Origin of the sequence: Kitasatospora sp. NPDC051705 (genome assembly GCF_044453265.1) — a bacterium.
Taxonomy (GTDB): Bacteria; Actinomycetota; Actinomycetes; order Streptomycetales; family Streptomycetaceae; genus Kitasatospora.
Genome location: NZ_JBITCO010000007.1, coordinates 163,409 through 217,734, shown reverse-complemented (window position 1 = coordinate 217,734; position 54,326 = coordinate 163,409). Strand labels below are relative to the sequence as shown.

General features: G+C 75.1%; 60 protein-coding genes and 2 pseudogenes (2 of these 62 running past the window's edge). 30 read left to right on the top strand and 32 right to left on the bottom strand.

What is annotated here, in order from left to right:
* On the bottom strand, positions 1–112 hold the 5' portion of the coding sequence (locus tag ACIA8Q_RS12370; RefSeq protein WP_360210402.1) for an SDR family oxidoreductase. The gene continues 626 nt to the left of window position 1, outside the view; only the first 112 of its 738 coding nucleotides appear in the window; it begins with the start codon at positions 110–112; the stop codon falls past the left edge of the window.
* Positions 109–375 (bottom strand): Atu4866 domain-containing protein, encoded by a 267-nt coding sequence (locus tag ACIA8Q_RS12365; protein ID WP_360210404.1) that lies wholly within the window; start codon positions 373–375, stop codon positions 109–111. Before ACIA8Q_RS12365 ends, ACIA8Q_RS12370 begins: the two co-directional genes overlap by 4 nt.
* Positions 376–516: 141 nt before the next feature.
* On the opposite strand from ACIA8Q_RS12365, the gene ACIA8Q_RS12360 reads away from it, so the two are divergent.
* From ACIA8Q_RS12360 to ACIA8Q_RS12350, 3 genes are all read left to right on the top strand, one after another.
* Positions 517–1,398, top strand: coding sequence for a helix-turn-helix transcriptional regulator (locus tag ACIA8Q_RS12360; RefSeq protein WP_360210406.1), 882 nt, complete (start codon positions 517–519; stop codon positions 1,396–1,398).
* On the top strand, positions 1,391–2,116 hold the full coding sequence (locus ACIA8Q_RS12355; protein WP_360210408.1) for a class I SAM-dependent methyltransferase: 726 nt from the start codon (positions 1,391–1,393) through the stop codon (positions 2,114–2,116). Before ACIA8Q_RS12360 ends, ACIA8Q_RS12355 begins: the two co-directional genes overlap by 8 nt.
* 139 nt (positions 2,117–2,255) lie before the next feature.
* Complete coding sequence (locus ACIA8Q_RS12350) at positions 2,256–2,657, top strand: nuclear transport factor 2 family protein (protein WP_360210410.1); 402 nt, start codon at positions 2,256–2,258, stop codon at positions 2,655–2,657.
* Between the two features lie 63 nt (positions 2,658–2,720).
* Here the strand turns inward: ACIA8Q_RS12350 and ACIA8Q_RS12345 are convergent, their stop codons facing one another.
* Together ACIA8Q_RS12345 and ACIA8Q_RS12340 are read right to left on the bottom strand one after the other, a co-directional pair.
* Entirely contained in the window at positions 2,721–3,092 is a 372-nt protein-coding gene (locus ACIA8Q_RS12345; RefSeq protein WP_387902778.1) for a VOC family protein, read from the bottom strand.
* Between the two features lie 46 nt (positions 3,093–3,138).
* Positions 3,139–3,591: pseudogene (locus ACIA8Q_RS12340) on the bottom strand (RNA-guided endonuclease InsQ/TnpB family protein); the annotation flags it as partial.
* A gap of 122 nt (positions 3,592–3,713) precedes the next feature.
* Here ACIA8Q_RS12340 and tnpA point away from each other — a divergent pair.
* Entirely contained in the window at positions 3,714–4,142 is a 429-nt protein-coding gene (gene tnpA, locus ACIA8Q_RS12335) for an IS200/IS605 family transposase (RefSeq protein WP_396317118.1), read from the top strand.
* 295 nt (positions 4,143–4,437) lie between these two features.
* Here the strand turns inward: tnpA and ACIA8Q_RS12330 are convergent, their stop codons facing one another.
* Together ACIA8Q_RS12330 and ACIA8Q_RS12325 are read right to left on the bottom strand one after the other, a co-directional pair.
* Positions 4,438–4,773, bottom strand: coding sequence for an AzlD domain-containing protein (locus ACIA8Q_RS12330; RefSeq protein WP_360210414.1), 336 nt, complete (start codon positions 4,771–4,773; stop codon positions 4,438–4,440).
* Positions 4,766–5,509 (bottom strand): AzlC family ABC transporter permease, encoded by a 744-nt coding sequence (locus ACIA8Q_RS12325; protein WP_396317173.1) that lies wholly within the window; start codon positions 5,507–5,509, stop codon positions 4,766–4,768. Before ACIA8Q_RS12325 ends, ACIA8Q_RS12330 begins: the two co-directional genes overlap by 8 nt.
* Positions 5,510–5,728: 219 nt before the next feature.
* On the opposite strand from ACIA8Q_RS12325, the gene ACIA8Q_RS12320 reads away from it, so the two are divergent.
* Complete coding sequence (locus ACIA8Q_RS12320; RefSeq protein ID WP_360210624.1) at positions 5,729–6,172, top strand: Lrp/AsnC family transcriptional regulator; 444 nt, start codon at positions 5,729–5,731, stop codon at positions 6,170–6,172.
* Positions 6,173–6,247: 75 nt separating this feature from the next.
* On the opposite strand, the gene ACIA8Q_RS12315 is transcribed toward ACIA8Q_RS12320, so the two are convergent.
* On the bottom strand, positions 6,248–7,027 hold the full coding sequence (locus tag ACIA8Q_RS12315) for a class I SAM-dependent methyltransferase (RefSeq protein WP_360210418.1): 780 nt from the start codon (positions 7,025–7,027) through the stop codon (positions 6,248–6,250).
* 351 nt (positions 7,028–7,378) lie between these two features.
* Here ACIA8Q_RS12315 and ACIA8Q_RS12310 point away from each other — a divergent pair, with 351 nt between their 5' ends.
* Positions 7,379–7,933 carry a DUF4232 domain-containing protein gene (locus tag ACIA8Q_RS12310; RefSeq protein WP_360210420.1) on the top strand — a complete coding sequence of 185 codons (555 nt, stop codon included), beginning with the start codon at positions 7,379–7,381 and terminating at the stop codon, positions 7,931–7,933.
* Here ACIA8Q_RS12310 and ACIA8Q_RS12305 read toward each other — a convergent pair.
* The 5 genes from ACIA8Q_RS12305 to ACIA8Q_RS12285 form a co-directional block, all read right to left on the bottom strand.
* A complete protein-coding gene (locus ACIA8Q_RS12305; RefSeq protein WP_396317117.1) occupies positions 7,911–9,224 on the bottom strand; it encodes an RNA-guided endonuclease InsQ/TnpB family protein in 1,314 nt (437 codons plus the stop codon). The two genes, ACIA8Q_RS12310 and ACIA8Q_RS12305, sit on opposite strands and share 23 nt — an antisense overlap.
* A 261-nt stretch (positions 9,225–9,485) precedes the next feature.
* Positions 9,486–10,850, bottom strand: a complete 1,365-nt coding sequence (locus ACIA8Q_RS12300) for a carotenoid oxygenase family protein (protein WP_396317116.1) — start codon at positions 10,848–10,850, stop codon at positions 9,486–9,488.
* A 35-nt stretch (positions 10,851–10,885) separates the two neighbouring features.
* Positions 10,886–12,394 carry an MFS transporter gene (locus tag ACIA8Q_RS12295; RefSeq protein WP_396317115.1) on the bottom strand — a complete coding sequence of 503 codons (1,509 nt, stop codon included), beginning with the start codon at positions 12,392–12,394 and terminating at the stop codon, positions 10,886–10,888.
* Between the two features lie 156 nt (positions 12,395–12,550).
* Positions 12,551–14,542: an ATP-binding protein gene (locus ACIA8Q_RS12290; protein ID WP_396317114.1), complete on the bottom strand. Its 1,992-nt coding sequence runs from the start codon at positions 14,540–14,542 to the stop codon at positions 12,551–12,553.
* A gap of 296 nt (positions 14,543–14,838) precedes the next feature.
* Complete coding sequence (locus ACIA8Q_RS12285; protein ID WP_396317113.1) at positions 14,839–15,156, bottom strand: hypothetical protein; 318 nt, start codon at positions 15,154–15,156, stop codon at positions 14,839–14,841.
* A 212-nt stretch (positions 15,157–15,368) separates the two neighbouring features.
* On the opposite strand from ACIA8Q_RS12285, the gene ACIA8Q_RS12280 reads away from it, so the two are divergent.
* Positions 15,369–16,610, top strand: coding sequence for an RNA-guided endonuclease InsQ/TnpB family protein (locus ACIA8Q_RS12280; RefSeq protein WP_396317112.1), 1,242 nt, complete (start codon positions 15,369–15,371; stop codon positions 16,608–16,610).
* Here ACIA8Q_RS12280 and ACIA8Q_RS12275 read toward each other — a convergent pair.
* Positions 16,607–17,014 carry a hypothetical protein gene (locus ACIA8Q_RS12275; RefSeq protein ID WP_396317111.1) on the bottom strand — a complete coding sequence of 136 codons (408 nt, stop codon included), beginning with the start codon at positions 17,012–17,014 and terminating at the stop codon, positions 16,607–16,609. The two genes, ACIA8Q_RS12280 and ACIA8Q_RS12275, sit on opposite strands and share 4 nt — an antisense overlap.
* Positions 17,015–17,377: 363 nt before the next feature.
* On the opposite strand from ACIA8Q_RS12275, the gene ACIA8Q_RS12270 reads away from it, so the two are divergent.
* From ACIA8Q_RS12270 to ACIA8Q_RS12250, 5 genes are all read left to right on the top strand, one after another.
* Positions 17,378–17,890 (top strand): ricin-type beta-trefoil lectin domain protein, encoded by a 513-nt coding sequence (locus tag ACIA8Q_RS12270; protein WP_396317110.1) that lies wholly within the window; start codon positions 17,378–17,380, stop codon positions 17,888–17,890.
* A 553-nt stretch (positions 17,891–18,443) separates the two neighbouring features.
* Positions 18,444–19,847, top strand: coding sequence for an MFS transporter (locus ACIA8Q_RS12265; RefSeq protein WP_360210440.1), 1,404 nt, complete (start codon positions 18,444–18,446; stop codon positions 19,845–19,847).
* 191 nt (positions 19,848–20,038) lie between these two features.
* Positions 20,039–20,509 (top strand): SRPBCC family protein, encoded by a 471-nt coding sequence (locus ACIA8Q_RS12260; RefSeq protein WP_360210442.1) that lies wholly within the window; start codon positions 20,039–20,041, stop codon positions 20,507–20,509.
* Entirely contained in the window at positions 20,506–20,976 is a 471-nt protein-coding gene (locus ACIA8Q_RS12255) for a MarR family transcriptional regulator (RefSeq protein WP_360210444.1), read from the top strand. Before ACIA8Q_RS12260 ends, ACIA8Q_RS12255 begins: the two co-directional genes overlap by 4 nt.
* Positions 20,977–21,299: 323 nt before the next feature.
* On the top strand, positions 21,300–23,294 hold the full coding sequence (locus tag ACIA8Q_RS12250; protein ID WP_396317172.1) for a discoidin domain-containing protein: 1,995 nt from the start codon (positions 21,300–21,302) through the stop codon (positions 23,292–23,294).
* A gap of 107 nt (positions 23,295–23,401) precedes the next feature.
* Here ACIA8Q_RS12250 and ACIA8Q_RS12245 read toward each other — a convergent pair whose 3' ends face one another.
* Positions 23,402–23,779, bottom strand: coding sequence for a peptidoglycan-binding domain-containing protein (locus ACIA8Q_RS12245; protein ID WP_360210446.1), 378 nt, complete (start codon positions 23,777–23,779; stop codon positions 23,402–23,404).
* Positions 23,780–24,087: 308 nt separating this feature from the next.
* The gene (locus ACIA8Q_RS12240) at positions 24,088–24,708 is read right to left on the bottom strand and encodes a TOPRIM nucleotidyl transferase/hydrolase domain-containing protein (RefSeq protein WP_360210448.1); all 621 of its coding nucleotides are present in this window, start codon (positions 24,706–24,708) and stop codon (positions 24,088–24,090) included.
* 120 nt (positions 24,709–24,828) lie between these two features.
* Here ACIA8Q_RS12240 and ACIA8Q_RS12235 point away from each other — a divergent pair, with 120 nt between their 5' ends.
* Complete coding sequence (locus tag ACIA8Q_RS12235) at positions 24,829–25,149, top strand: hypothetical protein (protein WP_360210450.1); 321 nt, start codon at positions 24,829–24,831, stop codon at positions 25,147–25,149.
* A gap of 12 nt (positions 25,150–25,161) precedes the next feature.
* Here ACIA8Q_RS12235 and ACIA8Q_RS12230 read toward each other — a convergent pair whose 3' ends face one another.
* The 4 genes from ACIA8Q_RS12230 to ACIA8Q_RS12215 form a co-directional block, all read right to left on the bottom strand.
* A complete protein-coding gene (locus ACIA8Q_RS12230) occupies positions 25,162–26,904 on the bottom strand; it encodes a methyltransferase (protein WP_396317109.1) in 1,743 nt (580 codons plus the stop codon).
* An 84-nt stretch (positions 26,905–26,988) separates the two neighbouring features.
* Entirely contained in the window at positions 26,989–28,200 is a 1,212-nt protein-coding gene (locus tag ACIA8Q_RS12225; RefSeq protein WP_360210454.1) for a 4-hydroxybenzoate 3-monooxygenase, read from the bottom strand.
* Positions 28,201–28,305: 105 nt separating this feature from the next.
* Positions 28,306–28,848 (bottom strand): hypothetical protein, encoded by a 543-nt coding sequence (locus ACIA8Q_RS12220; protein ID WP_396317108.1) that lies wholly within the window; start codon positions 28,846–28,848, stop codon positions 28,306–28,308.
* A 65-nt stretch (positions 28,849–28,913) separates the two neighbouring features.
* Positions 28,914–29,093, bottom strand: coding sequence for a hypothetical protein (locus ACIA8Q_RS12215; protein WP_360210458.1), 180 nt, complete (start codon positions 29,091–29,093; stop codon positions 28,914–28,916).
* 346 nt (positions 29,094–29,439) lie between these two features.
* Here ACIA8Q_RS12215 and ACIA8Q_RS12210 point away from each other — a divergent pair, with 346 nt between their 5' ends.
* The 4 genes from ACIA8Q_RS12210 (at position 29,440) to ACIA8Q_RS12195 (ending at position 32,565) form a co-directional block, all read left to right on the top strand.
* Positions 29,440–30,180: a response regulator transcription factor gene (locus tag ACIA8Q_RS12210; RefSeq protein ID WP_360210460.1), complete on the top strand. Its 741-nt coding sequence runs from the start codon at positions 29,440–29,442 to the stop codon at positions 30,178–30,180.
* A gap of 8 nt (positions 30,181–30,188) precedes the next feature.
* Positions 30,189–31,706 carry a HAMP domain-containing sensor histidine kinase gene (locus tag ACIA8Q_RS12205; RefSeq protein WP_360210462.1) on the top strand — a complete coding sequence of 506 codons (1,518 nt, stop codon included), beginning with the start codon at positions 30,189–30,191 and terminating at the stop codon, positions 31,704–31,706.
* Between the two features lie 215 nt (positions 31,707–31,921).
* On the top strand, positions 31,922–32,356 hold the full coding sequence (locus ACIA8Q_RS12200) for a hypothetical protein (RefSeq protein ID WP_360210464.1): 435 nt from the start codon (positions 31,922–31,924) through the stop codon (positions 32,354–32,356).
* Positions 32,353–32,565, top strand: a complete 213-nt coding sequence (locus ACIA8Q_RS12195; RefSeq protein WP_360210466.1) for a hypothetical protein — start codon at positions 32,353–32,355, stop codon at positions 32,563–32,565. The genes ACIA8Q_RS12200 and ACIA8Q_RS12195 overlap by 4 nt, the downstream gene beginning before the upstream one ends.
* Positions 32,566–32,663: 98 nt before the next feature.
* Here ACIA8Q_RS12195 and ACIA8Q_RS12190 read toward each other — a convergent pair whose 3' ends face one another.
* The 10 genes from ACIA8Q_RS12190 to ACIA8Q_RS12145 form a co-directional block, all read right to left on the bottom strand.
* A complete protein-coding gene (locus ACIA8Q_RS12190) occupies positions 32,664–33,245 on the bottom strand; it encodes an AAA family ATPase (RefSeq protein WP_360210468.1) in 582 nt (193 codons plus the stop codon).
* A 130-nt stretch (positions 33,246–33,375) separates the two neighbouring features.
* Positions 33,376–34,554, bottom strand: coding sequence for a methyltransferase domain-containing protein (locus ACIA8Q_RS12185; protein WP_396317107.1), 1,179 nt, complete (start codon positions 34,552–34,554; stop codon positions 33,376–33,378).
* 3 nt (positions 34,555–34,557) lie between these two features.
* A complete protein-coding gene (locus ACIA8Q_RS12180) occupies positions 34,558–34,701 on the bottom strand; it encodes a hypothetical protein (protein ID WP_396317106.1) in 144 nt (47 codons plus the stop codon).
* Positions 34,702–34,789: 88 nt separating this feature from the next.
* On the bottom strand, positions 34,790–34,993 hold the full coding sequence (locus ACIA8Q_RS12175; protein ID WP_387902500.1) for a hypothetical protein: 204 nt from the start codon (positions 34,991–34,993) through the stop codon (positions 34,790–34,792).
* 245 nt (positions 34,994–35,238) lie between these two features.
* Entirely contained in the window at positions 35,239–36,087 is an 849-nt protein-coding gene (locus ACIA8Q_RS12170) for a helix-turn-helix domain-containing protein (protein ID WP_396317105.1), read from the bottom strand.
* A gap of 13 nt (positions 36,088–36,100) precedes the next feature.
* Positions 36,101–36,619: a DUF6879 family protein gene (locus ACIA8Q_RS12165; RefSeq protein ID WP_387902506.1), complete on the bottom strand. Its 519-nt coding sequence runs from the start codon at positions 36,617–36,619 to the stop codon at positions 36,101–36,103.
* Positions 36,600–36,869 (bottom strand): hypothetical protein, encoded by a 270-nt coding sequence (locus ACIA8Q_RS12160; RefSeq protein ID WP_387902509.1) that lies wholly within the window; start codon positions 36,867–36,869, stop codon positions 36,600–36,602. The genes ACIA8Q_RS12165 and ACIA8Q_RS12160 overlap by 20 nt, the downstream gene beginning before the upstream one ends.
* A gap of 143 nt (positions 36,870–37,012) precedes the next feature.
* Complete coding sequence (locus tag ACIA8Q_RS12155; protein WP_360210480.1) at positions 37,013–37,411, bottom strand: MauE/DoxX family redox-associated membrane protein; 399 nt, start codon at positions 37,409–37,411, stop codon at positions 37,013–37,015.
* A gap of 112 nt (positions 37,412–37,523) precedes the next feature.
* Positions 37,524–39,152, bottom strand: coding sequence for a class I adenylate-forming enzyme family protein (locus ACIA8Q_RS12150; protein WP_396317104.1), 1,629 nt, complete (start codon positions 39,150–39,152; stop codon positions 37,524–37,526).
* Positions 39,153–39,247: 95 nt separating this feature from the next.
* Positions 39,248–40,207 carry a LysR family transcriptional regulator gene (locus tag ACIA8Q_RS12145; protein ID WP_396317103.1) on the bottom strand — a complete coding sequence of 320 codons (960 nt, stop codon included), beginning with the start codon at positions 40,205–40,207 and terminating at the stop codon, positions 39,248–39,250.
* 357 nt (positions 40,208–40,564) lie between these two features.
* Between ACIA8Q_RS12145 and ACIA8Q_RS12140 the strand changes: the two genes are divergently transcribed.
* The 6 genes and pseudogenes from ACIA8Q_RS12140 (at position 40,565) to ACIA8Q_RS12115 (ending at position 45,841) form a co-directional block, all read left to right on the top strand.
* Positions 40,565–42,034 carry a hypothetical protein gene (locus tag ACIA8Q_RS12140; RefSeq protein ID WP_396317102.1) on the top strand — a complete coding sequence of 490 codons (1,470 nt, stop codon included), beginning with the start codon at positions 40,565–40,567 and terminating at the stop codon, positions 42,032–42,034.
* A complete protein-coding gene (locus tag ACIA8Q_RS12135; protein ID WP_360210488.1) occupies positions 42,031–42,609 on the top strand; it encodes a hypothetical protein in 579 nt (192 codons plus the stop codon). The genes ACIA8Q_RS12140 and ACIA8Q_RS12135 overlap by 4 nt, the downstream gene beginning before the upstream one ends.
* Before the next feature lie 94 nt (positions 42,610–42,703).
* Positions 42,704–43,008: pseudogene (locus ACIA8Q_RS12130) on the top strand (antibiotic acetyltransferase); the annotation flags it as partial.
* 106 nt (positions 43,009–43,114) lie between these two features.
* Positions 43,115–43,771 (top strand): lysophospholipid acyltransferase family protein, encoded by a 657-nt coding sequence (locus ACIA8Q_RS12125; protein ID WP_396317101.1) that lies wholly within the window; start codon positions 43,115–43,117, stop codon positions 43,769–43,771.
* Between the two features lie 55 nt (positions 43,772–43,826).
* On the top strand, positions 43,827–45,125 hold the full coding sequence (locus tag ACIA8Q_RS12120; protein ID WP_396317100.1) for a hypothetical protein: 1,299 nt from the start codon (positions 43,827–43,829) through the stop codon (positions 45,123–45,125).
* 83 nt (positions 45,126–45,208) lie between these two features.
* Positions 45,209–45,841, top strand: coding sequence for a TIGR03086 family metal-binding protein (locus tag ACIA8Q_RS12115; protein ID WP_396317099.1), 633 nt, complete (start codon positions 45,209–45,211; stop codon positions 45,839–45,841).
* Positions 45,842–45,893: 52 nt separating this feature from the next.
* On the opposite strand, the gene ACIA8Q_RS12110 is transcribed toward ACIA8Q_RS12115, so the two are convergent.
* Positions 45,894–46,514: a MerR family transcriptional regulator gene (locus tag ACIA8Q_RS12110; protein WP_396317098.1), complete on the bottom strand. Its 621-nt coding sequence runs from the start codon at positions 46,512–46,514 to the stop codon at positions 45,894–45,896.
* Positions 46,515–46,651: 137 nt separating this feature from the next.
* On the opposite strand from ACIA8Q_RS12110, the gene ACIA8Q_RS12105 reads away from it, so the two are divergent.
* Both ACIA8Q_RS12105 and ACIA8Q_RS12100 read left to right on the top strand, forming a co-directional pair.
* On the top strand, positions 46,652–47,086 hold the full coding sequence (locus ACIA8Q_RS12105; RefSeq protein ID WP_360210498.1) for a DUF3291 domain-containing protein: 435 nt from the start codon (positions 46,652–46,654) through the stop codon (positions 47,084–47,086).
* Positions 47,087–47,203: 117 nt separating this feature from the next.
* Complete coding sequence (locus tag ACIA8Q_RS12100; RefSeq protein ID WP_360210500.1) at positions 47,204–47,920, top strand: YoaK family protein; 717 nt, start codon at positions 47,204–47,206, stop codon at positions 47,918–47,920.
* A 554-nt stretch (positions 47,921–48,474) separates the two neighbouring features.
* Here the strand turns inward: ACIA8Q_RS12100 and ACIA8Q_RS12095 are convergent.
* The gene (locus ACIA8Q_RS12095) at positions 48,475–49,455 is read right to left on the bottom strand and encodes a hypothetical protein (RefSeq protein ID WP_396317097.1); all 981 of its coding nucleotides are present in this window, start codon (positions 49,453–49,455) and stop codon (positions 48,475–48,477) included.
* Positions 49,456–49,572: 117 nt separating this feature from the next.
* Positions 49,573–49,758 (bottom strand): hypothetical protein, encoded by a 186-nt coding sequence (locus ACIA8Q_RS12090; RefSeq protein ID WP_360210504.1) that lies wholly within the window; start codon positions 49,756–49,758, stop codon positions 49,573–49,575.
* 258 nt (positions 49,759–50,016) lie between these two features.
* Between ACIA8Q_RS12090 and ACIA8Q_RS12085 the strand changes: the two genes are divergently transcribed.
* From ACIA8Q_RS12085 to ACIA8Q_RS12065, 5 genes are all read left to right on the top strand, one after another.
* A complete protein-coding gene (locus ACIA8Q_RS12085) occupies positions 50,017–50,694 on the top strand; it encodes a hypothetical protein (RefSeq protein ID WP_360210506.1) in 678 nt (225 codons plus the stop codon).
* A gap of 179 nt (positions 50,695–50,873) precedes the next feature.
* A complete protein-coding gene (locus ACIA8Q_RS12080) occupies positions 50,874–51,860 on the top strand; it encodes a DUF4129 domain-containing protein (RefSeq protein ID WP_360210508.1) in 987 nt (328 codons plus the stop codon).
* Positions 51,857–52,456 (top strand): hypothetical protein, encoded by a 600-nt coding sequence (locus tag ACIA8Q_RS12075; RefSeq protein WP_360210510.1) that lies wholly within the window; start codon positions 51,857–51,859, stop codon positions 52,454–52,456. The genes ACIA8Q_RS12080 and ACIA8Q_RS12075 overlap by 4 nt, the downstream gene beginning before the upstream one ends.
* Before the next feature lie 78 nt (positions 52,457–52,534).
* Positions 52,535–53,620 (top strand): AAA family ATPase, encoded by a 1,086-nt coding sequence (locus ACIA8Q_RS12070; RefSeq protein ID WP_396317096.1) that lies wholly within the window; start codon positions 52,535–52,537, stop codon positions 53,618–53,620.
* Positions 53,617–54,326, top strand: the 5' portion of a protein-coding gene (locus ACIA8Q_RS12065; protein ID WP_396317095.1) for a DUF58 domain-containing protein. 670 nt of this gene lie beyond the right edge of the window; only the first 710 of its 1,380 coding nucleotides appear in the window; it begins with the start codon at positions 53,617–53,619; the stop codon falls past the right edge of the window. The genes ACIA8Q_RS12070 and ACIA8Q_RS12065 overlap by 4 nt, the downstream gene beginning before the upstream one ends.

Genomic DNA, 54,326 nt, shown 5'->3' with positions numbered 1-54,326 from the left:
TGGCGCCGAGGAGCAGGCGGTGGCCGTCGGCGGCGAGGCGGCGCGCGGTGGCCTCCCCGATCCCGCTGCTCGCCCCGGTGACCAGGACGACCTTGCCCCTGTCCTGCGTCATGCCTGCTTCTCCTCTCGGTGGAGCACGAGGTGTTCGTGGTGGAGGACCCCGTCCCGGATGTCGCCCGTGGCGGTGAACCCGGTGTCGTCGACGTAGTCGAGGTGGTGGCCGGTGAGCGTGTAACGGCCCGTGTAGGCGTGGCGGCGGCTGCCGCGGGCCTCGTCGTAGCGGCCGTCGGCCCGCAGCTCCTGGCGGATGTACCCGCCCGCCGTCACCCACGTGCCGACCACGTCGACACCGCCCTGCTCGGTGCTGCCCGTCAAGGACGGACTCCCTTCGTCGCTGCGTGCGGAACCGTTCCGCGCCACCGAGTCTGGGCACGCCGGGAACGACCGGCCAGGACGCGCCCCGCCTGGGTGCAGTGCACCCGGGCAGGGCACGGAGAGGGACCCTAGGGTGGGGGCGTGACGGACAACCAGCTGGGAGAGTTCCTGCGCGCCCGCCGTGCGGCCCTGCGGCCGCAGGACGCGGGTGTGGTGAGCCACGGGACGCGCAGGGTCGCCGGACTGCGCCGGGAGGAGGTCGCCGTCCTGGCCGGGGTGAACGCGGACTACTACACCCGCCTCGAACAGGGCCGCGAACGCCACCCCTCGGCCCAGGTCATCGACGCGCTCGGCCGCGCCCTGCAGCTGGGCCCGGACGAGCAGGCGCACCTGCACCAGGTGGCGGAGACGGTGCCGGGCAACCGGTTCGCCCACACCACGGACCTGGTCAGCCCCGCCCTGCGCCAACTACTGGACGGCTACCCGGCCGCCCCCGCGTTCGTCGTCAACCGGACCCTGGACGTCCTGGCGGCCAACGCCCTGGCCGAGGCCCTGCACTCGCCCTTCGAGCGGATGGACGACCTCGCCTCGATGGTCTTCCTCGACCCGGCGGGCCGGCAGTTCTACGAACGGTGGGGCCACACCGCCCAGGCCGTCGTCGGCCACCTGCGGCAGGCCGCCGGGCTCGACCCCGGCAGCCCCCGGCTGCAGGAGCTCGTCCGCACCCTCACCGCGCACAGCACCGACTTCACCCGCCTGTGGGAGTCCCACACCGTACGCGGCAAGACCCAGGAGGCCAAGCACTTCCTGCACCCGGACGTCGGCCCGCTCACCCTCACCTACCAGGCCTTCGACGTGCGCGACGCACCCGGCCAGCAACTCGTCGTCTACCAGGCCGAACCCGGCAGCCCCAGCGCCCGGGCCCTCGCCCTGCTCGGCTCCCTCCACGCCACCTCGGCCCGGGCCACCTCCGGGCAGGCCCGGGCCACCGCCGGAGAGGCCCAGGGCCGTTCGCATGGCTGACGAGTGCTTCGGGCACCCGCGGCTCGCCGCCGTCCACGACGCCCTCGACCCCGACCGCACCGACCTGGACGCCTACCTGCTGATGGTGGAGGAGTTCGGCGCGCGTCGGGTCCTGGACATCGGCTGCGGCACCGGGGTGTTCGCACTGCTGCTGGCCGGGCGCGGCATCGAGGTGACCGGGGTCGATCCGGCCGCGGCGTCCATCGACGTGGCCAGGGCCAAACCGGGCGGCCACCGGGTGCGCTGGATCCACGGCGACGCCGACGATCTGCCGCCGCCAGCCGTCGACCTGGCGACGATGACGGCCAACGTCGCCCAGGCGATCGCCGACCCGCCCGCCTGGCGGCGCACCCTGCGGGGAGCCCGGGAGGCGCTGCGCCCCGGCGGGCGCCTGGTGTTCGAGACCCGCGATCCGGCGGCCCGGGCCTGGGAGGAGTGGACCCGGGAGCGCTCCCACCGCGTCACCGAAGTCCCCGGCGCCGGGCCGGTGGAGAGCTGGGTGGAGCTGGTCGAGGTGCGCGGGCCGCTGGTGGCGTTCCGCTGGACGTACGTGTTCGGCGCGGACGGGCAGGTGCTGACCTCGGACTCGACGCTGCGATTCCGGGAGCGGGCGGAGGTCGAGGCGGACCTGGCGGCCGCCGGCCTGGTACTGGAGGAGGTGCGCGGCGCGCCGGACCGGCCGGGGCGGGAGCTGGTGTTCGTGGCCCGGCGCCCGTAGGCCCTGGTGGGGCGCGCGGAACCTGGTGGGGCGTGCGGCCAGGCTCCACAACCCCGGCCGCGCCGGGCGGGCCGACGCGCTTCCCCGGCGCCACGAACGAGCGCCGCCGGGCGGCGGCACCCGGGATAGCGTCCCGCCCATGACCTCCTCCCCCGCGCAGCCCGCGGACCCCACCGATCCCGACGTCGCCCTCGTGCTGGCCGCCTACGCCGCCTACGCCCGGGGCGACATCGACACCGCCGTCGCCGACCTGCACCCCGACGTGGACTGGGTGGAGCCCGAGGAGTTCCCCAACGGGGGCGTGCACCGGGGCCGGGACGCCGTGCACAAGTACCTGAGCGCCTCGTACGCGATGTGGGGCGAGATGCACTCGGAGCCGACCGCCTACCGGCGCGGCGAGGACGTCGTCATCGTCCACCACGTGCACGGCGTGCTCACCGACGGCAGCCCGCTGGACATCACCGCCGCCGACGTCTTCACCCTGCGCGACGGCCTGGTGGTCGCCATGCACGCCCACGCGGACCCGGCCGAGGTGCTGTAACCGCCTCGGGAGCGCCCCGGCCGGATGCCGACGCGGCGCCCGGCCGGGCCGGACGGTCGACCGTCACAGGGGGCTGAGCCGGGTGCGCAGGAGGCAGAACTCGTTGCCCTCCGGGTCGGCCAGGACGTGCCAACTCTCCTCGCCGCTCTGGCCGATGTCGACGGGGCGGGCGCCGAGGGCGAGCAGGCGCTCGAGTTCGGCGTCCTGGTCGCGGTCGGTGGCGTTGACGTCGATGTGCATCCGCAGCTTCCCGGTGCGCGGGTCCTCGCTCGGGCTGAACAGGAGGGTGGGCTGCGGGCCGCCGGGGACGGACCCGGGCGGGCCGATCTCGATGCTCCCGTCGTCGTCCCGGTCGAGTTCGACGTAACCGAGGACCTCGCGCCAGAACGCGGCGAGCCGCTCGGGATCGGCGGCGTCGATGACCAGTTCACTGATGCGGCATGCCGTGACTCCTCCCCGGCGTAAACGCCGGGGCTTCTCGTTAAGCCGATACGGCTTCGCGACGGGCCAGCCCGGCCCGTAGAACGTTGATGGCTCCCACTGTGTCGGCGTGTGCCTGGTGGCCGCAGCTGACGCAGTGGAAGGTTTCCTGGGTGGGCCGGTTCTCCTTCGCGGTGTGCCCGCAGGGAGGGCAGGTGCGGGAGGTGTTGCGGGGGTCCACGGCGATCACTTCCCGTCCGGCGCTTTCAGCCTTGGCGTGCAGGATCGTCAGGAACACCCCCCATCCGGCATCCGAGATCGAGTGGTTGAGGCCGGCCTTGGCCGCCGCGCCGTTGGGCAGGAAGGTGTCCGGCGTCTCGGGGTCGGGCTTCGGTGCGGGGGACCACAGCATGTTACGGATCTTGAGGTCTTCGTGCGCGATGAAGTCATGCTGACGCACGAGGCCGAGTGCAGTCTTGTGGGCGTGGTCGAGGCGTTGGCGGCGCACCTTGCGTCCCGCAACATCTCGGCAAGTGCTTGCTGCTGGCCCACGGTGGGCCGCATGAGGAACTTGTACGCACGGATCATCCGGCCCACCCCCCTCCAAGGCCGACATGACCACACGACACTTGGCCCATGTCACCACGCTGGGAACCAGACCCCGATATACGGCGGGGAAACCACGTCGCCCACAACCTGCACGCGCACTTGATGTTCGTCACCAAGTACCGGCGTGAGATCTTCGATGACGCCATGCTGACCCGCTGCGAAGCCATCATGCGGGACGTGTGCGACAGCTTCGGTGCGGAGCTGCGCGAGTTCAACGGCGAAGGCGATCACGTCCACCTGCTGGTGCACTACCCGCCGAAGGCCGCCCTGTCCAGACTGGTCAACAGCCTCAAGGGCGTCAGTTCTCGGTACCTGCGCGCCGAGTACACCGGGCGCATCAACCGGACCGGGACGGGGTCCGTGTTCTGGGCACCCTCGTACTTCGCCGCATCCTGCGGCGGAGCGCCGCTCAGCATCGTCAAGGAGTACATCGAAGGCCAGAAGCGGCCCGTCTGACCGTCACTCCGGAGCCGCAGCCAACTCCGCCGCTTCGCGGCTCCGGGCCAAGGATCGCATTCCCGCCCGGCCTGAAGGCCGGGATTCCCTGCGAAGATCGGGGGATGGACCGTCACTCTAGTTCCGCGGCGGACGGTTTCCCTGTGCGCGGTGTCGTCGCGTTTCCGGGGCCGGAATACGCCGGTCGGCCGCCGCGTGGCGGGCGTTCCCCGGACGGCGGGCGAGGTTTCCTCGAAGGCGTCAAGCCTATTCCGGGGAAAAGTGGTTGGCGGAAATCCGGGGCGTGCCGCCGGCCTCAGGGGTGGGCGAAGAGGGTGCTGGCGAGGGCGACGTGGACGGCGGTGCCGCCGAGGATGCTCAGGACGGCGTTGCGCCGCCACAGGTGCAGGCCCAGGGTGGCGGCCAGGGCGAGCAGGGTGGGGGCGGCCCGGACGGGGCTGGTGAGGGGGAGGTCGCGCAGGGCGTAGACGGTGAGGATCACCATCACGCCGACCGGCATCCGGGCGCTCAGGTAGTGGAGCACCGCGCTGGCCCGCAGCGGGGCGAGGGCGGCGAAGGGCAGCGCACGCAGGCCCCAGGTGACGGCGACGGACACGCCGATGGCGGCCAGCAGGTAGGACGTGTCAGGCACGGGTCGGCTCCTTCGCGGCGGCGGTACGGCGGCCGTCTGCGGTGCGGTGCCCGGCGGGGCCGCGGCGTCCGGCGAGGGCGCGGCGTCCGGCGAGGGCGCGGCGGGCCAGCAGGGCGGCGGTGAACAGCGCGGTGGCGGCCAGCAGCATCTGGCCGGGCAGGACGAAGCGCGCGGCGAGGGCGCAGACCAGGGCCAGCGCCGGGGTGGGGATGTCGCGCCGGGCCCGGAAGGCGTCGACGGCCAGGACGACGAACAGGGCGGTGAGCGCGAAGTCGAGGCCGACGAGCTTCGCCGGCACCAGCGCCCCGAAGAGGGCTCCGGCGGTGCCGCCGGCGACCCAGTAGGCCTGGCAGAGCACCTGGAGCCAGATGATGCGCCGCCCGCTCCAGGAACGCGCCTGCTCGCCGGTGGTCAGGGCGTAGGCCTCGTCGGTCATGGCGAAGGTGCTGTACGCCCGGCCGAAGCGGCCGCCGACCCGGTGCAGGGGGAAGGAGAGGGCGTAGAAGACGTGCCGGAAGTTCACCAGGAACGCGGTCAGGGCGATCTGGGCGAGCGGGGTGACCGCGACGACGAGCCCGATCAGCAGGAATTCCAGCGACCCGGCGTAGACCAGCGCGGTGAAGGCGGTGGCCCACCACCAGCTCAGGCCCGCGTGGGCGACCAGCACGCCGAAGGCGATGCCGAGCGGGAACAGGCCCAGGCCGACGGAGCTGGAGTCCCGGAGCGCGGCGGCCAGGTCCGCCCGGGCGCTCGGCGCGGCGGTGTCGGGCTCGTCGGCGTGGGATCCGGCGGCGTTCGGTCCGGGGGTGTGCGGTCCGGCGGCGGGAGGGGGCGGCGGAACGGGACGGGTGAGCGTCCCGCCTGGTGCGGAATCCATGAGGGAAATTCTAGGACGAATTCCGGGTAATATGGTTTCCAATAATTGCCCGGGAGTAGCACTGTGAGCAACAAAGAAATGCTGGACGGCGTCGATCGTGAAATTTTGTTCCACCTGCGCCAGGACGGCCGGCTGACCAACGTCGAACTGGCCAAGCGGGTCGGCCTCACCCCGCCGCCGTGCCTGCGCCGGGTGAAGCGGCTGGAGGAGGCCGGGATCATCGCCGGATACCGGGCCCGGATCGACCCGGCGGCGGCCGGGCGGGGCTTCGACGTGGTGGTCGCGGTCGAGATCGGCGTCAACGACCTCCAGACGGTGGAGGAGTTCGAGTCGACGGTGGCCTCCTACGAGGAGGTGATCGAGTTCCGCCGGCTCTTCGGCCGGCCCGACTACTTCGTCCGGGTCGCGGTCGCCGACCACGCCGCCTACGAGAGCTTCCTCACCGCCCGGTTGATGGGGCTGCCGGCCGTAGCCCGGGTGGACTCGCACCTGACCATGAAGATCATCAAGGGCGACGGCTGACGGGCCCGCCGTCACGGCGCCGCGGGCCCACCGGCAGTTGTCGGCGGCGGCCCAGGGCTGTGACGGCCGGCGGCCTCAGAGCCGCCGGGTGCGCAGCACGCCGGTGCGCATCGGGAGGGTGAACCCGCCGTGGGCGGTCTCCGGCCGGTCCGCGAGGAAGGCGCGGATCCGGGCGAGGGCGTCCTCCCGTTCCGGTTCCGGCATGACGATCATCCCCGCGCGCGTGGCGAGGGTGTCGACCAGGGTGTCGGCGGTGCGGTGCTGCCCGTGCGGGAAGTCGGCCTGCTCCGGCGAGCCGAACCGGGCGGGCGCGCCGGCCCCGGGCAGGTGCATGTGCGCCGTCGCGGCGCGCCAGCTCGCGGGGGTATCGCGGGGGCCGACGGCCGCGCTCCCGGCGACCCGGGCGAGCCCGGCGACCCAGGGGACCTGGTCGTCCATCAGGTTCCACAGGCCGGCCAGGACGCCGCCCGGGGCGAGGACCCGGGCGATCTCGGGCCCGGCGACGGCCATGTCGAACCAGTGCATGGCGTTGCCGGCCAGCACCGCGTCGACGGAGGCGTCGGGCAGCGGGATCGCCTCCGCGCTGCCCGGCAGGGCGCGGACGTCCGGCAGGCGGCGGCGCAGCTCGGCCAGCATCGCCGGGTCGGGTTCGACGGCGGTGACGTCGGCGCCCAGGGCGGCCAGGACGGCAGTCAGCTTGCCGGTTCCGGCGCCGAGGTCGAGCACGCGGGGGCCGGGGGCGGCTTCGAGCGCCCAGTGCACCGCGGCCCGGGCGTAGTCGGGGCGGTGCTCGGCGTAGGCGGTGGCGGCCGCGCCGAAGGAGGAGGCGTGCCGTGACTGTTCGTCATGATCCATACGGGTGAGGCTAACCGCGCGGACGGGGGTCGGCCAGACCCTCGCGGGCGGGGGCAACCGCCGGGCCGGTCCCGGTGTCTTCCTTGCTGACTGACGATGCACAGCCAGGCCGGGCGGGGGCGGCCCGTCGGCTGTCCTGATGATCCGGGGGGATCCATGGGTTCGCGTTCCCTGTTGACGGTTTCGGTGTCCGCGCTGCTGGCCGGGCTCACTCTGACGGCCTGCGGGGCCGGCGGCGGTTCGGCTTCCGCTTCCGGCTCCGCGGCCACTTCGACGGCCGGCTCCACGGCCGGTTCGCCGAAGGCCGAGGCCGCCGCGCCGGTGTCCGAAACGCCGGTGTCCGCAGCACCGGTGTCCGCAGCACCGCTCGCGGGCCAGTCCACGGCCGCGCCCACGGGGCGGCCCGGCACGCCGGCCACCACCGGTGCGACGACCGGCTCCGGACCCGGCTCCGGCGGGCCGCAGGACGGCAGGTGCCGCGGCGAGGAGCTGACGTGGACGCTCACCCGGCTCACCGCCGAGGGCAGCGCCGACCGGGACCCGGCGAACGCCGAACTCGTCGCCCTCAACTCCGGCTCCCACGCCTGCACGCTGGCCGGCTACCCGAGGCTCGAGTTCCACCTGGGCAAGGGGCCGAAGGCCACCGGGGCCGGCAGGGGCGGCCCCGCCACGCTGGCGCTGGGCCCCGGCAAGCGGGCGGTGTTCGCCCTGCGCTACTCGGAGATGAACGGCAAGGGGCCGGACAGCGGGAACTGCAACCCGCTGGTGACCGCCGGCGCCGCCGAGGTGACCGCGCCGGGCGGGGGCGCCGAGGTCCGCGTCCCGGTGGTGGACCAGGCCGGCAAGCCGGCCCGGGTCACCGTCTGCGGCCAGGAGGTCCGGATCAGCCCGCCCACCGCCCGGTAGTCACTCCGTGCGCCAGTCCGCGGCTCCCGCAGGGCCACTGATTGACGTCCTCCCCGCCCCAAGGGGCGGGAATTCCGGCCGCGTGCACCGTGCGGGTGCGTGTGGCCGGCGGTTGGCGCTTCCCGGACCGGGCATTCCCGAGGTCTCCACGCCCTGACACCGCATGTCCTGCGGCGTTGAGGATGTTCTTCGCGGCGTTCACGTCGGCGTGGTCCTGGTGTCCGCAGGCGGTGCACTCGAAGACCGCTTGGCTCTTGCGGCTTTTCGGGTCCACGTTCTTGCAGGCGTGGCAGGTCTGTGACGTGTACGCGGGATTGACCAGCACCACACTGGTGCCGGTGGTGCGCGCCGCATTGCGGAGCGCCTGTTCCAGCAAGTGCCAGCCCTTGTCCAGGATGGCGCGGTTGAGTCCGGCCTTCTGCCGCACGTTGCGGCCGGGCTTATCCCGGGTGCCGGCCGCCGACGCGGTCATGTCGCGGATACGGAGGTCCTCGAGCACCACGACGGCGTTGCGGGTGGCCAGCGTGCTGGCCGTCTGTGCGCAGAAGTCGGCGCGGCGGTTGCGCACGCGGCCGGTGATGGCGTTGATCTTCTCCAGCACGCGGTGGCGGCGGTTGCTGCCGCGCTTGCATCGGGCGAGCTGCTGCTGCAGACAGCGCAACCGCTTCCGCTCACCGGTGGTGACGAAAGACCGGTCGTGAAAGCCACCCGCACTGGTGGTCACGGCGACCCGGACACCCCGGTCCACACCCACGGCGGTGGCCGGCATCGCATGGCGTTGCGCTGGACTTCTTCCGTCCTCCACCAGGAAGGAGATGTACCAGTGCCGCCCTCGCCGGGTGACCGTCGCCGACCGCACCTCACCACCGAGCGGCCGGGACCAGCGGAACCGGACCCAGCCCAGCTTCGGCAGCTTCGCCCGGCCCCACCGGCGGCCGATGCGCTCCACGGTGATGCGTCTCCCCGCCGGGAACCGGAACGAGGGCAGCCAACGCGTCTTGGAGCGCCATCTGACGTTGAAGGTGCCGTTGTCCCGGCATGCCCGGTCCAGATCCCGAAGCGTCTGCTGCAGCACGTCGGCCGGCGCCTCCCCCAGCCAGGGGAACTCCCGCTTCGCTGCGGCCATCTCGGCGGCCTGTGGCACGTAGTTCATCCACGCACCGCGCCGGCGGTACTCGCGACGCTGTTCCAGGGCGGTGTTCCACACCGAACGGCACAGGCCACCGAAGATCTCGCACAACTCGGCTTGATTCGTGTCGAGTTCAAGCCGGTACTTACGTCCGGACAGCAAAGGAACACCTCCCGTCATCCATGGCTGAGGAACCTAGCGCACGCCACTGACATTGATGCCGGGTCGTCATGCCCCCTCTTCACGGCCGAGATTTCGGGAGACGGGCCATAATCCGTCGGCAGAACGGGCGGGCCCCGCCGGGCGGTGGGGGAGGTCGCTCGGCGGGGCCCGGCGCGGCCCGGGGGCCACGCGGTCAGGTGGTCGGGTGGCCGGGCGCCCGGGACCGGGCGGGTGGCCGGGACCGGTCGGGGCGCCGGCCGGTCAGGCGGCGGGGCGGTCGGCCGGGGTGTCGGGGATCCAGGAGCCGTGGATGCCGCCGGGCACCCGGTGCGGCAGGTGGACGGCGGCGACCCGGTCGAGGCCGCAGGCGTCGAGGACCAGCAGCTGCGAGGCGTCCTGCTTGAGGTCGGAGACGACGGTGAGCAGGTAGCCGTCGTCCTCGCGGGTGGCTCCGGCGGCGGGGACGAAGACCGCCTCGCTCGGCAGCCGGGCGTCGCCGATCTGGTGGATGCGGCGGGCGCCGGTGGAGCGGTCGTACTTGACCACGCCGTAGCCGCCGAAGCCCTGCTCGTCGGGGAAGGAGACGGCGTACTGGTAGCGGTTCTCGACGCCCTGGTACTGCTCGTTGAGGGTCGGGAACTCCACCGCCAGGTCGTCGATGATCTGCTCGTCGACGGTGCCGGCGACCGGGTCGATCACCCAGCGGCGGGTGAAGGAGCGGGTGTTGGGCTCGGTGCCGCGCCCGGGGGCGCCGACCCACCAGTTCCAGGAGAGCCGGAAGCCCTCGCGGTCGACGGTCGGGCCCTCCAGGATGATGCGGCCCCGGCCGTCCTCGTAGGCGTTGGAGACGTGCAGCATGTTGCCGGGCTCGATGGAGAACCAGCGCACGTGCCGGGCGCCGTCCTCGCCGCGGGGCATCACGCCGATGCGGGCGGGCTGGTCGTCGCGCCAGGCGTAGGGGATGCCGGAGTGCTCCTGCGGGTCGAAGGTGACGTTGCCCTCGATGAAGATGACGTGGCGGCGCGTGAGGGCGAAGTCGTGCTTGAGGGCGGCGCTCGCGCCGGGGACCTCGGCGCTGTGGACGAGCTGCCCCTTGGCGTCGACGACGTGGTGGACGAGGTACGGCGGGATCGGCGAGGAGCCGAAGAAGTGCAGCTCGCCGGTGACCGGGTCCTCCTTGGGGTGGGCGGTCATCGCGGTGCGCAGCTTGCCGTCGAAGTCGTAGGCGCCGACGGTCTCCAGCTCCGGGGTGAGTTCGAAGGGGAGGTTGGCCTCGCAGAGGGCGAGCAGGCGGCCGGCGTGCTCGATGACGTGGGTGCCGGCGGTGCTGGCGGTGAGGTCGGGGCCGGTCTCGGTCATGTAGGGGGCGCCGTCGAGGGCGGGGGTGTGGACCCAGCGGTTGCGGTACCACTCGGCGCGGCCGGCGCGCAGGCGGATGCCGTGGACCATGCCGCTGCCCTTGAACCAGTGGGTGGGGGTGATGCCGGGCTTGGGGTTGTGGCCGTTGCGCAGCAGTCGGCCGGTGAGTTCGGGCGGCAGGGTGCCCTCGACGGTCAGGTCGGTGGCGGTGACTTCGTCGACGAGGGGGGTGTAGTGGCCGGTCAGGTAGGGCTTGGCGGTGGTCATGGCGGGTTTCTTCCTCCGGGTGGAGCGGGTGGACGTCAGATTGCTTGCTGTGCTGATGACTTGGTGTTTCGGGTGAGGATCCAGGCGAGGGCGGCGGTGGCGGCCAGCAGGGCGGCCGAGGCGGTGAAGGCGGCGCGGTAGCCGGCGGTGAGGGCCTCCGGGTGGGGGGTGTGGGTGGCGGCGTGGGCGGTGACGGAGCCGGCGAGGGTGGCCAGGGCGGCCAGTCCGATGGCGCCGCCGACCTGGCGGGTGGTGTTGACCAGTCCGCCGGCCAGTCCGGTGTCCTGGGGCGGCAGGCCTCCGACGGCGAAGGCGGTGAGCTGGACGAAGGCGGTGCTCAGGCCGAGGCCGACGAGGACGCTGGGGCCCAGGACGTCGGTGAGGTAGCCGCCGTGGGCATCGATGCGGGACAGCCACAGCAGGCCAGCGGCCTCGGTGGCCAGGGCGGCGGTGACCGTCGCCCGGGCGCCGATCCGGCGGGACAGTCGCGGGGCGAGCGCGGAGCCGAGCATGTTGGCTGCGGCGAGGGGGAGTTGGCCGACTCCGGTGAGCAGCGGTCCTGATCCGAGGACCTGCTGCTGGTACAGCGGCAGGAAGTAGAACAGGGCGATCCAGACGGATCCCAGCAGGGCCATCAGGAGGTTGCCGGCGGCCACCCGGCCGGTGGTGAGCAGGCGTGGCGGGATCAGCGGGTCCGGTCCGCCGCGGGCGCGGCGCAGCTGGAGGGCGGCGAAGGCGGCGAGGAGGGTGGCGGCGGCGAGGAGGGCGGCCAGGACCGGGGTGTCGCTCCAGCCGGCGGCGCGGGCGGTGGTCAGGCCCCAGACGAGGCAGGTCAGGGCGAGGGTGACGGTGGCGGTGCCGAGCAGGTCGAGGCGGCCGGTGCGGCGGTCGGCGGTGCGGTGGTCGGCGGTGCGCGGTAGGAGGGCCACGGTGGCGGCGAGGACCAGCAGGGTGCCGAGGGCGACGCAGTGGAAGATCCACGGCCAGCCCCAGGCCTGGGTGAGGGCGCCGCCCAGCAGGACGCCGCCCGCTCCCCCGGCGCCGGAGACGGCGCCCCAGACGCCGAGGGCGCGGCCGCGGCCGGGGCCGGGCGGGAAGAGGTCCATGGTCAGGGCGAGCGCGGCGGGGGCGACGGCGGCGGCGCCGAGGCCCTGGACGGCGCGGGCGGCGATCAGGGCGGCGGGGGTGGTGGCGAGGCCCGCGGCGAGCGAGGCGGCCGCGAACAGGGCGAGGCCGGTGGTGAGCACCCGGCGGCGGCCGAACAGGTCGGCGGCCCGCCCGCCCGCCAGGAGCAGGGCGCCGAAGGCCAGGCCGTAGGCGTTGACGACCCAGGTGGTGCCGGTGTCGGAGAGGCCGACGCCGGTGCGGATCCGGGGCAGGGCCACGTTCACGATCGAGGTGGCGAGCATGACGGTGAACTGGGCCGCGGCGAGCACCGCGAGCGCGGCCCCCGGCCGCCGGGCTGACGGCGCCCGCGGGGCCGGGGGTGCGCCGGGGGCGGGGGCGGCGGCGGTGCGCCCCGGCGGTGTGCGGTGGGGGGTCATGACGGACACCCTGGTGCGGGGCGGTGTCCACTCTCCAGGCCCGGCGGGGGCGGGGACTGTCCACTGCTGTCCGCGGCTGTCCACCGAGCACGCCGGCCGGCGCGGCCCCGCTCCCCCGCGGCCGCGCCGGACCCGTCCAACCCGCCGGACCCGCCGTCACCGCGTCCCGTGCAGCTCCCGGCGCCACAGGGCCTCGCAGAGCAGGTCCAGCCCCTGGCGCAGGTGGCGCCGGTAGGTGCCGTACGGGAGGCCGAGGCGGCGGGCGGCGGCCTCCTGGGTCGGGGCGCCGGAGAAGTGGCCCGCCGTCAGGGCCTCGCGGGCGCGCACGCCGCGCGGGTCGCCGGCGAGGTCGTCGACGGCCCGGCGCAGCAGGGCGCGCAGGTCCTCGGCGGGGTCGGCGAGGTCGGCGGCCAGGCGGGTGCGGGTCAGGGCGCAGGCGGCGAAGGCGGACGGGTCCCGCCAGTGGGCCAGTGCCTCGCGCACGGCCTGGTCGAAGGCGCTGCGGGAGAGGGCGGAGGGGCCGGGCCGGGCGGGGGCGTCGGTGGCGTCGAGGAAGCGGCCGAGCCAGGCCTCGACGCCCTCCTCCCGCCAGTCGACGCCGAACACGCCGTAGGTGTGCTCGCCGACGAGCGGCCGGGCCCCGGTGTCCTCCAGGGTGCCCTTGACGCGTTCGGCCCAGGTGTCGGCGTCGCGCCAGACGGCGAAGCCGTAGGCGCGGCCGTGGGCCCGGGCGGCCTCGGCCTGGGCGCGGGAGCTGCTGAGGTCGATGACGCGCGAGGGGAGCTGGTACTGCTCGGGGTAGACGGTGAAGCGGCTGACGCCGATGTGTTCGCCGGGGCGGACGGGTGCGGTGGCCTCGGTGTGGGCCCAGGCGGCCGCGACGACGGGGTCGGTGGCCAGGTCGAGGGGGTCGGCGGGGGCCGGCAGGACGAGGCGGGCGGTGAACGCGACGGTCTCGCCCGTGCTGACGCGGCGGTAGACGCTGAAGGCCTGCGGCTGGCGGCGCATCCAGTAGTGGGCCAGTTCGGCGGAGGCGGGGCCCTCGGTCCGTTCGGCCATCCGCAGCACGGTGTCGGTGTCCTCGGGGCGCAGGGGGCAGTCGTGCACCTCGTCCTCGCGGGACCAGGTGCGCAGCCGGGTGAGGACGGGGCTCTCGCGGAAGAGGTAGAACAGCTCGTCGGTGACGGTCCGGACGCGTTCCTCGGGGGCTTCGCGCAGCAGGCGCAGGTATTCCTGGGCGAGGCGTCGGCGGATCGTCTCGAAGGCGTTGGGGGCGCGCCAGCGCAGGTCGGCGGTGAGGGTTTCGCGGGCGGCGTCGTGCGGGTGCAGGCCGCGGGGGGTGGATTCCATGAAGGGCAGGTCGCGCAGCCAGCCGAAGAGGGGGTGGGCGTCCTCGTCGGGCAGGACGGCGGCGAGCAGTTCCTCGGAGGTGGCGTGGGCCTGGGCGGCGACTTCCAGGGCGCGGCGGTGGGCGGCCGTCGGGACTTCGCCGATCAGGCCGGTGAGCAGGGTGCGCAGGAGGTCGGCGGAGGGGGCCCAGACCTCCTCCCGGTTCCAGCCGGTGGAGCCGGCGGCCGCGGCGAGGGAGAGCGCGAGCGGGTTGCCGCCGGCGAAGCCGAGGACGCGTTCGCGCAGTTCGGGCCGGACCCTGGCGGTGGTGAGCAGGCTGCGGGCCTGGTCGTCGGAGAAGGGCTGCAGTTCGCGGACGTCGAGCAGGCCGGCCCAGGCGGGGTCGGCGGTCCACTGGGGCTGGGGTGGGAGGCGGCCGGCCAGGACGACCAGGGTGTCGTCGGCGGCGCGGGGCAGGAAGCGCTGCCACAGCCAGGTCTCCAGCCACTGGCAGTGTTCGAAGGAGTCGACGAGGAGGACGGTGCCGGGGGTGCCGAGGAAGCCGGCGGCCGCGTGTTCGAAGTCGGCCGGGTCGCGGCTGACGAAGCGTCCGTCGAGTTCGAGGAGCGGGCGGCCCGCGGTGCGGGCGCGGTCGGCGAGGGTGCGCAGCAGGGCGGACTTGCCGATGCCGCCGGGGCCGAAGGCGTAGAACGCGAAGGGTGCGTGCGGGTCCCCGGCCAGGGCGCGGGTGAAGCGGCCGAGTTCCTCCTCGCGGCCGATGAAGGCCCGGGCCCGGGTCCTGCTCAGTCTCTCTCCCACGGACGCCACGCGGGCTCCCTCCCCTGGTGCGGCCCGGGCTGGTCCGCCCGGGGTCCCCGTCGGTCCGGCCGGGCGGGGGCCGACGCGTGCACGGGGTGCGGGTGCGTGGCGGCGCGGGCGGTTTCGGCCGTCCTGGTCGGCATGCACCTGCCCGGATTGAAGCACCGGGCCGGGGCGGCCCCGGAACCGGGCCCGGCGTCGGGGCGGGGCCGCGACCTGCGGGGAGCGGGGCCGGCACGGCCGGCGTGCCGGCCCCGCCCGTACTGACGGACCGTCAAGAACGGTGCGGTCAGGGGTCAGCCGGTGGTGCGCTGGGCGGCGTAGCGCTCGGCGGCGTCCGCGAGCCCGCGCACGCGCCAGTCGTCCTCGCCGCCGTGGTGGTCGGCGATGGCCCTTCGGGCGGACTCGAGGTCGCCGCCCAGCAGTTCGCAGACGATCACCAGGGAGTCGGCGGTCCCCGTGTGCCGCTCGGAGGTGCGCCGCAGGACGGCGTCCAGGCCCTCCTCGGCCAGCACCGGCCGCAGTTCGCCGATCAGCGGTGCCAGCCAGCGGGCGCGCAGCAGGACGACGGACGCGGGCCGTCGAGGGGGGCGCGCGGGGAAGCCAAACGCCACGCCAGGGTCCGCACTCCAGTTCCACCCACTTGGCGGACGCGCGGACTGGTTGTCGGTCATCGCAGATCGATAGCGGTGCGGCATCTCATCGCTGAACACGTCGCGCCGGTGCTTGGTCACGAAGGGCAAATGAATGTGCACCATCGAAACGAAGGCCTTGCTCGCCTGTAGTCAGTTTCGGGTGCCATGGAGCGGACGATACGATCGCGGTCGTGCAGCTCAGGTACAACTATCGGGTGTATCCCACGTCTGGTCAGCGCATGGCGTTGGCAAGGGCGTTCGGGTGTGCCCGCGTGGTGTACAACGACGGCCTTCGGGCGCGTCAGGAAGCCCACGCTGCGGGGCTTCCGTACATCAGGGACACCGACCTGCAGAAACAGGTCCTCACCGCGGCGAAGCGCACTGAGGATCGGGCATGGCTGGCGGAGGTGTCATCGGTGGTGTTGGTGCAGTCCCTGCGGGACCTGCACACCGCCTACCGGAACTTCTTCTCCTCGGTCACCGGCAAGCGCAAGGGGCCGAAGATCGCGCCGCCGCGCTTCAGGTCCAAGCGGGACAGCCGGCAGTCGATCCGGCTCACCGTCAACGGCTTCCGCCTGCGGGACAACGGCCGTCTGTACGTGGCGAAGATCGGCAACCTCGAAGTCCGCTGGTCGAGGCCGCTTCCGGCCACGCCGACCTCGGTCACGGTCACCAAGGACGCCGCGGACCGGTACTGGGCCAGCTTCGTCGTGGAGACCGCGCCGCATATCACCGCCGACCTGGACTTCGGAGGTGATCTGGACGCCGAGACCGGGATCGACCTCGGGCTCACTCACTTCGCCGTCCTGTCCGACGGGAAGAAGATCGACGCGCCGAAGTTCCTGCGTCAAGCCGAGCGCAAGCTCAAGCGGATGCAACAGGCCCTGAGCCGGTGCGCGAAAGGCAGCAACAACCGGGCCAAGGCCCGCAGGAAGGTCGCGCGCCAGCACGCCCGCGTAGCCGACCGACGCCGGGATTGGCACCACAAGGAATCCACGCGACTCGTACGCGACAACCAAGCCCTGTACGTGGAAGACCTCGCCGTCTCGGGCCTCGCCCGGACCAACCTCGCCAAGTCCGTGCACGACGCCGGATGGTCACAGTTCCTCATGATGCTGGAGTACAAAGCCGTCAAAAACGGCCGCTACTTCGGCCGCATCGGCCGCTTCGAGCCGACCTCCCAGATCTGCTCGGCCTGCGGGATCAAGGACGGCCCCAAGCCCCTCTCGATCCGGCACTGGACCTGCGAGCGCTGTCGCACTACCCACGACCGCGACGTCAACGCCGCACGTAACATCCTGGCCGCCGGACGGGCGGACAGGCTAAACGCCTCGCAGAGCGCAGGTAAGACCGGCCCCGTTCCGGCGCAGCGCGTTGAAGCAGGAACCCACCGAGACGGCCAAACGACCGTGGTAGGAATCTCAGCCCGCTAAGGCCGAGAGGACGTCAAGTGATGTTCGAAGTACCGGTGCGGCCCGTGCGCCGCGGCGTCGCCGTCCGTGGCGGGGACGCCCTCGGCCCACGGCGTGGCCTCGATCTTGGTGCGCAGGACGGCGAACCCGGCCCGGGCCAGCCGCCCGGCGGTGCGGGCGGTCGCCGCGGCCGTCTCCTCCAGCGTGCCGCGGGCGCGCAGGGTGAGCATCGGCTGGGAGGGCGCCGCTCCCCGGGCCAGCAGGATGTGAGTGAACTTCAGGCCGTGGTCGGCGGCCCACGCGGCCAGCGCCTCGGCGGCGCCCGGCCCCACGGTCAGGTGCACCTCGAAGTCACCCCGCAGGCCGGGCAGGTCCGACGGGTCGTTACGGCGCTGGTCAGGACAGGTGGCGAGCATGGGCAGCATGCTGGCACCCCCCTGTGACAACGCCCCCGCCGGGGCCACCGGCGCCCCGGCGCCCGGCCGGTCCCGCTCGGCGGCGACGGGCTCGTCCGTGCACCACCCGGGGCCGGTCCGGGCGCGGGGCCGCTCCCCCGGGCCTTCCCTCGCCGTCCGCCCCTCGCCTCGGGGGCGGACCGGCTCCGGTAGGGACACCCGCCGCGGCCCCGGGGACACGCCGACGGTTGCGGCGGTTCCGGGCCATCCGGTCGGTGTACGGATCCATAGGGGTCACCCGTCTTGCCGGGGCCCGGGGCGGGTGTTTGCGTCGGATCCGTGACCGGACGTCGAGTCACGGATCCGAGGGAACAGCGCAGAAGGAGAATCCTCTTGTTCAGTGTCAAGCAGGCCGCCGCCGTCGCCGCCACGGCCATCGCCGTCGCCGGTGTGCCGGCCACCGCCCCCACCGCCTCGGCCGCCGGCGCCTCGGCCGGTCGGCCGGTGGTGGTGGCCGAGAACGTGCGCTTCTTCAACGAGGAGACGAACGGAGCGCTGGACGCCAGCTCGTTCGGGCCCGTCGCCGTCACCTGGGAGGCCAACGGCGGGGCCTTCCAGGACTGGCTCCTGCGCCCGTCCCCCCGGGGCTACCTGATCGAGAGCGTGGGCAGGCGCGGCAACTGCCTCCAGGCGCCGGCCAACCCGGGCGAGCCGCTCCCGGTGGTCAAGTGCAACCCGAACGTCCCGACCCAGCAGTGGGCCTTCGACCGGGTCGGCGACCGGGTCGTCATCGGCCAGATGCTCGACGAGAACTACGTCATCGAGGCGACCACCAGCGGCAGCCCGGTGGTGAAGAGCTTCCGCGACGACAACCCGCGCCAGCTGTGGGACATCACCCCCTCCTGAGGCGGCTGCGGGAACACGGCAGGGCCTGGCACCGGTTCAGGTGCCGGCCCGTTCCGGCCGCCGACCGCGGGGAAGCCGCCGCTGTTCGATCCGTGATCCAGGCCGTGTCCTGCGGCCCCTCCCCCGCTGGTGCGCAGGAAGTCGGCCGGGCCGACTTCCTGCGCACCGGCTTCCGGCCGGCCCCGCCCCTCCGAGCCGCGCTCGCGAGCACGGGCCCAACCCCACGGGCGGTGGGCAAATGGGCCGAAAAGGGGTCAGGGGTGAGAAGGATCACCTGCCGGAGCCGCGCAGCGGGGCGATGCGGGCCCGGGCCCGGCAGGACTGGTCGGGGGCCGTCGCGGCACGGGCGCAGGGCCCGTCCGCTTCGGGACCTTGGTCACGAATCCGCCCGACCTTCGGCCCGGTGGCGCCCCCTCCCCGCCCGGGCAACCGTGGACGGTCGCCCGGTGTGACCGGGCGACGGCACCACCCGCCGGGCGGTGCCGTTCCCTGCCGTCTACCCGGCGCACGCCGTGCGGGAGCACACCGTGCGCTCCGGAGGACCCGAAGACCCATGTCCAGCACCATCGACAACGCCCCGTATACCGCCTTCCACCGCAGACTGGCCCTGGCCTGCTCCGGTGGACCGCTGCTCGACGGCTACATCCTGAGCATCGTCGGCGTCGCCCTCATCGGGATGCGCCCCGAGCTCGGCCTCTCCACCGCCGAGGTCAGCCTGATCGGCGCCGCCGCCCTGGTCGGCATGTTCGTCGGCGGCGCGCTCTTCGGCGTGCTGACCGACCGCATCGGCCGGGAGGTGATGTACACCGCCGACCTGCTCGTCATGGTCGTCTGCTCGGTGCTCTCCTTCTGGGTGGACACGGTGTGGGCGATCGCCCTGCTGCGCTTCGTGCTCGGCATGGCCGTGGCCGCCGACTACCCCATCGCGACCTCGCTGCTCGCCGAGTGGCTGCCGGCCAAGCACCGCGGGCGGCTGCTCGGTCAGCAGATCGTCGCCTGGTACGCGGGCTCCGTCCTCGCCTACGTGACGGGCTACGCCTTCCTGCGCCTGGCCGGCCCGGGCAGCTGGCGCTGGATGCTGGCCAGCTCCACCGTGCTGTGCGTCGTCTTCCTGGTGATCCGCCGCGGCTCGCCGGAGTCCCCGCGCTGGCTGGCCGCCAACGGGCGGGTCGGTGACGCCGTGCGCGTCGTCGAGCGGCACCTCGGGGTGCGGGTCGACGGCCGGGAGCTGATGCCCGACCCCGCGCAGGTCGCCCGGCCCGGCGGGCTGCGCCTGCTGATGACCCCGCCCTACCGGCGCCGCACCCTGTTCTGCGGCCTGTTCTTCCTCTGCCAGGTCGGCCCGCTCTTCGCGATGCTCACCTTCGGCCCGCAGATCCTCTCGTCCTTCGGCATGCCGGGCGGCACGGTGATGGACACCCTGGGCACCGGCCTGATCAGCCTGGTCTTCCTGCTCGGCTGCTACCCGGCGCTGCGCCTGATCGACACCCGGGGCCGGCGGCCGGTGATCATCTGGTCGTTCGCCCTGATGACCGTCCCGCTCGCCCTGCTGGGCGTGTGGCCCACCGCCCCCGCCGCGGTCGCGCTGACCGCGCTGTGCGCCTACGCCTTCCTGTGCGGCGGGCCGAACGTGCTCGACTGGACCTACCCCAACGAGCTGTTCCCCACCGAGATCCGGGCCACCGCCGTCGGCGTCGCCACCTCGGTGAGCCGGATCGGCGCGGCCGTCGGCACCTACCTGCTGCCGCTGTCCCTGACCGGGCTCGGCACCGGCCCGACCATGCTGATCGCGGCCGGGACGACGGCCCTGGGCCTGCTGGTGTGCGTGCTGTGGGCCGAGGAGACCCGCGGCACCGCCCTGGGCGCCGCACCGGCCGCGCCCGCCGCCGGGGCCGCCCCGGCGGCGGGCGCGCGGGCGGGCGTCCCGTCCCAGCGCGTGGCGCAGTCCGTGCGCTGACGGCACCCGCTCCGGCCCCCGGTCCAGGTCGATGAGCCCCTGCTCCCGGCGTCCGTCCACGGTGGACGGGCGCCGGGGGCGGGGGCTTTCGGCCGGGCTCCTCGACCCCTTGGATCGACCCCTTGAAAGAAAGTCGTCGCGGAGATAGTCTGCGCGTAGAGCAAATCGGGAACGGGGAGAGGGGCACCACCATGTGGAACCACGAGTACACCGGTGAGACGACCGCGGCGCCGGAGGCGGTCTGGGCGGTCCTGAAGGACATCGACGACTGGGCCCGCTGGGACACCTCGATGGAGGCGGTCTCCCTGCTGGGGGCGTTCGAGGTCGGCGGCAAGGTGTCGATGACGCCCACCGGCCAGGAGCCGATCGTCTCGGTGATCACCGACATCCAGGACGGCGTCCGCTACGCCGACGAGACCGAGTTCGAGGGCGTCGTCCTGCGGTTCAGCCACACCCTGAGCCCCCGGGGCGACGGCGGCACCCGGGTGGTGCACCGGCTGGAGATCTCCGGCCCGCAGGCCGACCGGGTGGGCCCGGAGCTGGGGCCCGCCATCACCGAGGACTTCCCGCAGGCGATGGCCGCCCTGCTCGCCCGGGCCGTCGACCTCGCCGCCGGTGCCGGCGCCGGCACGGGCGGCGCCACGGGCGGCGGCGCCCGGTGAGCGAGGCCGCACCCGCCGCGGACGGCGGGCCCGACAGCCCGGGCTTCTGGCTCTGGCACGCCACGCTGCGCTGGCAGCGCGAGATCGCGGCCGCGCTGGCGCCGTTCGACCTGACCCACGCCCAGTTCGTGCTGCTGGCCTGCGCCTGGTGGCTCAACGGGCGCGGTGAGGTGCCCAACCAGCAGGAGCTGGCCAGCCAGGCGGGCACCGACGTGAAGATGACCTCCCAGCTGGTCCGCAAGCTGGAGGCGAAGGGGCTGCTGGACCGGGAGACCGACCCGCGGGACACCCGGGCCCGCCGGCTGCGGATCACGGCGCGCGGCACGGAACTGGCCCGCACCGCCGTCGTCGCCGTCGAGGAGGTCGACGCGGCGTTCTTCGGCCCCGCCGGGCGGGCCGCCGGCCTGGACGAGCGCACGGTGACCTCGCTGCTGCGACACCTGGCCGGGCCCGGCGGGCCGCGGTAGCCACAGGCCTCACGGGGCTCGGAGGCCGCGGCGGCCGCCGGGACGTCCGGGAGTCGAGTCCGGGCCGAGTCCCGGAGCACCCGGGAGCCCAGTCCGGGCACGGCTATTGACTACCAGTCCAACAGTGGCGATTCTCGTCACAACCGAGTGCGCGGTTCATGACATCCGGCCCGGACGGGCCGGTCCGCACGTCCCGGACGGTGCCCGGTGCCCGTCCGCGCCACCCCCTCACCTCGGACACGGGTGGTGACCCCTTGCACCGACTTCCTCACGGCAGACGCGGATTAGCCGCGCTCCTGGCCGCCCTCCTGACCCTGGCCGCCATGGTGCTCGCCGCACCGGCGCCCGCCGCACCCGGCACGGACGGCTGGTGGAACCCGACCGCGCGGCCCTCGCCCGACTCCCAGATCAACGTCACCGGTGAGCCCTTCCGCGGCACCGACGACCAGGGCCGGGTGCGCGGCTTCGTCGACGCCCACGACCACATCATGGCCAACGAGGCGTTCGGCGGCCGCCTCATCTGCGGCAAGTCCTTCTCCGAAGCGGGCATCGCGGACGCCCTGCAGGACTGCCCCGAGCACTACCCCGACGGCTCGCTCGCCATCTTCGACCTCATCACCAAGGGCGGCGACGGCAAGCACGACCCGGTCGGCTGGCCCACCTTCAAGGACTGGCCGGCCCACGACTCGCTCACCCACCAGCAGAACTACTACGCGTGGATCGAACGGGCCTGGCGCGGCGGCCAGCGCGTCCTGGTCAACGACCTCGTCACCAACGGGGTCATCTGCTCGGTCTACTTCTTCAAGGACCGCAGCTGCGACGAGATGACCTCCATCCGCCTCCAAGCGCAGAAGACGTACGACCTGCAGGCCTACGTCGACTCGATGTACGGCGGGCCCGGCAAGGGCTGGTTCCGCATCGTCACCGACAGCGCACAGGCCCGCGAGGTCGTCAAGCAGGGCAAACTCGCCGTCGTCCTCGGCGTGGAGACCTCCGAGCCCTTCGGCTGCAAGCAGATCCTCGACGTCGCCCAGTGCAGCAAGGCCGACATCGACCGCGGCCTGGACGAGCTGTACGGGCTGGGCGTGCGCAGCATGTTCCTCTGCCACAAGTTCGACAACGCGCTGTGCGGGGTGCGCTTCGACGAGGGCGCGCTCGGGACGGCCATCAACGTCGGCCAGTTCCTCTCCACCGGCACCTTCTGGAAGACCGAGAAGTGCGCCGGGCCGCAGCACGACAACCCGATCGGGCTCGCCCCCACGCCCGCGGTGCAGCAGCAGCTCCCCGCCGGGGTCGCGGTGCCCTCCTACGCCGGCGACGCGCAGTGCAACAGCCGCGGGCTCACCGAGCTCGGCGAGTACGCGGTGCGCGGGCTGATGAAACGCAAGATGATGCTCGAGGTCGACCACATGAGCGTCAAGGCGGCCGACCGCTCGTTCTCCATCCTGGAGTCCGAGTCCTACCCGGGCGTGATCTCCTCGCACAGCTGGATGGACCTCGACTGGATCGAGCGGGTCTACAAGCTCGGCGGCTTCGTCGCCCAGTACATGAACGGCGCCGAGGCGTTCAGCGCGGAGGCCAAGCGCACCGACGCGCTGCGCGACAAGTACCACGTGGGCTACGGCTACGGCACCGACATGAACGGCGTCGGCGGCTGGCCCGGGCCGCGCGGGGCGGACACCGCCAACCCGGTGCACTACCCGTTCCGCAGCCAGGACGGCGGCTCCCTCATCGACCGCCAGACCACCGGCTCGCGCACCTGGGACATCAACACCGACGGCGCCGCGCACTACGGCCTCGTCCCGGACTGGCTGGAGGACATCCGGCAGGTCGGCGGCCAGGACGTGCTGGACGACCTGTTCCGCGGCGCCGAGTCCTACCTCACCACCTGGGGGGCCTCGGAGCAGCACCGGTCCTCCGTGAACCTGGCCGCCGGCCACCCGGCGACGGCCAGCACCACCGAGTGGTGGAACCCGTTCGTCAGCTACGCGCCCGGCCGGGCCGTGGACGGCGACACCGGCACCCGCTGGGCCAGCGAGTGGAGCGACGACCAGTGGGTCCAGGTCGACCTCGGTGCCACCACCCTGGTCGGGCGGGTCACGCTGGACTGGGAACGCGCCTACGGGCGGGCCTACCGGATCGAGGTCTCCACCGACGGCAGCACCTGGCGCACGGCGTGGTCCACCGCCACCGGGGGCGGCGGCCTGGAGACCGCCCGCTTCGCCGGTGTGCCGGCCCGCTACGTCCGCGTCCACGGGGTGCAGCGCGGCACCCAGTGGGGGTACTCGCTGCACGAGGTCGGCGTCTACAGCGCGTAGGCGCCGCCCGCGGCCGACGGCCGCCCCGGGCCCGGAGTGGCACTCCGGGCCCGGGGCGGCCGCGCGTGCGTCCGGCCGGCTACCGGCTACCGGTCAGGGGCCGCTGGCTAGCGCAGGGTCGGCAGGGAGCGGTAGCAGCCGAAGGAGTCCTTGGTGGACTCGACCATGACGTCGCCGGTCCGCGGGCCGACGACGCCGTCCTGCTCCAGCGAGGCCCACTTCTGGATGGCCACGATCGCGCCGTAGGTGTCCGGGCCGAACCGGCCGTCCACCGCGATCTCCTTGTACCCGGTCTGGTAGTGCAGGGAGTTGGACGTCTGCTGGACGCACTTGACGCTGGCGTACGCGTTCGCCTTGCCGTAACCGACCCAGAGCGAGCCGGAGTTGGGTATCGCCTGGGCGGTGCCGCCCAGCAGGCCGGCGGTGACGAGCCCGGTCGTGGCGAGCAGGAACGCGCCGCGGCGCGCGGTGGAGTTGCGGTTCAAGGGGACCCCCGTAAGCGTGCAGGATGAAAGATCGTCAGGGTCCGCACCATACAACGGCCCACCGACACTCACCTGCGGTTTTCCCGGCGGGGCCGGGGACCGCTCCCCCGGTCACCCGTTCCCGTTCCCCGTTCCCGGCGCAGGCTGCTCGCGATGGCCCGTGGGGTGGCCACCGCGAGATCGCCCCCAGTGGACCGCGGGCGGCCGGGCGGGCGCTATCCGGAAACGGCGGACGGCCCCGCCGTTTCCGGACAGCCGTTTCCGGGGAGTCGTTTCCGGCCAGCCGGTGCCGGCCGGCCCGGCGCGGCTCACAGGCTCGCGAGCAGCGCGGCGAGCGGGGCGGGCACCCGGTCGGGGGCGAGGGCGCCGGCGAGGAGGCCGCCGTAGCGGATCTTGCGGCCCTTCTTCGTGCCGAGGAAGCGGCGCAGCCGGTCCTGCGGGGGGCGGTCGCGCTGCGCGGGCTGGCGCACGAAGGTCTGCCAGGCCGGGAGGTCGCCCTCCGCGCGCAGGACCTCCTCGACCCCGGCCACACCCAGGGCGCGGATGAGTTCGTCCTCCAGGTCCGCCGCGCAGACGAAGACCGCCCGGTGGGGCGCGGCGCCGGCCCGGTCGAGGGCGCGGTCGTAGAAGCGCTGTTCGCCCTCGTCGCAGAGGCCGACCAGGCGCAGCCCCAGTCCCGACGGGCCGAGCAGGGCGGCGTAGCGGCCCACGCTCATCGCCCCGCCCATCGGCTGGACGCACACCCCCTCGGCGGGCAGGTCCCGGCCGGTGAGCGCGGCCAGCGCGTCGACGGCCGCGAGGTCGCTGGGCCCCTCCAGCAGCACGGCGGTCCGCACTCCCAGCAGCCCGGCCAGTTCCCGCGCGGGTTCACCGGGGCCGCCCGCCGCCCAGCCCGCCACCGCGTCCCGCAACGCCTGCATGTCCACCATGGGCTGATTCTGCAGCTGACCGGGTGGCCCCGGCACCGCCTTTTCCGTCCGCCGGGGCCCGTCGGTTGTCGGTGGCGCGTGGGAGGGTGCGGTCCACGGGGCTGCGGGGACGGGGGCGCTATGGGGTACGTGGGCGGGGTCTGGCGGTTGGTGCAGGGCGGGGAGCCGCTCGGCGGGATCGTGGTCGACGACGCCGACTTCCCGTGGCTGCACGGTCGTTTCGTCCCGACGGAGGCGTTCGCGCGGGTGCGGCCGTGGTTCGACGAGTGCCTCGACCTGCTGGAGGCCGAGCAGTTCGAGCGCTTCGACGACTGCTACGACCGCATCGCCGCCTCCCTCTCCCTGGTGTCCCCGTCGGGCCCCGTCCCGGAGTTCCTCCTGCACGTCCGGGACACCCGCGCCTGGTTCCGCTGGAGCGACACCCCCTTCGACCCCGCCTGACCCGGCTGGACGTCAGGAGGGCCCGACGGTGGTGGCCGGGGTGGGGTGGGGTGGGCGGGTGGGGCTGGGGAGGGTGGCCCTGCGGGCGTGCAGGAGGGTGGCGCCGAGGGGCAGGGGGGTGCGGTCGAGGAGTTCGAGGCCGGCGTCGGCGAGCAGGCGGGCGTAGTGGTCGGCGCGGCGTTCGCGGCCGCCGGTGTTGCACCGCATGTGGAGGTCCCAGGCGGTGGCCAGGGAGGTGGAGGCGTCGGCGGGCAGGACGCGTTCGACGATGAGCAGGTCGGCGTGGGCGGGCATGGCGCGGGCGCAGTGGCGCAGGATCTCGCGGCAGCGCGCGTCGTCCCAGTCGTGCAGGACGCGGGAGAGCAGGTAGAGGTCGGCGCCCGCGGGGACGTCGGCGAAGTCGCCGCAGCGGTAGGTGCAGCGGTCGCCGCAGCCGGCCGCGTCGAGGGCGTGGCGGGCGGCCTCGACGACGTGGGGGCGTTCGAGGAGGACGCCGTGCAGGTGGGGGTGGGCGGTCAGGATGCGTCCGAGGAGTTCGCCGTTGCCGCCGGCGATGTCGACGACGGTCCTGGGGGCGGGTGAGCGGCCGACGGCGGTGACGGCCGGGTGGGCGGGGACGGGTTCGAACATGCGGGAGCTCGCGGCCATGGACCGGTCGAAGAGGTCGGCGAGTTCCGGGTCCCGGGCGAAGTGGTCGAAGTGGTTCTCGCCGAAGAGGTGGTCGAAGGCGGCATCGCCGGTGCGCACGGTGTGTTCCAGTGCGGCGAAGGACTGGTAGAAGGGGCCGCCGTACATCAGGGCCAGTGCCCGCATCGAGTCCGGGGTGTCGGTGCGCAGCAGGGCGCCGAGGCCGGTGAGGCGGAAGCCGTCGCCGTCGGGGGTGACGACGTCGAGCATGGCGAGGTAGTGCAGGAGGGCGTCGAGGGTGTCGGGGTGGGTGCCGGTGTGCCGGGCGAGGGTGGCGGTGGTGGTGGCGGTGCGGGGGTTCAGGGCGTCGGCGAGGCCGAGGCGGGCGCAGACGGCGAGGGCCTGGGTGGTCCAGGCGCCGGTGAGCAGGTGCAGGAGGGTTTCGGCGGGCTGGTGGGCGTGGTGGCGGGCGAGGTGGGTGGCGAGGATGTCGGGGTGTTCGCCGCGGACGTGGAGTTCGAGGCGGCGGTAGGCGGCCTTGGCGTCGGTGGGGGTGGTGAAGTAGAGGACGGTGGCGTCCTCGTGGGGGTTGTAGCCGCCGCCGTCGGGGGTGGCGTCGTGCCGGGCGAGGAGTGCGCACAGGCCGCGCAGGACCAGCGGGTCGGGGTGTTCGACCTCGAGGGCGAGGTGGGCCTCGTGCTGGTGGGCGCGTTCGTGGGCGGCGATGCGGGTCAGCGGGGAGCCGGGCGGGACGGTCAGGGCGAAGACCTCGACCTCGCGGGGTTCCCGGCCGGGGCCGAGCACGGCGGGGCGCAGGATCCTGACGTCGAGTGCGGCGGGGTCGTGGTGGTGGCGTCGGGCGAGGCGGTCGCGGACGACGACGCTGGGGATCGGGGGCGTGTCGAAGGCCATGCCGCAGGCGGCGAGTTGGGCGTGCAGGGTGGGCCGGTCGGGCGGGAAGACGAGCAGGGCGGCGTGGGCGAGGCGGCAGTGGGCGGCCAGGGCCCACAGTTCGGGGCCGTCGAGGCCGGGGAGCAGGAGCGGGAGCAGGGCGGCGGTGTCCTGTTCCCTGACGAAGGCGGCGGCCTGGCGCAGGCGGGTCTCGTCGTCGGGGGGTGTCGTCGTCATGGCGGGGTGTCCTCGGTGCAGGTGCGGGGTGCAGGGGTGCGGGTGCGGGGGTGCGGCGGTCTTGGGGGGGGACGGGCGGGCGGTTCAGACGCCGACGTAGTTCTCGGCGAACCAGTCCTGGTGGGTGCGGGAGGTGCGCAGCGATGCGAGGCGGGAGCGGCGCAGGGATTCGTGGAAGAACGATTCGCCGTGCGGTTGGCCGGGTTCGGCGTGCAGCAGCCGGATCATCCAGAGGGAGAAGTCCTGGGCGCGCCAGATGTGGGTCAGGGCCTGGGCCGAGTAGCGGTCGAGGGCGCCGCGGTCGCCGTGGGCGAGGGTGTCGGTGAGGGCGTGGGCGAGGAGTTCGGCTTCCAGGACGGCGAGGTTGGCGCCCTTGGCGGCGGAGGGGCTGATCAGGCTGGCGGCGTCGCCGGCCAGCAGGAGCGAGCCGTGGCGCAGTGGCTGGACGACGTCGGATTCCAGGTCGACGACGGTGCGGTGGGCGATCGGGCCGTGGTGCAGGGGGCCGTGGTCGTCGGTGCGCATCCGGGTGTCGAGTTCGTGCCAGATGCGGTCCTCGGTCCAGGCGTCGGCGGGGGTGCCGCGCTCGTACTGCAGGTAGTAGCGGGTGACGTGGGGGGTGCGGGCCATGTGGCCGGCGAAGCCGTGGGGGTGCAGGGCGTAGCCGACGGCGTCGAGGCTGGGCGGGGCCTGGGCGAGCAGGCCGAGCCAGGAGACGCCGTGGTCGCGGTGGTGGCGGACGGTGCCGGGGGGCAGGGAGCGGCGGGCGGCGCCGTGGCGGCCGTCGCAGCCGGCGACGTAGCGGGCCTGCCAGTGGTCGGGGCGGCCGTCGGCGTCGCGCACGGTGACGGTGGGGCGGGTGCTGTGCGGGTCGGGGACGGCGAGGGCCTCGGTCTCGAAGTGGATGCGGCCGCCGGCGTCGAGGTAGTGGGTGAGCAGGTCGGTGACGAGGTCCTGTTGCGGGTAGACGGTGTGCTGGTCGCCGCGGCCGAGGGTGGCGTAGTCGAGGCGGAAGCGGCCGTCTTCGGTGCGGAACTCGCAGGTGCCGTGCCGGTGGCCGCGCCGGTGCAGGCCGTCGGCGAGGCCGTGGCGTTCCAGGGTGCGCACGGTGGTGGCGGCGAGGAAGCCGGCGCGGGCGCGGGCCTGGACGTGGGCGCGGGTGGCGCGTTCCAGGACGGCGCAGTCGACGCCGTTGCGGTGGAGGAGGTTGGCGAGGAGGAGTCCGGCGGGCCCGGCGCCGAGGATGACGACGTCGGCGGTATTCCGGGGTGCTGGGGTGTTCTGACGTTGCGTCACAGGGAGTGGATCATAATCGGCGCGAAATACATCGAAGTGCAGAAATCACCCGAAGCAGTGAATAGGGTGATTTCCTTCTCGGTGGCGGGCCCTGGGGGCGGCCCCTCAGAGCACCAGTTCGACGAGCCCCGCGACCAGCCCGACGGCGATGCCCAGGACCGCCACGGCGCCGAGCCCGACGAAGAGGCTGACCACCAGCGCTCCGCCGTCCGGGGCCCTGCCGCGCCAGGCGCCGACCAGCAGCCAGCCCGCGGGGGCCGCGCCCAGCGCGAGGATCACGGCCGCCACGATGCCCGCCTTCACCGCGGGCGAGGACGAGGGCTCGTAGGCCACGCCGCCCACCAGGCGCACCGTGAGCCGGGCACCGGCCGGGTGCTTGTCGGTGGCGCCCCTCACCAGGATCGGGCGGGCCTGCGCCGGTGGGGCTCCGGCGGGCGTGAAGCGGCCGGCGCAGTCGGTGCCGTCGTTGTCCCCCTCGCTGTCGTACGCGTCGTAGCAGCGTTCCACCAGCACCACGCCGTCCGCGGGCCCCAGGCCCATGGCCGCCGCCATCCGGTCCGCGGCCGCCCACCAGGCCAGTGACACCGCCGCCGCCAGGAACGCCGTCGCCAGTACGGCCGCCGCCGCCCGCGCCATCGTCCGCCCCATGCCCCGCCCCCTCCGCGTGCCCGCTCCCCCGCACCGCTCCCCTGCCCGGTGGAGGCGGGCCGGAATCAGTTTCCGGAGAGGGTGGCGATCAGGCCGATGACTCCCACGAGGCAGGTGATGACGGATATCGCGAGCATGATGGTGTGGCTGCCGCCTTCGGGCGGGGTCTTCGTGACGCCGTAGCTTCCGGCACCGGCCATTCCGCCGAAGAGGAGGAATCGGGACGCTTCCATCACGGTGGTCATGATTTCTCCCCTCGGGGCCGCCAAGACACTGTGCCGGGAAGATAGTTCAGGAGAACAGCCGCTTCGGTGGCGGGGCCGGAAGGCGTGCACGCCGGGCGAGGCCGCGCGCCGGACGAGAATTCCCGGGGGGCGTGTCACGGCATTTCCAACAATGAATCCGGGGGCCGTTTCTCCCTCGCCCCGGGCCGGCCGCCGGAATTTCCCCGGAACCCGGCTCCGATCGCCTCCCGGACGGACGGGAAGGGCTCCACGGGCCGTCCAGGTGCGCGCGGCGGCGCCCCTCCCCCGCTGCCGCGGCCCACGGGTCGTGTGAGAGAGTCGGCGGCCCGAAGGCGAGGAGAGGGCGATGGACGGGAGCGGGAGCGGCGCGGCGGTCGGCGCCGGCGGCGGGGCCGGGAGCGGCGGCCGGGTCCTGGTGGTGGACGACGACGCGGCGATCCGGCGCACCCTGGAGCGCGGCCTGCGGCTGAGCGGGTTCACCGTCGCGCTGGCCGAGGACGGCGAGAGCGCGCTCGCCGCGATGCAGCCGGCCGCACCGGACGTCCTGGTGCTCGACGTGTCGATGCCCGGCATCAGCGGCGCCGAGGTGTGCCGCACACTGCGCGCCCGCGGCGACGACGTCCCGGTGCTGATGCTCTCGGCCCTGGACGAGCCCGCCGACCGGGTGGCCGGCCTGCAGGCCGGGGCGGACGACTACCTGGTGAAGCCCTTCGCCCTGGAGGAGCTGGTGCTGCGGCTGCGCGCCCTGCTGCGCCGCCGCCCGCCGCAGCCCGCCGACCGGGTCGCGGCCGGGCCGCTGCTGATCGACCCCGGGACCCGGCAGGCCCTCCTCGACGGCGAGGAACTGCGGCTCACCCGGCGGGAGTTCGAGCTGCTCACCCAGCTGGCCAGGAACGCCGGGCTGGTGCTCTCCCGCGAACTGCTGCTGGAACGGGTCTGGGGCTACGACTTCGAGGTCCGCAGCGACGCCGTGGACACCTTCGTCAGCTACCTGCGGCGCAAGACCGAGGCCGGCGGCCGCCCCCGGCTGATCCACACCGTCCGGGGCGTGGGCTTCGTGCTGCGCGCGCCCGGCGGGAACGGGTAGCGGCCGCCGTGAGGCTCTCCACCCGGATCGCCCTGTGGGCCGCCGCCGTGGTGCCGCTGCTGGTGGTGCTGGCCGGACTGCTCCTGCTGCCGCTGGTCGGGCGCGACCTGCGCCACCAGCAGGACACCCGGCTGGGCGACCGGGCCGCGGCCGTCCTGCCGGGCGTGCGCGCCCTGGTGGCCGCCGACACCAAGGGGCGGCCCAAGGTCGAGCAGAACCAGCAGCGCAAGGTCCTGGACGCCGCCCTGGACTCGGGTGTGCGGGTCGCCGCCGCGGACGGCACCGTCCTGCTGTCCGTCGGCCCGCAGCCCGCCGACCCGCAGGCCTTCCCCACCGCCCCGGGCGGCCCGGCCACCGTCCACGACCAGGGCGGCGCCTGGCGGGTGCTGACCGTCCGGATCTCCGGCACCGGGGCCAACGGCGGCAGCGGCACCCTGTGGGTGGTCGCACCCGCCGGGCAGGCCGACACCCAGACGGCGGCGGTGCGCCGCCGGGTGCTGCTGGTGGCGGCCGTCGCCGCGCCGGTCGCCGCCCTGATCGGCTTCGCCCTCGCCGAACGCGCCACCGCGCCGCTGCGCAGGCTCAGCCGCCGGGCGGCGCAGCTCGACCCGGCCGCGCCCCCGGCCGCCGGTGACGGGCCTGCCTCCGATGGGAGTCCCGGCGCCGGCGGCGGACCGGTCGGCGCGCAGTTCACCGCGGAGCGCAGCGGCACCGTCGAGGTCGACGAACTCGGTGCCGCCCTGGCCCTGTTGCTCTCCCGCTACGACGAGCAGGCGCGGCGCACCGCGCAGGCGCTGGACACCGCGCGCTCGTTCTCCTCCGCCGCCTCGCACGAGCTGCGCACGCCGCTGATGAGCCTGCGCACCAACCTGGACGTGCTGGCCGCGCATCCGGACCTCGCGCCCGGCGAACGGGCCGAGGTGGTGGCCGAGTTGCGCGAGGACCACGCCCGGGTGCTGGACCTGCTGACCGCGCTCGGCATGCTCGCCCGGGGCGACCTGGTGGAGGCCGACTCCTTCGGCTGGGTCGACCTGCCGGACCTCGTCGACGCGGCCGCCGCCGAGGCCCGGCGCCGCCACCCGGAGGCCGTCCTCACCGTGGACGTCCCGGCGGAGCTGCGGGTGTTCGGGTGGGAGTCCGGGCTGCGGATCATGCTGGCCAACCTGCTCGGCAACGCCGCCGTGCACGGGCGCGTCGGCACGGATCCGGCCCGGGTGGCGGTCCGCCTGACGGCGGCCGGCGCGCTCGCGGTGCTGACCGTCGACGACGCCGGGCCCGGGGTCGCGCCGGGCGAGCGGGAGGCGGTCTTCCACCGCTTCCACCGGCGCCGCGACAGCCCCGGTTCGGGGCTCGGGCTCACCCTGGTCGCCCAGCAGGCGGCGCTGCACCGGGGCGGCGTGCGGATCACGACGCCGCCGGACGGGGCCGGGTGCCGGGTGGAGGTCGGCCTGCCGCTGCCCGTCAGCGAGGCACCGACCGTGGAGCTGCCGGGGCGGCGGGACTGGATCTCGGGCGAGCAGCACTGAGCGACGGCGGCGGCCGGGCTTCGGGCGCCGGGCTTCGGGCGCCCGCCGAGCCGCCGTGGGCGTTCCACAGGGAATCCACAAGAAGCCGTCCTACGCTCCCGGTCGTCCGGCGCCCCCGGCCGCACGTCGGGGGGTCGCCGGGTCTGGACGCTCGTCCGTGACCGGCGCGCTGCGCGCCGCGCCCGCGGACGCAACGGAAGAAGGAAGGGACTCCCATGCTCGTCAACCGCATGCCCGTCGCCCGCCGGGCCGCCGCCCTCGGCGCCCTCGCGCTGGCCGGCTCGCTGCTGGCCGTCGCCCCCGCCCAGGCCGCCGGCTCCGGATCCTCGGCCTCCGGTGCCCCGACCGCCAAGGCGGCGCCCACCGGCGACGGCGCCAAGGGCATCTGCAAGCGGCTGCCGAAGACCGAGGAGCGGGTCACCAAGGCGCTCGCCCGGCTGGGCGGCGACGCGACGGTGGTCGGCTCGGTCTCCCGGCTGCAGCAGCGGGTCACCAACGCCAAGACCGCCGGCCACACCGAGATCGAGACGCTCCTGAACGACCGGCTGACCGCCCGCAAGGCCCTGGTCACCACGCTGCAGACCCGTCAGAACGACCTCAAGTCCGTGGCGACCTGGTGCGCCGCCAACGGCGAGGGCGGCTCCAAGTGACCCGCCGCCCGGCCACCGTGCTGGCCGCCCTCGTCCTCGCGGGGACGGCCCTGCTGACCGGCTGCGGGCCCTCGGGCTCCGGCGCGGGCGCCGACAAGGGCGCCGGGGCCGCCGACAGCGGGCAGGTCCAGGACATGCAGCACAAGCTCGACGCCGCGGAGAGCGCCGCGGCCCAGGCGGACGCGGACACGGCGGCCGACAACGGCTGACCGGGCGGGCGCCCCGGCCGCGCCCCGGACCGGGGTCGGATCCGGGGCGCGGTGCCGGGGCGCGGTGCCGGGGCACGGTGCTCTCCGCGGCGTGGGGGTCAGAGCCCGAAGTGCCGCACGGCGCGCTCGGCCACCGCGTCCGGTTCCAGGTGCGTGTTGTCGATCCGCAGGTGCGCCCCGGGGAGGTGGGCGAAGTCGTCGACCGAGTTGAGGCGGTACCTGGCGTCCATGCCGACCAGGTTGTCGTTGGACCACGCCAGGTCGCGCTTGGAGGCCTTCTCCGCCAGCCGGGACTCACCCGCGTTGCGCTCCAGGCGGACGTCCTGGTCGGCGGAGAGCTCCAGGAACAGCACCCGCGCGCCGCGCTCGCGGAACGGGGCCGCGTAGCGCTCGACGAGCGCGGCGTCCTCGGGGTCGTCGAAGTCCCACACCAGGGTGAACACCAGGCCCGGCAGGTCGCTGGCGGCGGCCTCGGCGAAGATCTGCTCGCGGAAGCCGTGGTTGAGGCGCTGGAACTGCGGCGACTGGTAGTCGAACAGCCTCAGCAGCGGCTCGATGGTCAGGTGGTTGTGGAAGAGCTTGAACCCGGTGCGTTCGGCGATGGCGCCGCCCACGGTCATCTTCCCCACCGCGGCCGGGCCGATGACGAAGAGCAGGGTCGGGCAGGTGCTGTCGGACATCGGGACAGCATAGGCACGTCATGATCTTGGTCGCACACCGGCCCCGGTCAGTGCCGTGACCGGGCCCGGCGCGGCGGCCGGCGCGCCCGCCGCTCGCGGACTCCGAGGTGCCCGGGAGCGGCGGGTTCGGTCAGCCGCCGGTGGGGACGGGGTCGTCGGGACTGTCCAGCCAGGCGGTGTGGCGGTCGGGGGTGACGGTGAGGCCGAAGCGCTCGTGTCCGGGTCGGCCGCGGTCGTCCCACCAACGGTAGACGGCTTCCACCTCGTCCCACAGGCGGCGCGGGCCGGATTGGTACACCTCGTACTCGGTGCGGCCGTGCTCGTGGTCGGCGGACGCCCAGGACCGCTTGTCCCGGCTGTGGATCCACAACGTGTACGCGCCGTTGTCGTAGCGCTCGGCCCGCCAGAACGCGCCCGGGACTCCGAGGCCGATGACGAACTGCCGGAACCACTCGCCGGTGTCCCACGGGGACAGCGTCGTGGTGCTCCTCACGCCGTCGGCCGGCCACTCCACCCCGTGCAGGTACTCCTCGAACAGCGGCCTTTCGGTGCGCTGTTGACGCAGCCTCATGAATGCGGACCCGCCGGTGAAGTGGCCGACCGCCCGGGTACCGTCGCCGTTCACGGTCAGCCGCACGATCTGTTCCCCGCCGTACTCGGTGCCGAACGGGGCGACGATCACCGCGCCGGGGGCCGACTGCTCCAGCCAGGCCGCGGGGATCTCCAGCAGGGAGCACGTGGCGATGATGCGATCGTAGGGAGCGCCCTGCGGCCAGCCCGCCCGGCCGTCGCCCTCGACCACGGTCGGCGCGAGTCCGGCCCGGCTCAGGTTCTCCCGGGCACCCCGGGCGACGTCCGGGTCGTACTCGACGCTCACCACGTTGGCGTCTCCGAGCCGCCGGGCCAGCAGGCCCGCGTTCCACCCGGTGCCCGTGCCGATCTCCAGCACCCGGTCACCCGGACGCACGTCCAGGTCCCGGAGCATGGAGACCACCATCGTGGGCATGGAGTTGGACGAACTCGGGGTGACCCCGAGGCCGTCCCCCTCGTGGGCGCCGTCGTCCCATTGCGTGGTCAGCGGGATGTCCGAGTAGACCGCCCTGTGCCACGCCTCGGGGTCCTTCGAGCGGTGGACCACGGGGTTCTGCCGGGTGCCGTCCGCGATGCCCGGCCAGATGCGGTCCGGGACGAACCGCTCGCGGGGCACGGCCTCGAAGGAAGGGAGCCAGTCCGGTCGGAGTGCGCCGCCGGCCACCAGCGCGGAGGCGAGCCGCCGGGGGCCCGCCTCCTCGTGCGTCTCTCCGGCCACCGCCTACCTACCGCCCGCCGGGTTCTGGCCGTCCGAGGTGTTGCCGCCCTCGTCCGAGCCGCCACCGCCGTGCCCGGAGCCCTTGTTGCTGTCGTCCTGCTGCTTGCCGCCGTCACCGGAACCGGTGCCGCCACCGCGCTTGCCCATGTCAGGCCCTCCCTGCTGATCGTGCCCGGCAGGCGGATGCCCGCCGGGTGCTACCGCCCGCCCCGGCCGCGCCCCCGGGGTGTCCTGGTCACTCACCGGCCACCCCTGAAGCAGCGCACTCCCCGTCCTCGACGTGCCGGGCACGATTGCGCGCGAGCATCCGCCCGATCGTCGGGTGCTCGACCTGCGGGTACTGCGCCTCGGCCCGGTCGAAGTACGTGCACCCCGGGCACTCATCGGTGTCCGGCGGCGGCACCTCGGGCAGGCGGACGGCGATCTCGCGGAGGCTCACGACGCGCCCCCGTCCGGACACACGTCCCTGCCGCAGGTGCAGGGCTGCCATTCCCGCAGGATTCCGACCCGGTCCGGGGCGGAATCGCCGGCAACGCGGTCGGCTTCCACCGGTTCCTGTAGATCCGTCGTCTGCGACATTGGCCGTGGCTCCCGTCTCCAACCCTGATTCGTCGTCAGAACCGTAGAGAGCGGGACCAAATCACGGCCACGAAGTTCTATGGGATTCCACGCGAGATGACGAGGTCACCCGAGCAGCGCAGTCGCCGACGCGATCAACTCTCGGGCAGCGACACCATGGACCGCCAGCTCGGCCAGTTCACCGAAGGTCTCGGCGTACAGCTTGATCTCGCCGGGTTGGGTGATCGTGAGATACCCGGAGACCAGTTCAACGTTGACCTGGGCGTTGTCGAAGATCCAGAACCCCTCGGCCGGCCAGCGCACCCGGTCCGGCCGCATCGGAACGACTCCCAGGCTGACGTTGGGGAGTGATCCGACCGTGGTCAGGTGGTGCAACTGGTCGCGCATCACGCCCCTGCCGCCGATCCCGCAGCGCAAGACCGACTCCTCGACCAGGAAGGCGAACCGGCGATCGCCCTCGTACAACACTCGCTGGCGCTCCATGCGGGCAGCGACCGCCGCCTGAACGTCGTCAACCAGCCCCCGGCGCTGCTGGATCGCCTGAAGCGCCGCCGTCGTGTACCCCGGCGTCTGGATCAGTCCGGGGACCAGCCACGACGAGTAGGAGCGGAACCGGCGAGTTCGCTCGTACAGTGGCAGCCGGGCCTCCTGCGCGGCCTTGAGGCCCGCACGCTCCAAACGCCGCCACTCGATGAACATGCCTTCCACGGCCCGCAGGGACGCCACCAAATCCGCTGCGCGCTCCTCCGCACCACAAGCGCGGCACCACGCCCGGATGTCGTCCTCCGAAGGCGGCGTGTGGGCGTTCAGCAGGCGAGAGACCTTGGACGGGTACCACCCGCACGCAGCCGCCAACTCTCGCCCTGTCAGCCCAGCGTCCCGCTGGATCTCGCCGAGCCTGTCAGCGAGGTTCTGGCGGGCGCGCTGGACACTTGAAGATGCCGAGGCTGCCATGAACTGTTACCGATCAGGCGGGACGGTACTCCGCATGGGGAGTCGCCCGTTCCCAGGCCGCTTCGTAGGCCGCCAGGTACCGCTTGGCCAACTCCGGATCGGTCCGGACCTCCATCTTGGCCTCAGCCCACTGTCCGTCGCCCGTGAAGTGGTGGAGGATCACCACCTCGTCGTCCATCACCCAGCCGTCCAGGCCAGGCAGCAGAAGGTCACCAGCGCGGGAACGCGGCAGCCACCGTACGTCCTCGCCCGCCGCGACGTTCGGGAACGTCACGTCGTACTCGTACCGGATGTAGTCGGTGACCGGCTCGGAGACCACGCGCAGGCGCCGCATGACGACCCCTCGGCCGGTCGCCTCAGCAACGACGTCCAGCCAGGATCGCCACCAGGATTCACGGTCGGCGGGATCGAGCCGCTTGCCATTCTGCCAGGCGATGAATTCCGGGTCGTCCAGCATGTAGCTGTCCCGCATCTCCAGGTGAACCGCAGAGCGCCGGGCCTTCGCCAACTGCTCACGAACCGCTGTTGCCACCGCTGTTGTCCTCGCCCTCGGGCCGGGGGATGAACTGGATCATGTTGGCGGGCAGCCGGATCATGAACTCGTGGTCCGGGATGTCCGTGGTGTGACCGGGGACCGAGCCGACCTCCTGCGCGGCCTTGATGTCGTCCTCGCTGGCCTTGTACGACTGGATGAGCAGGTCACCGGTCTCCGTCTCCCGCCAGATGGTCGGGGAGCCGTCGTCCGGGGTGTTCGGGTAGATCCCCAGGAACTCTAGAGCCATGACTGCCTCCGATGCCGATCAGGTTCTACGTGGTTCCAAGGATGCTGGTCCGGCGCGGTCCTGTCAGACGAACGCCCCAGCCGCCCAATGCCGGCTGGGGCTGCCTGGCCATACTTGCCCAACCCTTGAAAGGGACCGCCCGGTCAGCGGGCGGTGCGGTGGACGTGCAGGGCCCAGAGGGCGAGGGGCAGCTGGAGGGGTAGGCGGGCGGTCGCCAGGTGGCGCCAGGGGGCCGGGCGGTGGCGCCAGTCGCGGGCCATCTTGACGTTCGCCGGGAAGACGGCGGCGAACAGGCCGACGGCGGCCAGCGCGCCCGCCGACCTGGTGCGCGGGGCGAGGACGGCGGCGCCGACGGCGAGTTCGGCCGCGCCGCTGGCGTAGGTCCACGCCCGGGGGCTGCCGGGCAGGGCCCGCGGCACGATGGCGTCGAAGGGGCGGGGCGCGGCGAAGTGGGCGATCCCCGCGGAGACCAGCAGGGCGCCCAGGAGGCGGGCGGGCGTCTGGGACGCCGTCTCGTGCGTCACTGCCGTCGGTTCCGCCACTGCCGCTCCTTCGGGTGCGGCGCCGCGGTGGGGCGCGGCGCCTTGGTTACCGAACAGTAGCGGTGCGGGCGCCCGATGCGAAGAGGGGGACGGGCGGCGGGTCCGGGCCGGGTCAGGCGGCGGGCAGGCGGGTGCGCAGCTGGTTCCGGTCGGGCTTGCCCGCGGCGGTGAGGGGGATGGCGGGCAGCAGGTGGAGGGCGTGCGGGGCGTAGAGGCGGCCCCTGCGGGTGGTGACGAACTCCTGCAGCTCGCCCAGGGTGGGCCGGCGGCCGGGGGCGGGGACCACGGCGGCGTGGACGTGCTCGGCCCGGTCGGCGTCCCGGGCGCCGAAGACCACGCACTGGGCGACGTCCGGGTGGCTGAGCAGCAGTTCCTCGACCTCGGCCGGGTAGACGTGGCCGCCGACGACCACGATCATCTCCTTGATCCGGTCGACGACGTAGAGGTAGCCGTCCTCGTCGAGGTAGCCGACGTCGCCGGTGTGCACCCAGCCGTCGCGCAGGACCTCGGCGGTCAGCTCGGGCCGCTTCCAGTAGCCGGTCATCACGTACGGCGAGCGCACCTGGACCTCGCCGGGTTCGCCGGCGGGCAGGGTGGCGCCGTCGGCGTCCCGGACGGCGATCTCCACGCCGGGCAGGGCCCGGCCGACCGTCAGGTGGCCACCGCGGCCGGTGCGTTCCTGGTCGCCGGGCAGGGTCTGGGTGATGTGCTGGGTCTCGGCCTGCCCGTAGTAGCCGTAGAGGACGGGCCCCAGGGCGTGGGCGGCCTGGCGCAGCCTGGCCGGGGAGGCGGCGGTGCCGCCGTAGGTGATGCGGCGCAGGCTGGACAGGTCGGTGCGGGGCAGGTCGGGGTGGTCGAGCAGCCGGTAGAGCAGCGGTGGTAGCAGCCAGGTGTGGGTGATGCGTTCGCGTGCGATGGTGGCGAGCACGTCGGCGGGGTCGAAGCCGTGGTGCAGGACGACGGTGCCGCCCTGGTGGAGGGTCAGGTCGGTGAAGATGCCGGCGAGGTGGGCGAGCGAGGTGCAGGCCAGGTAGCGGGGCGGGTCGCCGGCGCCGGTGAGGGGCTGGTCGAGGACCTGGCGGTAGGCGGCGTGGGTGGTGCGGATGCCCTTGGGGATTCCGGTGGTGCCGCCGGTGTGGCGGATGCACCAGTCGTCGTCGGGGCCGGCCGGGCCGTCGAACGGGTGGGCGGGGCGCTGGGCGGCCGCGGCGAGGACGTCCTCGGCGGCGCCGTCCGGACCCAGGCAGAGCAGCTGCGGGGCGCCGGGGATCTGCTGCAGGTCCCATGCGGTGTCGTGGCGTTGTCCGTCGGCCAGGAGGAGGGAGCAGTCCGTGCCGGCCATGATGCGGGCCATCGTCGAGGAGCTCATGCCCTCGTAGAGGCTGACCACCCGGGCGCCGGCCAGGTTGGCGGCGTAGCGGGCGGCGAGGGCCTCGACGGTGTTGCCGGTGAGCAGGGTGACGGTGGCGCCGCGGCGCACGCCGCGCTCGGCGAGTTCGGCGGCGAGGCGGTGGACCTGGTCGTGCAGGTCGGCCGCGGTGACGACGCGCCCTTCGGCGGTGGTGACGGCCGGGCGGTGCGGGTCGGCGGCCAGGGCGGCGAGGAGGGCCTCGACGTAGCCGCCGGCGGCCTGCCCCGGGGCGTCCGGGCCGCTCGGGCCGGCAGGTCCGTCGGGGTTGTTCGGGCCGCTCGGGCCGGGTGCGGTGTGCGTGGTGTGCGTGGAGGTGCGGGGCCGGGTCATCGTTGGTGTCTCCCCCTCGTGGTCGAGGAACCGGTGGGCGCCTTCGACGCTAACGCCGCCCGCTCATGCCTTCCACGACCTGTTGCAGCATGTGCTCATGCCTCCTCGGGCATGAGGATCCCGCTCGGCACGACGCCCCCGTCCGGCCCGCCGCCACTGCCGGGCGCCGGGTCTCCCCCGGGTCTGAAGTGCTCGACCGCCAGGCGGCGGAAGTCCTGGGCGGCCGGGGAGAGATAGGCCTCCCGGCGCCACACCAGGGTCAGCGTCCGGTGGCAGTGCGCGGCGTCCAGGCGCAGCCAGACCACCGGGCCGTCCTCGCCGAGGGCGCGCCGGGCCACCTCGGGCATCAGACCGACACCGAGTCCGGCGCGGACCAGCTCCGAGGTGGCGGCCGCCTCGTCGCCTTCGCAGACCACCTGCGGGGTGAGCCCCTCGCGGGCGAACAGCCTTTCCAGCAGGGCGCGTTGCCAGTGCCCGGCGCGGGTGCTGACGAAGTCCTCGTCGGCCAGTTCGGCCACCGTGACGCTCTCGCGGCCGGCCAGCCGGTGCCCGGGCGGCACGGCCAGCAGCACCTCCTCGCGCAGCAGCTCCACGGCGCACAGGTCGGGGCCGGCCAGCGGCTGGGAGGCGAGCGCGAAGTCGACCTCGGCGGAGCGCAGATGGCGGCGCATCGCGCCCACCGGGGCCTGGAACAGGTGCACCCGCACCCCGGGGCGGTGGGCGCGGAAGGCGGCCAGCGCCCCGGCCAGCTGCGGCAGGGTCTCGGCGGCGACGGCCAGGCGGCCCGGTCCGGCGACGGCGGCGTCGGTCATCTCCCGTCGGGCGTCGTCGAGTTCGGTCAGCACCCGGTCGACCCTGCGCAGGAACGCGGCGCCGTGCTCGTTGAGCCGGATCCGCCGGCCCTGGCGGTCGAACAGCGGCAGGCCGAGCTCGGACTCGAGCCGGATGATGGTGCGGCTCACCGACGGCTGGGCGACCCGCAGTTCCTCCGCGGCACGGCTGATGTGCTGGTGGCGGGCGACGGTCTGGAAGTAGCGCAGGGACAGCAGATCCATAGCCGGTAGTGTCGCCGGATCCGTGGCCCGGCCGGGGGCCGGGGCCCTCGCCGAATCTCGCCGGATTCCGTCACCGGACCACCGTGGGACCGCCCTCGGGACCACCGCGGAGCCGTCCTCGGGCCGTCCTCGGGCCGCCGCACCCCTCCTCCCCCGGCCCCCGCCACCCGCCGTCCGCCGCCGGGGCCGCTCCGCGCGGCGGCGGGGCGCCCCGCCGCTGCGCCGTCCGGATGCCGGGATGGGCCGTGGGAGTGCGGGATGGCGGCAAACGGGGGTGGGACGTGTGCGGAGCACTGCGGGCGGGCGGGGCGGCGGCGAGAATGGGCCGCGGGGGCCGGGAGACGAACGGAGTCGCTGGTGAAGGTGGTGCCGGCCGGCCTCGTCGCGCTGCTCGCCGCCCTCGCCCCGGCCGCCTACCCGGCCCCGGCGGCGGTCCCGGCCCCGGCGGCGCTCCCCGCCGTGTCGGCGGTCGCGGCCCGGGCGATGGTCGCGGCCCCCGCGGCCCCGGCGGACACCCCGTCACCCTCCCCCTCGACACCGCCCGCACCGTCGACCCCGCCTGCGACCCCGACCCCGGCCCCGACGTCGCCCTCGGACACCGGGTCCGGCACCCGGCAGCCGGCCCTCGGGCTGGTCCCGGCCCGCGCACCGCAGCTCGGAACGGTGCAGGTGACGGTCTCCGGGTTCGGCGCCTGCCGGACCTCCAAGACCAAGCGCCCGACCATCGTCCAGGTCACCTGGGACGACCCGGCCGGGGTCCTCGCCACCATCGGGGTCGACGGCGACAACCCGTCCACCGGCACCATCAAGGTCCCGCCCGGGTCCGGGGCCGGCCCGCACACGGTGACGGCCACCTGCCAGGGGCCGGCCACCCGGGCCGACGCGACCGCCGTCCTCACCGTCGCACCCGCCACCCTGACGGCCGATCCGCCGCAGGGCGCGGCCGGCTCGCGCATCACCGTGACCGGCGCCGGCTTCGCCTGCCCCGCCGGCGACACCGCCGCCCTGACCTGGGACGGCACGCCGCTGCCCGACCAGGGGCGGCCGGACGGCGGCGGAGGCTTCGCCACGGCCGTCACCGTGCCCCGCGACGCGGCCGCAGGCGACCACGACGTACGGGCCTCCTGCGGGTCGGAGGCGGGCATCGCGGCCACCGCCCGCGTCCGCGTCCGGGCCGTCGCACCGACCCCGCCCGTCACCCCGACCCCGCCGGGGCCGACCTCCCGCGAGCCCGACGGGACGTCCACCGCGACCCCCGGCACCGCGCTCTCCCTGTCCGGCCCGACGGACGGCTGCCCGCGGGGCGGCGGTCCGCCGTGGGTCGTGCTCTCCTGGGACGGCGGCCCCAGGTCGCACCCGATCCAGGCCGACGGCTCGGGCCGGGTCCACGCCCGCGCCACCATCCCGCCGGACGCACCCCTGGGCCCGCACACCATCACGGTGGAGTGCGCGGACACCCACGCCGTCACCCAGACCGTCCCGGTCCTCGTCGCCCGGCAGGTCCCGCAGCCCGGGTCGGACCGCACGACCTGGATCGTGCTCGGCGCCGCCCTCGCCACCGCCGCCCTCGCGGCGCTCGCGCTGCGGCACCTGGTCCGCGGGCGCCGCCCGGCCGGCGCACAGTCCGGCACGCCCTCCGGCACGTCCGGCACGCCGGGCCGGGTGACGGCCGAGATCGGCGCCCGGTGGGACATGGAGACGAAGCTGACCGAGACCGAGCGGGGCGGGGACACCCGGACGGGTCGGGTCGTCCGACTGGAACCGCGCCCGGACCCGGGCCGGCAGAGCCTCGAGGAACCGCCCGACGACCGAGGGAGCACCCCGTGACGACCGTCTCGACGGACGACCCCTACGCCCTGGGGACCTTCCTGGGGGCGGTGGAACCGTTCGCCGACTCGCTGCACCGCGAGGGGGCGCTGCAGGCCCTGACCGGCCTGGGCCGGCCGCTGGCCCGGGCCGCCGAGCAGGAGGTCGCCAGCGTCGTCCAGGGCTTCCTGGGGCTCGACATGATCGACCTGCTGGCCGGCGGCTGGCGCACCCACGCGGCGCTCACCGCCGCCGCCCGCAGCACCTGCGCGGCCCCGGGCAGCGAGGAGGTCGTGGCACTGCTGGACCACCGGATCCGCTCGGTCCACCACCCCAGCGTCAAGGTGCTGGTCGACGGGGTGTCGGTCGGCACCCTCGCGGTGGACATCGAGGTGGAGTTCGACCTCAGCGGGATCATCGCGGTGGTGCGCGGGGGCCGGCTGGTGGCCGTGCGGGCGGGCTCCTGCACCGCCAAGGCCGGGGTGGCCGTCGAGCGGATCCCGGTGGCCGGCCGGCAGGGGCACTTCGACCTGCCCGGCGGCGTGCGCTTCCGCCGCGGCGTCGTGCTGCGCCGCTGCGCGGACCCGCCCGGCTGAACCGCGCCCCGCCCGGCGGAGCGGCCGGGCGCGCGCCCTCGCCGGGCCGGACCGGCCGGTGCCCGGGCACCGGACCGCAGGAGCTGCGAGCACCCGCGGGGACACCGTGGTCGGCAACGACGTCTGGCTCGGCCACGGCGCCCTGGTGATGCCCGGGGTCCGCATCGGCCACGGCGCCGTCGTCGCCTCCGGTTCCGTCGTCGTCGACGACGTCCCCGACTACGGCATCGTCGGCGGCAACCCGGCCCGGCTCATCCGCACCCGCTTCAGCGGACCGACGTCACCCGGCTGCTCGCCCTGGCCTGGTGGGACTGGCCGGTCGAACACCTCACGCAGCACCTGCGCACCGTCATGTCCGGCACCGTCGAGGAGCTCGAAGCCGCCGCACCGGGCAGGTGAGGGAGCGGCGGGGGTCCGGTTTGAGTACGCGTACTCAGGTGCGCCGGGGCGCGACGGCGAACACTGGTGGACGGCTCATCCGACCGTCGGAGGATCAGGATCCGTCATGCTCAGCCGTACCGCCGCCCTGCTCGTCCCCGCCTTCGGGCCCCTGCGGATCACCAGCGACCCCGACGCCGACCTCGCGCCCGGAAGCATCGCCGCCGCCAACCACACCTCGCTCGGCGACCCGGCCGTCGTCCTCGCCGCCCTGCACCGGCTCGGCGCCCGGCCGGTGGTCCTCGCCACGGCCGGCCTGTGGCGGGTTCCGGTGCTCGGCCGCCTGCTGCGCCACGACGGCCACATCCCCGTCCACCGCGGCACCGCGCACGCGGCCGATGCCCTGGACCGGGCCGCCGAGGCGCTCGCCGCCGGGCGGATCGTGCTGATCTACGGCGAGGGCGGCCTGCCCCGGCGCCGCGACTCCGGCGAGCAGCCGCCCCGCCCGTTCCGCAGCGGCCTGGCCCGCCTCGCGACGGCCACCGGTGCGCCCGTCGTCCCGCTCGGGCAGGCCGGCTCCCGGCGCCTGACCTCCGGCGGCCCGCTCAAGCAGCTCGCCGGCCTGGCCACCGCCCCCGTCCGCCGCCCGGCCCTGCACGTCCACCTCGGCGCCCCGCTGCGGCTGACCGGTGACCCGGCCGCCGCCACCGCCACCGCCCACGCCGCGGTCACCGCCGCCTGGCACCACGCCGCCGACCGGGCGACCGACCGGGCCGCGGCCTGACGCCTACGGTCTGACGGCGGGTCGGATGTCAGTGACGCGTGGCACAGTGCCGGGCATGAGGAGCACGACCACGGATCCCCTGGACGGCCTGGACGCGATCGACTGGGCCGGCCTCGACCACGCCTACGGCGGGGCGGGCGACGTACCGGGGCTGCTGCGCGCCCTGTGCGGGCCCGGGGAGCGCGAACGCGACCGGGCGCTCGGCGCCCTGTACGGCAACATCTTCCACCAGGGCAGCCGCTATCCGGCCTCGGCCGTCGCGGTGCCCTTCCTGGCCCGGCTGGCCGTGGACGCCACGCTGCCCGGCCGGGCCGAAGTCCTCGGCCTGCTGGCCTCGTTGGCGATCGGCTACGACGAGGCGCACCTGCCCGCGGGGGTGGCGATCGCACAGTGGCGCCACGAGCGGGCCGAGCTGGCGGCGAAGGACGGGGCGGCGGTCCTCGCCGAGCTCGACGCCTGGGTCGCCGCGGCCCCCGACGAGGGCGAGCGCCGCGTCCGGGAGTTCCGGCGCCGCACGTTCGACCTTGACGAGCACCTGCGCTCGGTGGACGCGGAGCTCGGCGCCTACGACGCCGTCCGCGCCGAGGTGCCACGGCTGGCCGCACTGCTGGCGGACGGCGACGCGGGCGTGCGCGCGGCGACGGCGTACCTGCTGGCCTGGTTCCCCGAGCAGGCCCCGCACTCGCTGCCGCTCCTGCTCGCCCTGCTGGACGCCCACGGCTCCGGGGGCGAAGGAGCCGGGGGGCCGGACTCCTCCGTCGCCGCCACCGCCCTGGTCGCCGTCGGGCTGCTCGGCGACGCCCCGCTCGTGCCGCGTCTGCGCCCCTTCCTGGCCTCCCCCGACGGGCTGCTGCGCTGGGCGGCCGCCGTCGCCCTCGCCCGCCTCACGAGCACCCCCACGGCCGGCACCGGGGAGGCCGACCAGGGCCTCGGGGCGGCGGTGCTCACCGAGCTGACGGCCGCCGAGGCCGATCCCCCGGAGCCCGGCGCGCCCGGCGTCGCCTTCCACGAGGGGGACCTGCGCGGCTACGCCGCCGCCTCGCTCACCCTGCTCGCCGCCGACCACCCCGAGGAGGCCCTGGACGCGGTCATCGACGGCCTGGCCCGGACGTCGGGCCCCGCGGCCTTCGCCGTCACCACGGCGGCCCTGCGCCTGGCGTTCGGCCCGCCGCGCCCCGGGCCGCTGCCGCCCTTCGCCGAGCTCGACGAACGCCGCCGGCGCCTGGTCCGCACCCTGGCCGACCTCGACGAACCCACCTGGCGGTGGGGCAACTTCCTGGAGATCCTGAGGGCCTGGGGGCTGCCGCAGGACCGCCCCGCGATACGGGCCTACGCCGGCCTGCCCGCCGCCTGACGGCCCTGCCCCGCCCGCCCGTCCGCCCGTCCGCCCGTCCGCCCGCACATCCGCACATCCGCACATCCGAGGAGCGAGCTTCGATGACGGCACCTTCCCCCGGAGAGGCCGGGATGCGGACGGACCTGCGCCCGGCCACTGCCGTCGTGGCCGGCCTGGTCCGCGGCGTGCGGGACGACCAGCTGACCGCCCCCACCCCCTGCGGCCCGCTCACCGTCGGGGAACTGCTGGACCACCTCGCCGGCCTCAGCGAGGCGTTCCACGACGCCGCGGCCAAGACCGTCCGGGCCGACGGCGGCGGGGCCCGGGTGCCGGACGCCACCCGGCTGGACCGGGACTGGCGCGAGAGCCTGCCCGCCCGGCTCGCCGCCCTGGCGGAAGCCTGGCAGCCCGCCGGGGCCTGGACGGGCACCGCGACGGTGGGCGGCGGTGAGATGCCGGCCGAGGTCGCGGGGGCCGCCGCGATCGACGAGGTGCTCGTCCACGGCTGGGACCTCGCGGTGGCCACCGGGCAGCGCTTCCCCGGCGACCTGCCCGCCCTCGCCCCGGCGATCGGCTCCGCCACGGCCTGGGTGCGCACGGTCGCCGAGGCCCACCCGGACGGCCTCCCCGGCCTGTTCGGCCCACCCGTCGCCGCGTCCGCCGCCACCCCGATGGAGCGCCTGCTCACCCTGACCGGCCGCGCCCCCTCCTGGACCCCGCCCCCGGCCGCCTGACGGCCCGGCCCCTGGCACCCCGCCCTCCGGCAGCCGGCTTTCCCACAGGGGGTCAGGTGTTGCGGCGGGCCGACTCGTTCTCCTGGGCGAGACGGCGCAGGGCGAGCAGGGCGGGTTCGAACAGGATGGTGCGCAGCAGGGCGCTCTCGGCCTGGTCGAGGGGGTCGGCGTCGGGGTCGAGCTGGTCGAGGTCGAGGGCGGCGGTGCGCTCGGCGAGGGCGGCGTAGCCGCGCAGGGCGTCCGCGGAGACCTCCTCGCCGAGGGAGCGCAGGGTCTCCAGGGTCTCGCCGAGGACGGCGCGGGCGGGGGCGTGTGCGGAGACCTCCCAGCCGAGTCCGTCGATCAGGGCGTCCACCTCGGCGGCGCCGGGGGCGGGGGCCGGTGGTGGCGCGTCCTCGTCGGCCGGGCGGGCGCCGACGACGAGTCCGAGGACCTGGTGGCGTTCCCCCCCGTGGGCGGCGGCCGCGCCGAGGATCTCCTTGGTGGCGCTGACGCTCAGTCCGCGCAGGCCGATCAGCGCGCGCACCAGGCGCAGGCGGCGCAGGTGGGTCTCGTCGTACTCGGCCTGGGTGGCGGCGGTGGCGCGGCCGGGCGGCAGCAGGCCCTCGCGCAGGTAGTACTTGATGGTCGCGGTCGGGACTCCGCTGCGGCGGCTCAGTTCGGAGATGCGCACTGCTGCTGCACCGGCCTTCCTCTGGCTTCGTCTTCCCCGGGGCGCGTTCTCCCCTGGCTTTTGGATACCGGTACTGTCTAACATAGATAGTGCCACTACCCAATGTGGCGCCGACCCCTCCCCGAGGAGCATCAGCCATGCCCACGCTGCCCTGGACCGCCCCGAACCCGGCCACCCCCGGCACCTCGGCGATCGTCATGGCCTCCCGGTTCGAGGTCCGGTCGCTGTCCGACGTCCCGCGCTTCTTCGCCCGGTCGATGACCGTCTGGCGCCAGCTGCGCCGCTCCCCCGGTGCCCTCGGCGGCTCTCTGATCGCCCGCCCGTTGCGCCGGACCTTCTACACCCTGTCCGCCTGGGAGAGCCGCGAGGCCCTCGACGCCTTCGCCGCCGCCGAACCCCACCGCAGCGTGATGCGGGGCCTGCGCGGCACCATGCGGGAGTCCACCTTCACCTTCTGGCAGACCCCCGTCGAGCAGCTCCCGATCACCTGGGCCGACGCCCACGGCCGCCTCGACGCCCAGCGCACCGCGGGCACCGTCGGCGGGGGCGGGGACGCCGCGGGAACGCGCTGAGCGGCGACGCCGCCCGCAGGCCGTCCGCCACCCGCAGGACGCGCCCCCGGCCGTGCGCCACCCGCGGCCGGTGTGTCACGGCCCGTACCGGGCCGGCGCCCCGGGCACACTGACGGCGTGCCCGCCGATCCCACCCGGAGCCAGGTCCGCATCAGCCTGGTGATGTCCGCCCTGACCGTCAGCGCGGGCGCGGTCGACGCCGTCACCTTCCTCGGCCTCGGGCACGCCTTCGCCGCGCTGGCCACCGGAAACGTCCTGCTGCTCGGCTTCGGGGCCGCGCAGACCGCCGGGATTCCGGTCGCCCGCCCCGCCGAGGCGGTGGCCTCCTTCGTGATCGGGGCCGCGGCCGCGAACAGCGTCATCGCCCGGGCGAGCGGGCGGGGGCGGCGCTGGCTCGTCCTGGTCCTCGCCGCCGAGGCCGCGGCCCTGGCCGCCGCCGGCGGGTACGCCACCGCGGTCGGCGGCACCGGTGCACTGCCCGGCGGTGCCGAGGCCCTCGTCGCCGCGCTGGTCGCGGGCGCCATGGGGTGGCGCAGCCGCGGGATGCTGGAGGCCGGGGTCCCCGAGATGCCGACCACGGTCGCGCAGATCACCCTGGTCAAGCTGCTGGCGGACGTGCTGTCGATCCACACCGCGCCGTCCCCGCGCCTGGTCCTCGTCCGGGCCCGGCGCAGCGCCACCGTCCTCGGGATGTTCGTCGGCGGGGCGCTCGGCGCGCTGCTGCTGCGGTCGGGCGCCGGGCCCGCGCTGCTCGCCATCGCCGCCTTCGAGGCGTGCGTGACCGCCGTCTACTCCCGCGCCACCCGGTTCCGGCCCCAACCGGTCCGGGCCTGACGCCCGGTCACGGGCCGGCGGCCGCGGCGCCGCCGGGGAGCCGGCCGGGATCCCGTGCAACGGCCGGCGGGTGGACGGGCGGAGCGGGCGGATCCGTGACGGTCACGGTGAACCCGGCTGCTGCACGGCGGCGTTCACACCGGCGTCCTGGCGGCCCGCCCCGCCCGCCGCGTTCGGCACCGGGCGCCGCGCCCGAGCAGCGGCCCGGCAGGTCGACGATCTCCCCGTGGGAGTGCGGGCGAGGGAGGGTGTCCGGCTCCGCTGCCGGACACCCTCCCCGGTACGCGGACCCCGGCCGCCGGGGCCCAGGGCGTGTCTTGTGGATCTTGTCGGATAGGTCGCGGCGTCAGGGTGCGTGCATCGCAAGGCGGAGGATGGGGGCACCTCCCGGCCGAAGGCTGGGGGAGAGTCCATGCGGTGGGGGCACCTCCCGGCCGCCAGGCTGGGGGCCATCGGCGACCGACGACAACGCGGCGTGGGGGTACCCCCGGCCGAAGGCTGGGGGAGTGCGTGCCCTGGCGTCGCGACCCCGGCAGTGATCCACAAGACACGCCCTAGCGGTGCAGGTCGGCGAGGAGCAGGTTGGGGTCGGTGCGGGTGAAGTAGGCCGCGCTGGGGACGTAGACCGTCCCGCCGCGCACCGCGACCGAGGTCGGGTTGGACAGGCCGTCGGCGCCGGTCAGGACGGTGTGGTGGCTGCCGTCCGCCGTCACCTCGACGGCCTCGTCGGGCGCGTTCAGGGCGGCGATCAGGTCGTCGCCGTGTCCGGTGAAGGCGAAGTCGTCGATGCCGTCGAGGCCCGCGGCGTGGACGCGGGCGGGCGCGGCCGAGCCGTCCCGGCGGACGGGGATGCGCAGCAGCTGGCCGGTGTCGGTGTTGCCGACCCAGACGGCGTGGTGGTGCACCTTCAGGCCGTTGGCGCCGAACGCGGTGACGGGCTTGAGCAACGCGTCGTCGGACCAGGTCGTCGCGGTGCCGCCGGCCGCCGGTACCGCGTAGACCACGCCGAGCGCGGAGTCGGCGGTGTAGAGGCGGCCCTCGTGCTCGTCGAGGGCCAGGCCGTTGGGGAAGCCGGTGACGGGCAGGGCGGCGATGCGCTCGGGCGTCCCGCCCGGGCACAGCCGCCAGATGCCGTGCAGGTCGTCGGTGCCGGTGGCGTAGCCGAAGTAGAGGGTGCCGTCGTGGGCGCGGGCGATGCCGGTGACGATCGCGGCACCCAGGAGCGGGGTGTTCGGGTGGGCGGGGGCGGGCAGGGTGGCGAGGACGGTGAGGGCCCCGGCCGGGTCGACCCGGGCGATCTGGCGGGCGAAGGACAGGGTGAGGTCGGCGGAGCCGTCGGGTTCGAGGGCGATGTTCTCCGGCTGCTGACCCTGGGCCAGGTCGAAGTGGGCGATGATCCGCGGGTCGGACAGCGGTGGGGCGACGGCGCCGGCCGGGGTGGCGGCCACCAGGGCCAGGGCGGCGCAGGCCGCGGCGGCGGCAGCGGCGCGTCCTGCGGCGCGCGGGCGCCGGGCGGTTCGGGTCTGACGGGGCATGGTCTCTCCTCTGCGGGTCGGCGATGGCCGGGTGCCCGTCGAGGAGAGCACGCCTGACGCTCCGTCACCGCGCCCCGGCGGCGCACCCGCCGCAGCGTCCCCCGGTCGGCGGGGTGGTCAGGGCGCCGGCAGGACGGTGACGGCGCAGATCACGTCGGGGCCGCTGCAGGGGTCGCCCGGAGCGTGGACGGACGGGGTGCGGGCCGGGGTGGCCGGCGGGGCCGGCTGCGGGGTGCTGTCGGCGCCGTCGTCGAGGAGCAGCACCCCGGCGCCGCCCCCGGCCACCAGGACCGCCCAGGTCACGACCGCACCCCGCTGCCACCGCTGCACGCGCCCCCCGCTCACCGCCCCGCCATGACCGCCGCCACCGTAGCGAGCCCCGTCCCCGGGCACGCGCCCGGGGGCCGGGGCGGCGGGATCGGCAGGCCCCCGCCGGGCCCCCGGTCGGGCGGCCCGGATGCGTGGGGTGAAAAATCGCACCGCCACCCGCTCTAGTTCGTCCGCGTCCCTCTGTGGTGGGATGTGCCGTCACGGGTTGATGACCGCTGGTGGGGGTGTGTGGTGAGGAGTGGAAGGCTGCTCGGCCTGGACGGGGACGCGGTGCGGCTCGCCGCCGTGGGCCTGGTTCGTCTGGGTACGCAGGAGTGGCAGGACGGGGCCTCGGGGGCGCCGGGCTGGCTGGGGCGGGTGCGGGCGGCCTCGTTCGCGGACGCGTGGCTGGCCTTCGGCGGCTCGGCCGCGCCCGGGCTTCGGGTGCCCGCGGGAGAGGTGCTGCGCTCGGTGGCCTACCGGGCGGGCGAGCTGGTCCTGCGGGCCCGCCACGGGGACGGCGCGGAGGCGCTGGAGTGGCTGGGCAGACGCTCCGCCGAGGCCCGGGAGCAGGCCCGCCGGGAGGAGGTGGCGCACCCGGCCGAGCCGGCGGCGCTGGCCCTGGTCTGGCACGGCGTGCAGGCCGCCTGGGCCGAGGACGGGCCCGCCGCGGTGGCGGACCGGGAGGCCCACGGGCGGCGCATCGACGAGCGGGCCGAGGCGTACGTGCGCGAGCACCACCACCGCCAGGACGCCCTGGCGCTCATGCTGTCCTGCGCCCGGATCGCGGCGGCCGCGCTGGTCGACCTGTGCGACGGGGACCCGGGGCGGGCCGAGGAGTGGCTGGAGGCGGAGGCCGCCCGGTCCATGCCGTGCGGCACCCCGGTGCCGCTGTGGGTGCCGGGCCGGCCCGGGCAGACCACCGGCTGAGACCCCGGCGCCCCGGCCCGTACCCGGATCCTTACGCAGGCCCCGCACCGGGGCCGGGGCCGGACCGGTGGGGCGGCGGTGACGGGAGTGACGGCAGGTGACACCGTGACGGTCGGTGTGCGACGCTGCAGGACCGGCGCGCCGGGAAGCGCGCCACGAGGGGGAACCGGGGGGTTCACATGGGCCGCACACGCGGGCCCGGGGGCCGGCACGTGGCCGCGCTGCTGGTCGTCGTCGGACTGCTGACGGCCGCGGCGGCGCTGCGCCCCGAGGGCGGACTGCTGGGCACGGCGGCCACCGGGCCGGTGGGCGCCGTCGGCTTCGTGGTACTGATCGGGATCGGCTGGGCCGCCCTGGTCGGACGGTTCGCCGTGCGCTTCCGCGAGGAGGTGCGCCACCTGGCCGGGCCGACGCCGCGGGCCGAACGGCTGCGGGAGGCCGCCATGGTCCTGCTGCCGCTGGCCGCCGCCGCGGTGCCGGTGCTGCTGCTGGTCCTGCACGGCCGCACCGCGCCCGCGGCGCTCGACGCGCCCCAGCTGCCGCCGCCGCTGCCCCTCCCGGACCTCCCCCCGGGCCCGCCCCCGCCCCCGGTGAAGCCGGCGGACGACCCGGGGTTCGGCGTGCTGTTCGTGGTGCTGGTCGGCTCCCTGGCCCTGGCCGCGGTCGCCGCCTTCGTGTTCGTCCTCGTGCGGGCGCTGCGGCACCTGCGCATCCACCGCCGCCCGGCGCCCCCGCCGCTGCCCACCGCGCCGGCCGGCCCCGAGGCCGCCCTCGCCGAGGCCGTCGCCTCCGGTCGCAGGGCGCTGGAGGGGGACGACGCCCGGGCGGCGGTGATCGCCTGCTACGCGGCGATGGAGGGCTCGCTGGCCGCCTCCGGACTGCCCCGGCAGGCCTGGGAGAGCCCGACGGAGCTGCTGGAGCGCGCCCTGTCCGACGACCGGGTCGACCCCGGCGCGGCCCGGGCGCTCACCGCACTGTTCCGGGAGGCCCGGTACTCGACCCACCCGATGGACGACGCCCGGGTGCGCCGGGCCCGTACCGCCCTGGACGCCATCGCCGCACGGCTCGCGGCCACCGACCCGGCCGGGGCGGACGCCGACCCCGCCGCCGGGGCGGGCCCGACGGCGGCGGCGGACGCAGCGGGCGCAACGGGAGGGAACCGATGAGCGGCGAACCCACGATCGGACGCACCGGACGCACCGGACGCACCGGAGAGGCCGGGCAGGCCGGAGCGGCCGGGCAGAACGGGCAGCCGGACGGCGGGGCCGAGGGCGGGATCGCCGTACCGGGCTCGGTGCGCCACAGCCTGCTCGAACTGGCCGTCCCCGCCGTCCTCGCCGAGGTCCTGTGCGCCCTGGTCGGCGGCTGGCCCGGCGCCGGGGCCGGGGCCGTGCTGCTGGCCGCCGCCGCCCTGCTCACCGCCCGCCACGTGGCCGGCGCGGGCACGACGGGTTCCCCCCTGCGCCGCCGGCCGCGGCAGCTGGAGGCCTACGAGCCCGGCCTCGGCGACTGGCGCTGGACCGTCGGCCAGGGCCTCGACCCGCAGGGCGACACCGGGCCGCTGCGCACCCGCCTCCAGCGGCTGTACGCCGTCCGGCTCGCGGAGGGCCACGGCGTGCACCTGCTGGCCGACCGCGAGCGGGCCGCCGAACTCCTCGGGCCCCGGCTGTGGCCGTGGATCGACCCCGCGGCGCCGGCCCCGGCCGGGCCCCTGCCGGCAGCGGTCCTGCGCGCCCTCGTCGACCGGCTCGAGTCGCTGTGACCTGAACCCGCCGGGGCCGGCGCCCCACAGACCCGGCCCCGGGCCCACCACCCACCGCATCGTTTCCGCAGGAGAGCCATGCCCGCCCCGTCCAGCCCTGCCGACACCACCGCAGCCACCGCCCCCGCCGGTCCCGGTCACCGGGAAACCGACCCCGGAGCCGCCCCGGAAGCCGCCCCGGGGGCCGTCCCCGTGCTCACCCCGCAGAAGGCCGGGGAGCTCGCCCGCGCCGTGGTCGCGGAGATCGAACGGGCCGTCGTCGGCAAGCCCGAGGCGCTGCGCCTGGTCATGCTCGGCGCCCTGGCCGGCGGGCACGTCCTGATCGAGGACCTGCCCGGACTCGGCAAGACCCTGCTGGCCCGCTCCTTCGCGACCGCCCTCGGCCTCGACTTCCGCCGGATCCAGTTCACCCCCGACCTGCTGCCCTCGGACGTCACCGGCGCCCCGTTCTACGAGCGCGGCACCGGCGAGATGGTGTTCCGGCCCGGCCCGCTGTTCACCCGGCTGCTGCTCGCCGACGAGATCAACCGGACCCCGCCCAAGACCCAGGCCGCCCTGCTGGAGGCGATGGCCGAGGGCCAGGTCTCCGTCGACGGCGTCACCCGCCGCCTGCCGGACCCGTTCCTGGTCATCGCCACCGCCAACCCGATCGAGTACGAGGGCACCTACGCCCTGCCCGAGGCCCAGCTCGACCGCTTCCTGCTGCGCGTGCGGATGGGCTACCTCTCCCCCGCCACCGAGGCTGCGATGCTGCGCGCCAGGATCGACCGGGCGGCCCCCGAACCGGTGCTGGAGACCGTCGTCGGACCGGCCGAACTCCTCGCCATGCGGGCCGCGGTGGAGCGGGTCGAGGTCGACGACGACCTGGTCGAGTACGTGATCGCCCTCGTCGACGCCACCCGCAAGGACCAGCAGATCCAGGTCGGCGCCTCGCCCCGCGGCGGCCTCGCGCTGATCCAACTGGCCCGCGCCCGCGCCATGCTGGAGGGCCGCGACTACCTCACCCCGGAGGACGTCAAGGCGCTCGCCGTCCCCGCCCTGGCCCACCGCATCACGCTCAAGCCGGAACTGTGGGTGCGCCAGATCGAGGCGGACGACGTGGTGGCGCGCCTGGTCGGCTCCGTCCCGGCACCGCAGACCCTGCCCCGCGCGGTCACCCCGTGAACCCGGCCCGCCCCGGGAGCCCCGCCTCCGCAGCGCCCGCCCCGGACCGCGCCACCCTGCGCGCCCAGGCGCTGGCCGCCGCCCGCAGCGCCCGGGCCCACGCCGCCGGCCTGCCCGACAGCCCGCCCCCGCCACACTGGCGCGCCGGCGAGCAGACCCTGCGCCTGCTCACCGTCGCCACCGCCGCGGCCCTCGCCGCCCTGGCCACCGGCCACGCCTGGCTGCTCGCCCTGGCCGCCGCACCCGCCGTCCTGCTCGCCCTCGCCGCCCCCGGGCGCAGCCGCCCCACCCGGCTGTCCGCCGAGAGCACCACCCGGCCGGCGCGCTGCTTCGAGGGCGAGCCCGTCACCGTGCGGGTCGCCGTCCACCACGACGGGCGGATCGGTGCGCTGGAACCCGTCGTGGCCCTGGGCCCCGGCCTGTCCCTGGACGCCCTGACCGTCACCGCCACCGGCGTCGACCTGGTCCTGCGCGCCGACAGCTGGGGCCGGCGCCACCTGGGCGTCCTCGACCTCGACGTGCCCGACGCCGGCGGCCTGACCCGCCGTACCCTGCGCACCGACCTCGGCACCGTCGACGTCTTCCCCGTCCCCGGCGCCGCCCACCTGACCCCGATCCCGGTGCGCCTGCCCGAGCGGATCGGCGAGCACACCACCGCGCACGAGGGCGCCGGCGTCGAGGTCGTCGGCGTGCGCCCCCACGTGCC

Excerpts from the sequence above, each read along its gene's own strand:
- ACIA8Q_RS12315 (WP_360210418.1), bottom strand. The coding sequence starts at position 7,027 with ATGGATCATGACGAACAGTCACGGCACGCCTCCTCCTTCGGCGCGGCC.
- ACIA8Q_RS12075 (WP_360210510.1), top strand. The coding sequence starts at position 51,857 with ATGAGCGGCGAACCCACGATCGGACGCACCGGACGCACCGGACGCACC.
- ACIA8Q_RS12145 (WP_396317103.1), bottom strand. The coding sequence starts at position 40,207 with ATGGATCTGCTGTCCCTGCGCTACTTCCAGACCGTCGCCCGCCACCAG.
- ACIA8Q_RS12105 (WP_360210498.1), top strand. The coding sequence starts at position 46,652 with ATGCCCACGCTGCCCTGGACCGCCCCGAACCCGGCCACCCCCGGCACC.
- ACIA8Q_RS12250 (WP_396317172.1), top strand. The coding sequence starts at position 21,300 with ATGGTGCTCGCCGCACCGGCGCCCGCCGCACCCGGCACGGACGGCTGG.
- ACIA8Q_RS12190 (WP_360210468.1), bottom strand. The coding sequence starts at position 33,245 with ATGTCCGACAGCACCTGCCCGACCCTGCTCTTCGTCATCGGCCCGGCC.
- ACIA8Q_RS12115 (WP_396317099.1), top strand. The coding sequence starts at position 45,209 with ATGACGGCACCTTCCCCCGGAGAGGCCGGGATGCGGACGGACCTGCGC.
- ACIA8Q_RS12160 (WP_387902509.1), bottom strand. The coding sequence starts at position 36,869 with ATGGCTCTAGAGTTCCTGGGGATCTACCCGAACACCCCGGACGACGGC.
- ACIA8Q_RS12260 (WP_360210442.1), top strand. The coding sequence starts at position 20,039 with ATGTGGAACCACGAGTACACCGGTGAGACGACCGCGGCGCCGGAGGCG.
- ACIA8Q_RS12215 (WP_360210458.1), bottom strand. The coding sequence starts at position 29,093 with ATGACCACCGTGATGGAAGCGTCCCGATTCCTCCTCTTCGGCGGAATG.
- ACIA8Q_RS12350 (WP_360210410.1), top strand. The coding sequence starts at position 2,256 with ATGACCTCCTCCCCCGCGCAGCCCGCGGACCCCACCGATCCCGACGTC.
- ACIA8Q_RS12220 (WP_396317108.1), bottom strand. The coding sequence starts at position 28,848 with ATGGGGCGGACGATGGCGCGGGCGGCGGCGGCCGTACTGGCGACGGCG.
- ACIA8Q_RS12180 (WP_396317106.1), bottom strand. The coding sequence starts at position 34,701 with ATGGGCAAGCGCGGTGGCGGCACCGGTTCCGGTGACGGCGGCAAGCAG.
- ACIA8Q_RS12210 (WP_360210460.1), top strand. The coding sequence starts at position 29,440 with ATGGACGGGAGCGGGAGCGGCGCGGCGGTCGGCGCCGGCGGCGGGGCC.
- ACIA8Q_RS12355 (WP_360210408.1), top strand. The coding sequence starts at position 1,391 with ATGGCTGACGAGTGCTTCGGGCACCCGCGGCTCGCCGCCGTCCACGAC.
- ACIA8Q_RS12200 (WP_360210464.1), top strand. The coding sequence starts at position 31,922 with ATGCTCGTCAACCGCATGCCCGTCGCCCGCCGGGCCGCCGCCCTCGGC.
- ACIA8Q_RS12240 (WP_360210448.1), bottom strand. The coding sequence starts at position 24,708 with ATGGTGGACATGCAGGCGTTGCGGGACGCGGTGGCGGGCTGGGCGGCG.
- ACIA8Q_RS12265 (WP_360210440.1), top strand. The coding sequence starts at position 18,444 with ATGTCCAGCACCATCGACAACGCCCCGTATACCGCCTTCCACCGCAGA.
- ACIA8Q_RS12300 (WP_396317116.1), bottom strand. The coding sequence starts at position 10,850 with ATGACCACCGCCAAGCCCTACCTGACCGGCCACTACACCCCCCTCGTC.
- ACIA8Q_RS12150 (WP_396317104.1), bottom strand. The coding sequence starts at position 39,152 with ATGACCCGGCCCCGCACCTCCACGCACACCACGCACACCGCACCCGGC.
- ACIA8Q_RS12080 (WP_360210508.1), top strand. The coding sequence starts at position 50,874 with ATGGGCCGCACACGCGGGCCCGGGGGCCGGCACGTGGCCGCGCTGCTG.
- ACIA8Q_RS12120 (WP_396317100.1), top strand. The coding sequence starts at position 43,827 with ATGAGGAGCACGACCACGGATCCCCTGGACGGCCTGGACGCGATCGAC.
- ACIA8Q_RS12295 (WP_396317115.1), bottom strand. The coding sequence starts at position 12,394 with ATGACCCCCCACCGCACACCGCCGGGGCGCACCGCCGCCGCCCCCGCC.
- ACIA8Q_RS12095 (WP_396317097.1), bottom strand. The coding sequence starts at position 49,455 with ATGCCCCGTCAGACCCGAACCGCCCGGCGCCCGCGCGCCGCAGGACGC.
- ACIA8Q_RS12320 (WP_360210624.1), top strand. The coding sequence starts at position 5,729 with ATGCTGGACGGCGTCGATCGTGAAATTTTGTTCCACCTGCGCCAGGAC.
- ACIA8Q_RS12235 (WP_360210450.1), top strand. The coding sequence starts at position 24,829 with ATGGGGTACGTGGGCGGGGTCTGGCGGTTGGTGCAGGGCGGGGAGCCG.
- tnpA (WP_396317118.1), top strand. The coding sequence starts at position 3,714 with ATGTCACCACGCTGGGAACCAGACCCCGATATACGGCGGGGAAACCAC.
- ACIA8Q_RS12170 (WP_396317105.1), bottom strand. The coding sequence starts at position 36,087 with ATGGCAGCCTCGGCATCTTCAAGTGTCCAGCGCGCCCGCCAGAACCTC.
- ACIA8Q_RS12125 (WP_396317101.1), top strand. The coding sequence starts at position 43,115 with ATGCTCAGCCGTACCGCCGCCCTGCTCGTCCCCGCCTTCGGGCCCCTG.
- ACIA8Q_RS12230 (WP_396317109.1), bottom strand. The coding sequence starts at position 26,904 with ATGACGACGACACCCCCCGACGACGAGACCCGCCTGCGCCAGGCCGCC.
- ACIA8Q_RS12070 (WP_396317096.1), top strand. The coding sequence starts at position 52,535 with ATGCCCGCCCCGTCCAGCCCTGCCGACACCACCGCAGCCACCGCCCCC.
- ACIA8Q_RS12275 (WP_396317111.1), bottom strand. The coding sequence starts at position 17,014 with ATGCTGCCCATGCTCGCCACCTGTCCTGACCAGCGCCGTAACGACCCG.